The organism is Kitasatospora sp. NPDC051853 (genome assembly GCF_044452665.1).
Lineage (GTDB): Bacteria > Actinomycetota > Actinomycetes > Streptomycetales > Streptomycetaceae > Kitasatospora.
The window spans coordinates 694090-750153 of the sequence record NZ_JBITBY010000001.1 but is presented as its reverse complement, the minus strand read 5'-3'; the positions used below and the strand labels follow the sequence as shown (position 1 = coordinate 750153).

53 protein-coding genes (1 of these 53 only partly in view) are annotated in these 56064 nt (G+C 73.5%); 23 read left to right on the top strand and 30 right to left on the bottom strand.

The window, feature by feature from the left end:
- The 4 genes from ACIA8O_RS03260 to ACIA8O_RS03245 all read right to left on the bottom strand — a co-directional run.
- Window positions 1-264 carry the 5' portion of a hypothetical protein gene (locus ACIA8O_RS03260; RefSeq protein WP_396291787.1) on the bottom strand. It extends 258 nt beyond the left edge of the window, so only the first 264 of its 522 coding nucleotides appear in the window; it begins with the start codon at window positions 262-264; its stop codon lies beyond the left edge, outside the window.
- Window positions 265-411: 147 nt separating this feature from the next.
- Window positions 412-1920, bottom strand: a complete 1509-nt coding sequence (locus ACIA8O_RS03255; RefSeq protein WP_396291786.1) for an XRE family transcriptional regulator — start codon at window positions 1918-1920, stop codon at window positions 412-414.
- A gap of 104 nt (window positions 1921-2024) precedes the next feature.
- Window positions 2025-3263, bottom strand: coding sequence for an MFS transporter (locus ACIA8O_RS03250; protein ID WP_396291785.1), 1239 nt, complete (start codon window positions 3261-3263; stop codon window positions 2025-2027).
- A gap of 147 nt (window positions 3264-3410) precedes the next feature.
- Complete coding sequence (locus ACIA8O_RS03245; RefSeq protein WP_396291784.1) at window positions 3411-4238, bottom strand: isocitrate lyase/phosphoenolpyruvate mutase family protein; 828 nt, start codon at window positions 4236-4238, stop codon at window positions 3411-3413.
- 287 nt (window positions 4239-4525) lie between these two features.
- Here ACIA8O_RS03245 and ACIA8O_RS03240 point away from each other — a divergent pair, with 287 nt between their 5' ends.
- Complete coding sequence (locus tag ACIA8O_RS03240) at window positions 4526-5959, top strand: MFS transporter (RefSeq protein ID WP_396291783.1); 1434 nt, start codon at window positions 4526-4528, stop codon at window positions 5957-5959.
- A gap of 59 nt (window positions 5960-6018) precedes the next feature.
- Entirely contained in the window at window positions 6019-6345 is a 327-nt protein-coding gene (locus ACIA8O_RS03235; protein ID WP_396292110.1) for a metal-sensitive transcriptional regulator, read from the top strand.
- Between the two features lie 38 nt (window positions 6346-6383).
- Here ACIA8O_RS03235 and ACIA8O_RS03230 read toward each other — a convergent pair whose 3' ends face one another.
- The 6 genes from ACIA8O_RS03230 to ACIA8O_RS03205 all read right to left on the bottom strand — a co-directional run bounded on the left by ACIA8O_RS03230 (window position 6384) and on the right by ACIA8O_RS03205 (window position 14642).
- Complete coding sequence (locus ACIA8O_RS03230) at window positions 6384-7709, bottom strand: lanthionine synthetase C family protein (protein WP_396291782.1); 1326 nt, start codon at window positions 7707-7709, stop codon at window positions 6384-6386.
- Window positions 7706-10837 (bottom strand): lantibiotic dehydratase, encoded by a 3132-nt coding sequence (locus ACIA8O_RS03225; RefSeq protein ID WP_396291781.1) that lies wholly within the window; start codon window positions 10835-10837, stop codon window positions 7706-7708. Before ACIA8O_RS03225 ends, ACIA8O_RS03230 begins: the two co-directional genes overlap by 4 nt.
- A 67-nt stretch (window positions 10838-10904) precedes the next feature.
- Complete coding sequence (lanA, locus tag ACIA8O_RS03220; protein ID WP_396291780.1) at window positions 10905-11060, bottom strand: SCO0268 family class II lanthipeptide; 156 nt, start codon at window positions 11058-11060, stop codon at window positions 10905-10907.
- A 304-nt stretch (window positions 11061-11364) separates the two neighbouring features.
- Window positions 11365-12378 (bottom strand): TIGR03842 family LLM class F420-dependent oxidoreductase, encoded by a 1014-nt coding sequence (locus tag ACIA8O_RS03215; protein ID WP_396291779.1) that lies wholly within the window; start codon window positions 12376-12378, stop codon window positions 11365-11367.
- Window positions 12379-12390: 12 nt separating this feature from the next.
- Window positions 12391-13788 (bottom strand): dihydropyrimidinase, encoded by a 1398-nt coding sequence (gene hydA, locus ACIA8O_RS03210; RefSeq protein ID WP_396291778.1) that lies wholly within the window; start codon window positions 13786-13788, stop codon window positions 12391-12393.
- Window positions 13789-13799: 11 nt separating this feature from the next.
- A complete protein-coding gene (locus tag ACIA8O_RS03205) occupies window positions 13800-14642 on the bottom strand; it encodes a nitrilase-related carbon-nitrogen hydrolase (RefSeq protein ID WP_396291777.1) in 843 nt (280 codons plus the stop codon).
- A gap of 154 nt (window positions 14643-14796) precedes the next feature.
- Here ACIA8O_RS03205 and ACIA8O_RS03200 point away from each other — a divergent pair, with 154 nt between their 5' ends.
- On the top strand, window positions 14797-17295 hold the full coding sequence (locus ACIA8O_RS03200) for a DEAD/DEAH box helicase (protein WP_396292109.1): 2499 nt from the start codon (window positions 14797-14799) through the stop codon (window positions 17293-17295).
- Between the two features lie 121 nt (window positions 17296-17416).
- Complete coding sequence (locus ACIA8O_RS03195; protein WP_396291776.1) at window positions 17417-18685, top strand: hypothetical protein; 1269 nt, start codon at window positions 17417-17419, stop codon at window positions 18683-18685.
- A gap of 166 nt (window positions 18686-18851) precedes the next feature.
- Here the strand turns inward: ACIA8O_RS03195 and ACIA8O_RS03190 are convergent, their stop codons facing one another.
- Window positions 18852-20717: a transglycosylase domain-containing protein gene (locus ACIA8O_RS03190; protein WP_396291775.1), complete on the bottom strand. Its 1866-nt coding sequence runs from the start codon at window positions 20715-20717 to the stop codon at window positions 18852-18854.
- A 220-nt stretch (window positions 20718-20937) separates the two neighbouring features.
- On the bottom strand, window positions 20938-21657 hold the full coding sequence (locus ACIA8O_RS03185; protein ID WP_396291774.1) for a GntR family transcriptional regulator: 720 nt from the start codon (window positions 21655-21657) through the stop codon (window positions 20938-20940).
- Between the two features lie 111 nt (window positions 21658-21768).
- Between ACIA8O_RS03185 and ACIA8O_RS03180 the strand changes: the two genes are divergently transcribed.
- From ACIA8O_RS03180 to ACIA8O_RS03170, 3 genes are read left to right on the top strand one after another with little or no spacing between them, the layout of a single operon-like run.
- Window positions 21769-21993 carry a hypothetical protein gene (locus tag ACIA8O_RS03180; protein WP_396291773.1) on the top strand — a complete coding sequence of 75 codons (225 nt, stop codon included), beginning with the start codon at window positions 21769-21771 and terminating at the stop codon, window positions 21991-21993.
- A 28-nt stretch (window positions 21994-22021) separates the two neighbouring features.
- On the top strand, window positions 22022-22255 hold the full coding sequence (locus ACIA8O_RS03175) for a hypothetical protein (protein ID WP_396291772.1): 234 nt from the start codon (window positions 22022-22024) through the stop codon (window positions 22253-22255).
- The gene (locus tag ACIA8O_RS03170) at window positions 22248-22508 is read left to right on the top strand and encodes a hypothetical protein (RefSeq protein ID WP_396291771.1); all 261 of its coding nucleotides are present in this window, start codon (window positions 22248-22250) and stop codon (window positions 22506-22508) included. Before ACIA8O_RS03175 ends, ACIA8O_RS03170 begins: the two co-directional genes overlap by 8 nt.
- Here ACIA8O_RS03170 and ACIA8O_RS03165 read toward each other — a convergent pair.
- Together ACIA8O_RS03165 and ACIA8O_RS03160 are read right to left on the bottom strand one after the other, a co-directional pair.
- Window positions 22450-23028 carry a hypothetical protein gene (locus ACIA8O_RS03165; RefSeq protein WP_396291770.1) on the bottom strand — a complete coding sequence of 193 codons (579 nt, stop codon included), beginning with the start codon at window positions 23026-23028 and terminating at the stop codon, window positions 22450-22452. The two genes, ACIA8O_RS03170 and ACIA8O_RS03165, sit on opposite strands and share 59 nt — an antisense overlap.
- A 207-nt stretch (window positions 23029-23235) precedes the next feature.
- Window positions 23236-23559 (bottom strand): hypothetical protein, encoded by a 324-nt coding sequence (locus ACIA8O_RS03160; protein ID WP_396291769.1) that lies wholly within the window; start codon window positions 23557-23559, stop codon window positions 23236-23238.
- 201 nt (window positions 23560-23760) lie between these two features.
- Between ACIA8O_RS03160 and ACIA8O_RS03155 the strand changes: the two genes are divergently transcribed.
- From ACIA8O_RS03155 to ACIA8O_RS03145, 3 genes are all read left to right on the top strand, one after another.
- A complete protein-coding gene (locus tag ACIA8O_RS03155) occupies window positions 23761-24306 on the top strand; it encodes a GNAT family N-acetyltransferase (protein ID WP_396291768.1) in 546 nt (181 codons plus the stop codon).
- 104 nt (window positions 24307-24410) lie between these two features.
- Entirely contained in the window at window positions 24411-30146 is a 5736-nt protein-coding gene (locus ACIA8O_RS03150; protein WP_396291767.1) for a DUF5979 domain-containing protein, read from the top strand.
- A 151-nt stretch (window positions 30147-30297) separates the two neighbouring features.
- Window positions 30298-30804, top strand: a complete 507-nt coding sequence (locus ACIA8O_RS03145) for a hypothetical protein (protein ID WP_396291766.1) — start codon at window positions 30298-30300, stop codon at window positions 30802-30804.
- A 16-nt stretch (window positions 30805-30820) separates the two neighbouring features.
- Here the strand turns inward: ACIA8O_RS03145 and ACIA8O_RS03140 are convergent, their stop codons facing one another.
- The 3 genes from ACIA8O_RS03140 to ACIA8O_RS03130 form a co-directional block, all read right to left on the bottom strand.
- Entirely contained in the window at window positions 30821-32299 is a 1479-nt protein-coding gene (locus tag ACIA8O_RS03140; RefSeq protein ID WP_396291765.1) for a cellulose binding domain-containing protein, read from the bottom strand.
- Window positions 32300-32389: 90 nt separating this feature from the next.
- Window positions 32390-34045, bottom strand: a complete 1656-nt coding sequence (locus ACIA8O_RS03135) for a glycosyl hydrolase family 8 (RefSeq protein WP_396291764.1) — start codon at window positions 34043-34045, stop codon at window positions 32390-32392.
- Window positions 34046-34055: 10 nt separating this feature from the next.
- Complete coding sequence (locus ACIA8O_RS03130) at window positions 34056-35030, bottom strand: chitinase (RefSeq protein WP_396291763.1); 975 nt, start codon at window positions 35028-35030, stop codon at window positions 34056-34058.
- A gap of 189 nt (window positions 35031-35219) precedes the next feature.
- On the opposite strand from ACIA8O_RS03130, the gene ACIA8O_RS03125 reads away from it, so the two are divergent.
- A complete protein-coding gene (locus ACIA8O_RS03125; protein WP_396291762.1) occupies window positions 35220-35585 on the top strand; it encodes a trypco2 family protein in 366 nt (121 codons plus the stop codon).
- Window positions 35586-35629: 44 nt separating this feature from the next.
- On the top strand, window positions 35630-38788 hold the full coding sequence (locus ACIA8O_RS03120; protein WP_396291761.1) for a tetratricopeptide repeat protein: 3159 nt from the start codon (window positions 35630-35632) through the stop codon (window positions 38786-38788).
- Between the two features lie 8 nt (window positions 38789-38796).
- On the opposite strand, the gene ACIA8O_RS03115 is transcribed toward ACIA8O_RS03120, so the two are convergent.
- The 4 genes from ACIA8O_RS03115 to ACIA8O_RS03100 form a co-directional block, all read right to left on the bottom strand.
- The gene (locus ACIA8O_RS03115) at window positions 38797-39165 is read right to left on the bottom strand and encodes a hypothetical protein (protein ID WP_396291760.1); all 369 of its coding nucleotides are present in this window, start codon (window positions 39163-39165) and stop codon (window positions 38797-38799) included.
- A gap of 92 nt (window positions 39166-39257) precedes the next feature.
- Window positions 39258-39710, bottom strand: a complete 453-nt coding sequence (locus tag ACIA8O_RS03110) for a type II toxin-antitoxin system PemK/MazF family toxin (RefSeq protein ID WP_396291759.1) — start codon at window positions 39708-39710, stop codon at window positions 39258-39260.
- A 65-nt stretch (window positions 39711-39775) separates the two neighbouring features.
- Window positions 39776-40732 carry a ribokinase gene (locus tag ACIA8O_RS03105; protein ID WP_396291758.1) on the bottom strand — a complete coding sequence of 319 codons (957 nt, stop codon included), beginning with the start codon at window positions 40730-40732 and terminating at the stop codon, window positions 39776-39778.
- 61 nt (window positions 40733-40793) lie between these two features.
- Window positions 40794-41810, bottom strand: a complete 1017-nt coding sequence (locus tag ACIA8O_RS03100) for a methyltransferase (RefSeq protein WP_396291757.1) — start codon at window positions 41808-41810, stop codon at window positions 40794-40796.
- Window positions 41811-41948: 138 nt separating this feature from the next.
- Between ACIA8O_RS03100 and ACIA8O_RS03095 the strand changes: the two genes are divergently transcribed.
- The 3 genes from ACIA8O_RS03095 (at window position 41949) to ACIA8O_RS03085 (ending at window position 44162) form a co-directional block, all read left to right on the top strand.
- Window positions 41949-42671 (top strand): siderophore-interacting protein, encoded by a 723-nt coding sequence (locus ACIA8O_RS03095; RefSeq protein ID WP_396291756.1) that lies wholly within the window; start codon window positions 41949-41951, stop codon window positions 42669-42671.
- Window positions 42672-43005: 334 nt separating this feature from the next.
- On the top strand, window positions 43006-43623 hold the full coding sequence (locus ACIA8O_RS03090; protein ID WP_396291755.1) for an HAD family hydrolase: 618 nt from the start codon (window positions 43006-43008) through the stop codon (window positions 43621-43623).
- On the top strand, window positions 43620-44162 hold the full coding sequence (locus ACIA8O_RS03085; RefSeq protein WP_396291754.1) for a hypothetical protein: 543 nt from the start codon (window positions 43620-43622) through the stop codon (window positions 44160-44162). Before ACIA8O_RS03090 ends, ACIA8O_RS03085 begins: the two co-directional genes overlap by 4 nt.
- 4 nt (window positions 44163-44166) lie before the next feature.
- Here ACIA8O_RS03085 and ACIA8O_RS03080 read toward each other — a convergent pair whose 3' ends face one another.
- The 4 genes from ACIA8O_RS03080 to ACIA8O_RS03065 all read right to left on the bottom strand — a co-directional run bounded on the left by ACIA8O_RS03080 (window position 44167) and on the right by ACIA8O_RS03065 (window position 47552).
- Window positions 44167-44787, bottom strand: a complete 621-nt coding sequence (locus ACIA8O_RS03080) for a DJ-1/PfpI family protein (protein ID WP_396291753.1) — start codon at window positions 44785-44787, stop codon at window positions 44167-44169.
- A gap of 331 nt (window positions 44788-45118) precedes the next feature.
- Window positions 45119-46018 (bottom strand): NAD(+) diphosphatase, encoded by a 900-nt coding sequence (gene nudC / locus ACIA8O_RS03075; protein ID WP_396291752.1) that lies wholly within the window; start codon window positions 46016-46018, stop codon window positions 45119-45121.
- A gap of 250 nt (window positions 46019-46268) precedes the next feature.
- On the bottom strand, window positions 46269-46658 hold the full coding sequence (locus ACIA8O_RS03070; protein ID WP_396291751.1) for a hypothetical protein: 390 nt from the start codon (window positions 46656-46658) through the stop codon (window positions 46269-46271).
- Window positions 46659-46682: 24 nt separating this feature from the next.
- Window positions 46683-47552, bottom strand: a complete 870-nt coding sequence (locus tag ACIA8O_RS03065; RefSeq protein ID WP_396291750.1) for a DMT family transporter — start codon at window positions 47550-47552, stop codon at window positions 46683-46685.
- 227 nt (window positions 47553-47779) lie between these two features.
- On the opposite strand from ACIA8O_RS03065, the gene ACIA8O_RS03060 reads away from it, so the two are divergent.
- A complete protein-coding gene (locus ACIA8O_RS03060) occupies window positions 47780-48577 on the top strand; it encodes a hypothetical protein (RefSeq protein ID WP_396291749.1) in 798 nt (265 codons plus the stop codon).
- Here the strand turns inward: ACIA8O_RS03060 and ACIA8O_RS03055 are convergent.
- Window positions 48538-48963, bottom strand: a complete 426-nt coding sequence (locus ACIA8O_RS03055) for a DUF5958 family protein (RefSeq protein ID WP_396291748.1) — start codon at window positions 48961-48963, stop codon at window positions 48538-48540. The two genes, ACIA8O_RS03060 and ACIA8O_RS03055, sit on opposite strands and share 40 nt — an antisense overlap.
- An 87-nt stretch (window positions 48964-49050) precedes the next feature.
- On the opposite strand from ACIA8O_RS03055, the gene ACIA8O_RS03050 reads away from it, so the two are divergent.
- Window positions 49051-49347, top strand: coding sequence for a hypothetical protein (locus ACIA8O_RS03050; protein ID WP_396291747.1), 297 nt, complete (start codon window positions 49051-49053; stop codon window positions 49345-49347).
- 7 nt (window positions 49348-49354) lie between these two features.
- Here the strand turns inward: ACIA8O_RS03050 and ACIA8O_RS03045 are convergent, their stop codons facing one another.
- A complete protein-coding gene (locus ACIA8O_RS03045) occupies window positions 49355-49888 on the bottom strand; it encodes a hypothetical protein (protein ID WP_396291746.1) in 534 nt (177 codons plus the stop codon).
- A gap of 93 nt (window positions 49889-49981) precedes the next feature.
- Here ACIA8O_RS03045 and ACIA8O_RS03040 point away from each other — a divergent pair, with 93 nt between their 5' ends.
- Genes ACIA8O_RS03040 through ACIA8O_RS03030 form a run of 3 tightly spaced genes read left to right on the top strand, consistent with a single transcriptional unit; the run spans window position 49982 to window position 51438 of the window.
- Window positions 49982-50563, top strand: coding sequence for a DUF6434 domain-containing protein (locus ACIA8O_RS03040; RefSeq protein ID WP_396291745.1), 582 nt, complete (start codon window positions 49982-49984; stop codon window positions 50561-50563).
- 4 nt (window positions 50564-50567) lie between these two features.
- The gene (locus ACIA8O_RS03035) at window positions 50568-51014 is read left to right on the top strand and encodes a helix-turn-helix domain-containing protein (protein WP_396291744.1); all 447 of its coding nucleotides are present in this window, start codon (window positions 50568-50570) and stop codon (window positions 51012-51014) included.
- Window positions 51015-51024: 10 nt separating this feature from the next.
- Window positions 51025-51438 carry a VOC family protein gene (locus ACIA8O_RS03030; RefSeq protein WP_396291743.1) on the top strand — a complete coding sequence of 138 codons (414 nt, stop codon included), beginning with the start codon at window positions 51025-51027 and terminating at the stop codon, window positions 51436-51438.
- Between the two features lie 56 nt (window positions 51439-51494).
- On the opposite strand, the gene ACIA8O_RS03025 is transcribed toward ACIA8O_RS03030, so the two are convergent.
- From ACIA8O_RS03025 to ACIA8O_RS03015, 3 genes are all read right to left on the bottom strand, one after another.
- Window positions 51495-51908 (bottom strand): PPOX class F420-dependent oxidoreductase, encoded by a 414-nt coding sequence (locus ACIA8O_RS03025; RefSeq protein WP_396291742.1) that lies wholly within the window; start codon window positions 51906-51908, stop codon window positions 51495-51497.
- Window positions 51909-52041: 133 nt separating this feature from the next.
- Window positions 52042-52680, bottom strand: a complete 639-nt coding sequence (locus tag ACIA8O_RS03020) for an NAD(P)-dependent oxidoreductase (protein ID WP_396291741.1) — start codon at window positions 52678-52680, stop codon at window positions 52042-52044.
- A 29-nt stretch (window positions 52681-52709) separates the two neighbouring features.
- Window positions 52710-53615: an EamA family transporter gene (locus tag ACIA8O_RS03015; protein WP_396291740.1), complete on the bottom strand. Its 906-nt coding sequence runs from the start codon at window positions 53613-53615 to the stop codon at window positions 52710-52712.
- Window positions 53616-53662: 47 nt separating this feature from the next.
- Between ACIA8O_RS03015 and ACIA8O_RS03010 the strand changes: the two genes are divergently transcribed.
- The 3 genes from ACIA8O_RS03010 (at window position 53663) to ACIA8O_RS03000 (ending at window position 56001) form a co-directional block, all read left to right on the top strand.
- Window positions 53663-54148, top strand: a complete 486-nt coding sequence (locus tag ACIA8O_RS03010; RefSeq protein ID WP_396291739.1) for a MarR family winged helix-turn-helix transcriptional regulator — start codon at window positions 53663-53665, stop codon at window positions 54146-54148.
- The gene (locus tag ACIA8O_RS03005; protein WP_396291738.1) at window positions 54145-54639 is read left to right on the top strand and encodes an SMI1/KNR4 family protein; all 495 of its coding nucleotides are present in this window, start codon (window positions 54145-54147) and stop codon (window positions 54637-54639) included. The genes ACIA8O_RS03010 and ACIA8O_RS03005 overlap by 4 nt, the downstream gene beginning before the upstream one ends.
- Before the next feature lie 171 nt (window positions 54640-54810).
- Window positions 54811-56001 carry a serine hydrolase domain-containing protein gene (locus ACIA8O_RS03000; RefSeq protein ID WP_396291737.1) on the top strand — a complete coding sequence of 397 codons (1191 nt, stop codon included), beginning with the start codon at window positions 54811-54813 and terminating at the stop codon, window positions 55999-56001.
- Window positions 56002-56064: the final 63 nt, after the last annotated feature.

Below are 56064 nucleotides of genomic sequence, written 5' to 3'. Positions count from 1 at the left end.
GCGGCCCTTCTCGGCGTACCGGTAGCTGCACTGCGTGAGGCTGGGCAAAGGAGTGTCGTCCCGATGCCCCTCGACCACCTGCCCGAGGAGCGCCCCGACCTCCTCCTTCGTCGCCAACGCGCAGACGTCCAGCGCCGGTTTCGTGGGTTCGGCCTGCGCGGAGCCACCGGTGCTTCCCGCACAGCCGCTCAGTGCGACCAGGAGCGCCAGACCCAGCGCCCCCGGTAGCGAGCCGTTCCGTACCGACTTCCCTGACCACACCATGCCCGGCCCCTCTCGTCCGTTCCGTCGTCGTGGCGCTCCGAGCGCAGCAGGCCTTCACCGAGCGCGATATGACGATCTGTCAGATACGGGCCAGGGTAGTACGGCGCACCTGTCCCCCGCCGCCCGTACCGCACGGGCCGTCGCCGCCTAGCCCGATGCCGGCCGGATCTGCGGGAAGGGGCGGGTGCGGCGGGGCAGCAGGTTGTGCGCGGGGTCGCGGTCCAGGACGAAGGCGCGGACCAGCGGGTCCAGGCGGTAGCCGCCGGGGCGTGCCCCGTGCCGGAGCACGCCGGCCTCGACCAGCTCCTGCACCGGCTCCTCGTGCTCCGCCAGCAGCGGCTCCTGGGCCCACAGTTCGCGCACCGGGATCCGGGCCAGCCGGTCGAGCAGCCCGGCCGCGGCGGCGCCCAGGGCGAGGTGGGCGGAGTTCAGCGACTCCCGCATCGAGAGGTCCCCGACGCTCAACCAGTCCAGCAGGGCTGCCGGTTCGGCCAGCCGGGCCACCGCCCAGCGCAGCGGCAGCTCGGGGCGGGGCAGCAGTTTGCGGGTGGCGATGTCCAGGGCCAGCGGGAGGTCGCCGCAGAGCTCCGCCAGCCGGTCGGCGGCGGCCGGGTCGGCCCCGGCGCGCTCCGGCAGCACGGCGGCGATCAGGCGCAGCGACTCGGCGCGGTCCAGCGGGTCCAGCCGCAGCCGCCGGACGTCGCGCAGGCCGAGCAGGGCGGAGCGGCTGACGACCAGGGTGGTGCTGGTCGCGCTGTCGGTGAGCAGCGGTCTCACCTGACGCTCGCAGTGCACGTTCTCCAGCAGCACCAGCACCCGGCGGCGGGCGATCAACGAGCGGTAGAGCGCCGCGCGTTGGTCGGCCGTGGCGGGAATGCGCCCCGGCTCGACGCCGAGCGCGGCCAGGAAGGAGCCGAGCAGTCCGGACAGGTCGTAGTCCTGCTCGGCCAGCGGCCCGAGGTCGGCGTAGAGCTGGCCGTCCACCATGGAGGGGGCCAGGTCGTGCGCGTGCCGCAGCGCCAGCCCGCTCTTGCCGACCCCGACCGGCCCGCTGATCACCACCGGGCTCCCGCCGGGGCCGCCGAGCCGTCCGAGCTCGGCCTCGCGCCCGACCAACCCGTGCGGACGGAGCGGGAGTTGGACGGGCACGGACGGGCCACCGGGCGGCGCCGCGAAGTCCGGGGCCGTCGGCAGCACGTACGGGCCCGCGTCCGCCCCCTCGCGGGAGTCCGTACCCACGCCCGTGCCCCCGTCCGATGACGGTCCGGTCCCACCGGCCCGCTCCTGCCCGGACTCCCGGCCGTTCATCCACGAGGTCAACTCGGAGACGCCGGAAGCCTCCTGCGCCGCGTCGGCAGGTGCCGCCGGGCGGCTGCCGATCACCGGCACGCCGCCCCGGGCCGCGGCGTCCAGCCAGCGGCGCCGCCACTCCTCCCGCTCGCCGCCGCAGGCGGCGACGTAGGCCAACGCGACCTGGAGGGTGGGCAGCCGGTGGCCGTTGGCCGCGCTGGAGAGCACCGAGGCGGAGTACATGGCGGTCCGCGCCATGTCCCGGTAGGTCGGGCTGCCCGCCTCGGCACGCAGACGGCGGAGCCGGCCGGCGAACTCCGCCACCGCTCCGCCCGAGGCGTCCACCGGTCTCTCCGGTCTCCCCATGTGCCCCATCCCCTTCCCTCGTCCTGATCAAGGAGGAAGTACGCACACGGGGGAGCGGACCGCCGGGTGTCTCCCGGCGGCCCACTCCCCCGTGTGTCGGTGCGTCAGGCGGCGGGTGTCCCCCGCATGCCCAGGTGAGCGCAGAGCGCGGCCACCAGGCCGACGACCCCGCAGACCCACCAGATCCCGTTCCCGAGCGCGCTCCAGGCGAGCACCCCCAGGGTGGGGCCGAGCGCCAGACCGACCCCGAACCCGGCCTGGTGGGCCGCGATGTAACGCGCCTTCACCGCCGCCGGGTAGGTGGCCGGGTGCGCGAACATGGTCGGCCCGCTGATCATCACGCCGAACACGAACACCACGGTGCAGAGCACGATCGTCACGCTGGAGCCGAACGGCAGGCCGTACCCGGCCACCCCGAGGGCCATCAGCGCGGTGCCGACGCCGCCCGCCAGGTGCGGCGGCCAGCGCTTCACGTAACTGGTGAGCTTGAGCTCGCAGCTGATCAGGATCACCGAGGAGGCGGTCAGCACGGTGCTGTAGAGCGCCGTCGGGTGCCCCTCGGAGCTGATCTTCAGCGGCAGCGCCACGGTGTACTGGACGTAGATCACCGAGCCCAGCAGCACCGAGGCCAGGAAGGCCAGGTACTTGCGGTCGCGCAGCAGCGCCCCGTACCCGCCCTTCGTCTTCGGCCCGTCCTCCTCGTCCTCCTCCACCGGCGCCGCCACCTTCGGCAGCAGGGTGAGCGCGAGCAGCGCGTAGACCAGCGCGGTGCCCGCGTCCAGGTAGAACAGCAGGTCCCAGTCGAGCAGGATCAGCCCGGCCGCGATCAGCGGGCTGAGCGCGGCGCCGCCGTTCAGGGCGATCCGCATCATCGAGAAGCCCATCACCCGGTGCTCGGCCGGGATCAGGTCGCTCAGCAGCACCGAGGCCGCCGGGCGGTAGCTCTGGGTGGCCAGGCCGGCCAGCGCCACGGCCACCAGCAGCAGCGGGAACCGGCCCGCGCCGCTGAGCGCCGGGATCAGCACCAGGATCACCGCCGAGGTGGCCATCGCACCGGTGATGGTGGCCCTGGGCCCGAACCGCTGGACCAGCTCGCCGCCCAGGATGGTGCCGAGCACCGCCCCGACGCTGTAGGCGGTCAGGGCCAGCCCGGCGTGCCCGACCGACAGCCCACGGGCCGTCAGGTAGAGCACCAGGAAGGTCTGGACGAAGGCGCCCATCTGGTTGATCAGGACGCCGCCCAGCAGGTACCGGACGGAGACCGGCGTCTGTCGCAGGGTGGCGAAGACCCCTGGTGGGGGTGGCGCCGGTTTCGTGGTCCCGCTCTCGGCCGTGGTGGTCACTTGGCTCGTCCTCGCTCTCTGCCGGCTGTGCTCGGATGCGGTGCGCGGGCGGGCGGCACCTGGCCGCCCACCCGCCTCAACTCCCGGTCATTCCAGCGGAGTCGGCCATTGACCGACAGCGTTGATCGGCCTCGCCGATCAACCCGGTCAGCGGCTGAAGGCGCCGTTCACCGTGCCGAAGTCCAGCGCCCCGGCCAGCTCCTGGTAGGTGCCGCGGGTCACCAGCTCCTCGGCCGCGCGCTGCGCCAGGGTGTACGCGGCCTGCGCCACGGCGGTGCCCACGCTCACCCGGCGCACCCCGGCGGCCTCGAACTCGGCCACCGTCGGGGCCCCGGGCCCGGCCATCACGTTGACCGGCAGCGGCTGGCCCTTGACCAGCTCGGCGATCACCGCGAGGTCCAGCAGCCCGGGCACGAAGAGACCGTCCGCCCCGGCCTCGGCGTAGGCGGCGGCCCGGGCCAGCACGTCGTCGAGGCGGCCCGCCTCCTCGCCGATCCCGAACAGGAACACGTCGGTGCGCAGGTTCACCACCAGCTCGGGCAGCCCGGCCCGCTCGGCCGCCGCCCGGGCGGCGCGGATCCGGTCGGCCTGCTCCTCCGCGGTGAACAGCGTGAAGTCCGGCTTGGAGTCCTCCAGGTTGATCCCGACCGCACCGGCCGCGATCACCGCCTCCACGGTGGCCGCCACGTCCTCCGGCGTCGGCCCGTACCCGCCCTCGACGTCCGCCGTCACCGGCAGCTCGACCGCGGCGGCGATCCGGCGCACCTGCTCCACCATCTCGTCCCGGCTCAGCGCCTGCTGGTCCGGCTTCCCCTGCGACCACGACACCCCGCCGCTCGTGGTGGCGATGGCCGCGACCCCGGCCCGCGCGATCAGCGCGGCGCTCCCGGCGTCCCAGGCGTTCGGCAGCACCAGCACGCCGTCCTTGTGCAACTCCCGCAGCCGGACGGCCCTGGCCTGCTGACTCTCCGTCACGATGAACTCACCTTTCCCTGGAGGGTTTGGGCCGTATCGTCCTGACCCCGTCATGTGACGGTCAACACAGCCGAACGCACTCCATCAGGTTCGATTGCGCTCGCCGGCCGACTGTGCTGCACCGGGCCCGAGAGCACCGTCCGCACCCTCCCCCGACGCCCGGCCGCGAACTGACGACCCGTCAATGTCCGCCGCCCACTCCGTCACCTCCCTTGCACCATGTACCCCCCGGGGGTATGTTTCCCTTCACCGAGAGACATACCCCCCACCGGTATAGGAGTCCTGTGATGTCCGACGTCAACACCCCACCCCCGCCGCGCCGCTGGACGGCGCTCGCGCTCATCGCCCTCGCCCAGTTCATCGTGATCATGGACACCTCGATCATCGGCGTGGCCCTGCCGAAGATGCAGACCGCACTCGGCTTCTCGCAGGAGGACCTGTCCTGGGTCTTCAACGCCTACGTGGTCGCCTTCGGCGGACTGCTGCTGCTCGGCGGCCGGCTGTCCGACCTGTTCGGCGCCAAGCGGCTGTTCGCCGCGGGCTGGGCGGTGCTCGCGGCCGGATCGCTCACCGCGGGCCTGGCCGGCCAGGCCTGGGTGGAGCTCGTCGGCCGCGCCGTCCAGGGCGCCGGGTCGGCGCTGATCGCCCCCGCCGCGCTGACCCTGCTGATCACCCTGTTCGGCAGCCGGCCGCAGGAGCTGACCAAGGCCTTCGCCCTCTACGGCGCGGCCGCGCCCGCGGGCGGCACCGCCGGCGTCTTCCTCGGCGGCCTGATCACCCAGTACGCCAGCTGGCCCTGGGTGTTCTACGTCAACATCCCGGTCGCGCTCGTCGTCCTGGCCCTGACCCCCGGCGTGATGCCCGCCGCCGCCGTGCGGCGCGGCTCCGTCGACTGGCTCGGCGCCCTGGTCGTGACCCTCGGTCTGGCCACCACCGTGTACGCCATCGTCCGTGCGCCCGAGGCGGGTTGGGGATCGGCCTCGACCTGGCTCGTGCTGGCGGCCGGTCTGCTGCTGCTCGCCGCGTTCGTCGCCCTGCAGGCCCGGCGGCGCGAGCCGCTGATGCGCCTCGGCATCTGGCGCAGCCCCGGCCTGGCCGGCGCCAACACCGCTCAGCTGCTGATGGCCGCCGCCTGGATCCCGATGTGGTTCTTCCTCAACCTCTACCTCCAGCAGGTGCTCGGCCTGGGCGCGTTCGCCTCCGGCGCCGCACTGCTGCCGATGACCGCCGCCATCATGGTGATGATGATCGTCCTGGCACCCCGCCTGATCGCCCGCTTCGGCACCAAGCCGCTGATCGTCACCGGCCTGCTGGCCCTGGCCGCCGGCATGCTCTGGCTCTCCTTCGCCCGGCCCGACGGCTCCTTCGCCGTCGACGTGCTGCCCGCCTCGCTGCTCGCGGCCGCCGGCATGGCGCTCGCCTTCATCCCCTCGCTCGGCACCGCCCTGTCCAGCGCCCGCCCGGAGGAGGGCGGCCTGGCCTCCGGCATCGTCAACACCAGCTACCAGGTCGGTTCCGCACTCGGGCTGGCGGCCATGACCGCGCTGGCCGCCGCCCACGGTGCCCGTGAGCTCGGCGACCCGGCCGCCCTCACCGACGGCTTCTCCGCCGCCTTCCTCGGCGCGGCCGCCGTCGCCGCCGTCGCGGCCCTGACCGCCGCCCTCACCCTCCGTACCGCCGCCGCCCCGGCGGGCGCGCCCGCGCCGGCCGAGGCCCTCTGACACACCGTCACCGCCCAGGGGCATGCCCCTGGGCGGTGGCCCTCTTGCATTAATACCCCCTGGGGGTATCGTGGAGTCACAGGAGCGGACGAGAGGAGCAGCCCGTGCCCGGCTACGAACACTCGAAGGACGACATCGTGCGGCGCCTGCGCAGGATCGAGGGCCAGGTGCGCGGCCTGCAACGGATGGTCGACTCCGACACCTACTGCATCGACGTCCTCACCCAGGTCTCCGCCGCCACCAAGGCCCTCCAGTCGGTGGCGCTGAACCTGCTGGACGACCACCTCGCCCACTGCGTCCAGGACGCCATCGCGGACGGCGGCGCCGAAGCCGAGGCGAAGGTCGCCGAGGCCAGCCGGGCGATCGCCCGCTTCGTCCGCGCCTGACCCGGCGGGCGGGGCGCGGTCAGGCGGGCGGGGCGCGGTCAGGCGAGCAGCAGCGGCATGTCCCAGTCCGAGGCCGTGCCCCGGGTGGCGTAGGAGTCCAGGGCCAGGGCGACGCCGGCCGCGCCGTCCAGGTAGCCGGAGACGTCGCTGCCGTAGTCGGCCTTGGTCATGGTGAAGCGGTAGCCGAAGGGGAGGGCGGGGTCGAAGGAGGAGACCAGCCGGGCGGCCAGCCGGTCGCGGACGCGTTCGATCCGTTCCTCGCCGAACTCCTCGTTGAGGCACCCGAGTTGGTGCAGCGTACCGGCCCAGCCGTGGCAGAGGGCGTGGTCGTGCAGGCCCCAGGTCTCGGGCGGGGTGGTGAGCAGGCGCTCGACCGAGCGGCGGGCCAGGCCGGTCCAGTCGGGGCGGTCCAGGGCCAGGCCGGCCAGTTGGACGGCGCGGGAGACGCCCGGGGCGCCGTAGCACCAGGACGGCCAGCCGGGCGGGGTGTCGAAGGAGTCGGGGCCGGCCAGGTACTGGCGCAGCGTCAGGTGCGGCGGCCAGTACGGGCCCCGGGCGTCGCGGACGGCCCAGCGGGAGAGCAGGGCGGCACCGGCCTCGATCGCCTCGGCCTGGCGCGGCACCCGGACGCCCTGCCGCCAGGCCAGCGAGAGCAGGGCGAGCGGGCCGGCCACGCCGTGCGAGATGCCGAGGTTGAGGTGGCCGTCGGGGAAGTCGCGCTCCGAGCCGGTCCGGGGGGCGTCCAGCGACCACCAGCGCGGCACCCGGTGGCCGCGGTGCTCCACCTCGCCGAGGGAGAGGGCGGTCAGGTAGCCGAGCACGGACTCCAGCTCCGGGCGGCAGACCTCCTCCCGGGCCAGCAGGTACCGGCCGACGCCGGTCATGCCGCGGACCACCTCGTAGTGGCCGATGGTGGTGAGCGGGGCGTCGGTCACGGCGGGCAGCGCGGTGCGGACCAACTCCCTCTGGTAGTCGTCGAGTCGGTGCAGTGCGGAGACGTAGCCACCGGTGGCCCGGTGCGCCAGCAGCACGGCGAAGGCCAGCGCGCCGGGCCCCTTGAAGATCCCGCCGGCCACCGTGCCGCTCTCGGCGACCGCCCTGGTCGCCTGCCCCAGATAGGCGTGCGCCCGGGCCGCCCGGGCCGGGTAGGGCCAGGCGCCGCCGCTGAACGCGATGGCCAGCCCGGGGCTGCCGCTGCCGAGGGTGAGCTCGGCCCAGACGTTCTCGCCCCGCCCGTCCTCCGCCGCCTCGTCCGGGATCGCGGTGACGGCCGCGGTCGCCGCCGGATCGGCCAGCCGGTCGAGCACGGCGGCGGACACCGCCCCGGCCCGTTCGCGCAGATCGGCGCGGTCGGGAGTGGTCATCGGGCGTTCCCCTCTCGGAAGTCGGCGGCCCGGCCGGTGCGGCGGCGGCCCAGGACGGTGCGGGCGGCGCCGCGCAGGACGGCGTAGCCGCGGGCCTCGGCGGCCGGGTCGGTGCCGAAGAGCCGGTTGTGGCGCATGTGGAGCAGGGAGTGCAGGGCCTCGTCGCGGTCGGCCGGCGCGGCGCCCAGGATCAACTCGCCGTAGGCGCGCGGGGCTTCGGAGGCGGACCAGAGCTCCGCCAGGCCCGGCATGCCGAGCCGCTCGCAGGCCGCCGCGAAGCCGCCCGGCAGCAACAGCCCGTCGGCCAGGGCCCGGTGGCGCTGGTAGAGCTCGTGGTCCGGGCCCTTGGTGAAGGCCTCGTCCACCCAGGAGCACCAGTCCCACTCGCCCAGCGAGGAGAGCAGCAGCCCGTGCCCGAAGGCGGCCAGCACCTCGTCCGGCACCGCCGCCGCCCCGGCCCGCCGGGCCGCGAGCTGCACCATCGCCGAGCGGCTGTCCGTCAGGAAGAGCCGCTCGGCCGCCTCCTGGAGCGCCTCGCCCCCGTAGCGGTCGGTCTCCGGCCGGTAGGTGTCGAGCTGCAGGGTGCGCACCGCCCCGGAGTCGACCAGCCGTCGGACGCCGCGTGCCAGCGCGGGCAGCACACGCCCGTGCAGCGCCTGCGGGTCGGCGCCGTGCAGGCGCAGCCGGACGTGCGGCTCGGGGTCGCGGTAGCGCAGGAAGAACCAGCGGTCCACGTCCTGCTCCACCCCGGCCCCGGCCAGCAGTGCGGGCAGGTGGGTGGCCACCAGTGCGTCGTGGGCGCCCGGTTCGGCGTACAGCTTGAGGTACAGCCACTCCTCACCGGGCAGGTGGACGGCGCGCGGCGCGGGCCGCAGCGGTGCCCGTTCGGCCTCCGGCGGGCGGGGTGCGGGGGCGCCGGCCCGGGCCAGCGGGACCACGATCTCGGTGGCGTGGCCGGAGTTCCACCCCAGCCGGGCCGGGTCGGCGGTCAGGTCCTGGTAGAGCACGAACCTCGGCTGGGCGGCGGTGAGTTCGGCCCGCAGCAGCTCGCGGTCCCAGGGCTCGCGCAGGTCGACGGGGTACATCTGGTCGTTGCGGGCGATCTGCAGGCGGTCCGGCACCCGGTACCGCCGCCGCCACTCCCCCAGCTCCCGCTCCCAGTCAGCTGTCGCGGCGGCCTCGCGCAGGCGGCGCCCGGCCAGCCAGCGGGCCGGGGAGACCAGCACCCGCCCGTACCGGACGGCGGGCAGGTAGGGCAGGGTGTCGAGCCCGGCCCAGTCCCAGCCGGTCCAGACCCGGGGGCGGGCGGCGGCCAGCTCGACCAGGAAGCGGGCCACCGGCGGGGCCTGGGCGTCCAGGGCCAGCATGTGCGGCAGGACGGGGACCACCTGACGGCCCGTCGGGCCGTGCAGCAGCCGCAGGCCGTCGGCCCCGGCGGCGACCAGCAGGGTGCGCCAGTCCAGGCAGTGCGGATCGGTGCGGTCGTCGGGCAGGCCGACGGGTATCCGGTGCGGGAGCAGCCGGGGCACCTGGACGATGTTGAGCGAGCGCGGGTCGCGCGGGGCGATCTCCAGCTGGGCCAACAGGGCGTCCTGGTCGGCCGGTTCGGCCACCAGCCGGGCGAGCTCGGCGGTCAGTCCGGTGGCCTCGGCGAACCGCCCGGCGGTGGCGCCCGCCGTCCAGGAGCCGATGTGCGGGCTGCCGAGCAGCAGGTACTCGCCCCGGTCCAGGGCGTCGGTGCCGTCGGCGAGCAGTTGGAAGCAGAGCTCCAGGGTGCGCGGCGGCCGGGCGGACGGGTCGTGCTCGGCCAGTCGCCCGATCCGCTGCACGTCGGCGTCGGTGAGCACCAGTTCGCCGCCCTCCAGCACCGCCTGCTGGACCAGTTCGGCGATCGCGGCCCGGCGCGGCCGGTCGGCCTCGGCGCCCGGTCCGGTGCGGGGGTACGGATCCTCGGCGGTGTACTCGGGCGGCAGGCCCAGGCCCCGGTGCGGGTCCACCAGGTCGGCCAGCGGGACGGCCGAGGCGGTGCCGTAGCGCTCGACGAAGCGGTCCCGGTAGTCCCGCAGGTGGGCCAGGCTGCCCCACTCCGGGGTCATCGCCCAGACGGCGGCGGCGTAGCGGCGCACCTCCTCGCCCACCGAGGCGGGCAGCACCGTCTCGCCGGGGAAGGTCAGGTCGACCTGGACGGGCGGGCGTTGGTGCCCGTCGGCCGAGGGGTCGAGGGCACGGACGGCGGCCAGCAGCGCCCGCCAGGACTCCCGGCCCCCGCCCGGCAGGTCGCGCTCGTGCGCGGCGGCCGCGGCGCGGACGGCCCGCAGGCCCTCGGCGGCGCCGGGCACCACGCCCTCGACGGCGGCCTCGATCCGGTCCAGGTGGGCCGCGTCGATCCGGTGCGGGGTGAGCGAGGTCTGCAGGAAGCCGTGCCGGACCAGCCCGGCCAGCAGCCCGTCCAGCCGCTCGGCCCCGACGGCGGGGAAACACTCCGTCAGGTGCGCCAGCAGGGCGGCGTACCCGACGGGGCGGGCCGCCTCCGCCCGGACGGCGGCGACCACGGCGTTGTCCCGGACGGAGACCTCACGACCGCCGGAGTCCCGGGTGAGGCGGCCGTCGCGGAGCACGGCCAGGTCGTCCAGCACCACGTCCACCCGGCGGCGCACCCCGGGCACGGCCAGCCAGTCCAGCACCCGGCGGTGCAGCCAGCCGCCGTCCAGCCGGACCGAGACCCGGCCCGGGCCGGCCGGGCCGGTCTTGGCCACCTCGCCGAAGCGGGCCCGGCCGACGCCGGCGAAGAGCCCGAAGGGGGTGGGGCGGCCGCCGGAGCGGCGGGCGTAGCGGGTGAGGGTGCGGGCCGCGGAGAGGGTGCGCTTGCGGCCGAGGGCCGCGGCGCCCCGGTCGTCGGAGAGCTTGCGCAGGCTCTCCCCCAGGCTGCCGCTGGCCACCTCGACGGCCTGCCGCAGCAGCGGCCGGGCGCCCAACTCCCGTATCCCTGCCAGTGGTTGCTCCGGGTCGATCCGGGCCTCGGCCGTCGCGCGCGGCGTACTCGCCGTCCGCACCAGCACCGGCTCCCGCACCTCGAAGATGTCCAGCTCAGCTCGCACGTGCCCGCCCTCGGCCTCGGTTCCGTCCACCCCGTACACTCCGTACACGGCGGACGCGGGGCGGGCCTGGGCCCGCCCCGCGTCCGCTAGTTCACCTTCAGCAACAGACCGGGCAGCGGGTGCCGATCGCGTAGCTGCTGGGCGAGGTGTAGGTGCCCTGGCCGAACTGCTGGGTCTGCTCCGAGACCTCGGAGATCCGCAGGTCCAGGTCCAGGTCGGCCGCGTCGTCCTGGAACATGATCTCGTCGCGCATGATCCCTCCCAAGGGGTGTGTGGGGGTTGCGGGCGGTCGACGAAACGTTCGGTAGTTCGTCCCCGCAGTCACACCATTCACCGCGCGCTTTCTCCACAGGGAGTCCCGTACCGGCCAAGCTGACACACCTTCACCACCGGCCCCGCACCAGCACCGGAGACCCGTCAGCCCCACCCGTCCCGCCCGCCGCTCCCCCGGTACGGCGGACGGGGTGACGATCCGCCATCAGGCCGTAAACGCACCACCGTCCACTTCCTGCGCCGCACGCCACCGTTGGCCGGATCCGGTCGTCCCCGGACGGGCCCTAGAGTGCGGGGATCACCTCGCGGCCGTAGGCGTCGATGGTGCCCTCGATCGCGTCGTGCATCGCGTAGACCGCGAACTGGTCGACGCCCAGCTCGCGCAGCTGCCGGAGCTTGGCCAGGTGCGCCTGCGGCGGGCCGATCAGGCAGAAGCGGTCCACGATGGCGTCGGGCACGAAGGCGGTGTCGGGGTTGTCCGCGCGGCCGTGGTGGGAGTAGTCGTAGCCCTTGCGGTCGCGGATGTAGTCGGTGAGCTCGTCGGGGACCAGCCCCGAGTGCTCGCCGTAGCGCTCGACCAGGTCGGCCACGTGGTTGCCGACCATGCCGCCGAACCAGCGGCACTGCTCGCGGGCGTGCGCCAGCGCCTGCGGCGAGTCGTCCTCGGTGACGTACGCGGGCGCCGCCACGCAGACCGTCACGCCCGCCGGGTCCCGGCCGGCCTTCTCGGCGGCCGAGCGCACCGCCTTGATCATCCACTCGGTCAGGAACGGGTCGGCCAGCTGGAGGATGAAACCGTCCGCCTGACGCCCCGCCAGCTCCAGCGCCCTGGGGCCGTACGCGCCCATCCAGACCGGCAGCGAGGCGCCCTCCTCGACCCAGGGGATCCGCAGCGGGCTGCCGTCCACCTCGGCCTCCCGGCCCTCGGCCAGCTCCTTGATGGCGTGCATCGCGGACGACAGCCGGTCCAGGGTGGCGGGCCTGCGGCCGGCCACCCGCATCGCGGAGTCGCCGCGCCCGATGCCACAGACGGTGCGGTTGCCGTACATCGAGTTGAGGGTGGCGAACAGCGAGGCCGTCACCTCCCAGGTCCGGGTGCCCGGGTTGGTCACCATCGGGCCGACCGTCAGGCGGGAGGTCTCGGCCAGGATCCGGCTGTAGATGACGAACGGCTCCTGCCAGAGCACCGCCGAGTCGAAGGTCCAGCCGTGGGTGAACCCCGCCGCCTCGGCACGCTTCATCCGCTCCACCAGCAGCTGGGCGGGCGGGTCGGTCTGCAGGACGAGTCCGATGTCCAAGGTCACGCTCCTCTAGAGGTACTGACAGGTCGAGCGCGGCTGGTAGCGGCCGTGGCCGGGCCGCCCCAGGTAGGCACCCTCGTCCACCACCACCGTGCCCCGGGAGAGCACGGTGCGGGCCCGGCCGGTGAGCCGGCGGCCCTCGTAGGCCGAGTAGTCCACGTTCATGTGGTGGGTGGCGGCGGAGAGCGTCTGCTCCGCGGCCGGGTCGTAGACCACCAGGTCGGCGTCGGCCCCGGGGGCGACGGTGCCCTTGCGCGGGTAGAGGCCGAACATCCGGGCGGGGGTGGCGCAGGCGATCTCGATCCACCGACGCCGGGTCAGGTGGCCGTCCAGCACCGCCTGGTGCAGCAGGTCCATCCGGTTCTCCACGCCCGGCAGCCCGTTCGGGATCTTGGAGAAGTCCCCGCGCCCGAGCTCCTTCTGCCCGACGAAGCAGAACGGGCAGTGGTCGGTGGAGACCACCTGGAGGTCGTTGGTGCGCAGCCCGCGCCAGAGCGCGGCCTGGTGCTCCCTGGGCCGCAGCGGCGTGGAGCAGACGTACTTGGCGCCCTCGAAGCCGGGCTCGGCCAGGTTGTCCGTCGACAGGTAGAGGTACTGCGGGCAGGTCTCGCCGAAGACCGGCAGCCCCTCGTCCCGCGCCCTGGCCAGCTCGGCCACCGCCGAGGCGGCCGAGACGTGGACGACGTAGAGCGGGGCGCCGGCCACCTGGGCCAGCTTGATCGCCCGGTGGGTGGCCTCGGCCTCCAGCAGCTCGCGCCGCACCTCGCCGTGGTAGCGCGGGTCGGTCTTGCCGGCCGCCAGCGCCTGGGCGACCAGCACGTCGATGGCGATGCCGTTCTCGGCGTGCATCATGACCAGCCCGCCGTTGGCCGCGCCGCGCTGCATGGCCCGCAGGATCTGCCCGTCGTCGCTGTAGAAGACGCCGGGGTAGGCCATGAACAGCTTGAACGAGGTGACGCCCTCATCCACCAGCAGGTCCATCTCCTTGAGGCTGGACTCGTTCACGTCGCCGAGGATCATGTGGAAGGAGTAGTCGATCGCGCAGACCCCGGCCGCCTTGTCGTGCCAGGCGTCCAGCCCGGCCCGCAGCGAGGAGCCGACCGACTGCACCGCGAAGTCCACGATGGTGGTGGTGCCGCCGAAGGCGGCGGCCCGGGTGCCGGTCTCGAAGGTGTCGCTGGCCTCGGTGCCGCCGAACGGCAGCTGCATGTGGGTGTGGGCGTCCACCCCGCCCGGGATGACGTACATCCCGGTGGCGTCGATCACCCGGTCGGCCGTCCAGGCCCCGGCGGCGTCGCTGCCGGTGGCGGCCAGCGCCACCACCTCCTCGCCCTCCACCAGGACGTCCGCGTGCATCTCCTCGGCGGCGGTGATCACCAGACCGCCGCGGATGACCGTCCTGCTCATCCGACGCCCCCTCAGGCTTCCGTCAGGGGGCCGTAGGCGTCCGGGCGGCGGTCGCGGTAGAACGCCCACTGCTGGCGCACCTGCTCGACCAGGCCCATGTCCAGGTCGCGCACCACCAGCTCCTCGTCCTTGTCGGACGCCACGTCACCCACGAACTGCCCGCGCGGGTCCACGAAGTAGGAGGTGCCGTAGAAGTCGTTGTCGCCGTACTCCTCGGTGCCGACCCGGTTGATCGCCGCCACGAAGTACTCGTTGGCCACCGCGGCGGCCGGCTGCTCCAGCTGCCACAGGTACGCGGACAGGCCCCGGCTGGTGGCCGAGGGGTTGTAGACGATCTCGGCCCCGGCCAGGCCCAGCGCCCGCCAGCCCTCCGGGAAGTGCCGGTCGTAGCAGATGTACACGCCGACCTTGCCGACCGCGGTGTCGAAGACCGGCCAGCCGAGGTTCCCGGGCTTGAAGTAGTACTTCTCCCAGAACCCCTTCACCTGCGGGATGTGGTGCTTGCGGTACTTGCCGAGGTACGACCCGTCGGCGTCGATCACCGCGGCGGTGTTGTAGTAGAAGCCCGCCTGCTCCACCTCGTACACCGGCACCACGATCACCAGGCCGAGCTCCTTGGCCAGCGCCTGCATCCGACGCACCGTCGGACCGTCCGGCACCGGCTCCGCCCAGCGGTAGTGCTCCGGCTCCTGCACCTGGCAGAAGTAGGGGGAGTTGAAGACCTCCTGGAACCCGATGACCTGCGCTCCCTGCGCGGCGGCGTCGCGCGCCGCCTGCTCGTGGACCGCCAGCATCGCCTCCTGGTCACCCGCCCAGGAGGTCTGGAACAGGGCAGCGCGTACCACTCGACTCATCGTCCGCTCCTCGCTGTAGAGAGCTGAGGCTAGGAGTTCTTCCACCCGTACCCGGGGATTACGCGCCCGACCGCGCCGTGATTCCCCCACCTGATCCCCTTTGCCCAAGACGATCTCGACCAGGCAAGATGTCCCGGTGACCCTCCTGGACCTGATGCCGAAGCCCGCCACCCCCGACGCGCTGTACGAGACCTTCGCCGAATGGGCGCAGGACCGCGGCATCACGCTCTACCCCGCCCAGGAGGAGGCGCTGATCGAGCTGGTCTCGGGGAACAACGTCATCCTCGCCACCCCCACCGGCTCGGGGAAGAGCCTGGTGGCGGCCGGTGCGCACTTCGCCGCGCTGGCCGAGGGCAAGCGGACCTTCTACACCGCGCCGATCAAGGCGCTGGTCTCGGAGAAGTTCTTCGACCTGGTGAAGATCTTCGGCACCGAGCAGGTCGGCATGATGACGGGCGACGCCAGCGTCAACCCGACCGCGCCGATCATCTGCTGCACCGCCGAGGTGCTGGCCAACATCGCGCTGCGCGACGGCGAGCGGGCCGACATCGGCCAGGTCGTGATGGACGAGTTCCACTTCTACGCCGAGCCGGACCGCGGCTGGGCCTGGCAGATCCCGATCCTGGAGCTGCCGCAGGCGCAGTTCCTGCTGATCTCCGCCACCCTCGGCGACATGCGCCGCTTCGAGGAGGACCTGACCCGGCGCACCGGCCGCCCGACCACCGTGGTGCGCTCCTCCACCCGCCCGGTGCCGCTGTTCTACGAGTACCAGCGGACCAACATGCACGACACCCTCGAGGACCTGCTGAAGACCGGTCAGGCGCCGGTCTACGTGGTGCACTTCACCCAGAAGGAAGCCGTCGAGCGCGCCCAGTCGCTGATGAGCATCAACATGTGCACCAAGGCGGAGAAGGACGCCATCGCCGACCTGATCGGCGGTTTCCGCTTCACCACCAAGTTCGGCCGCAACCTCTCCCGCTACGTCCGGCACGGCATCGGCGTGCACCACGCGGGCATGCTGCCCAAGTACCGCCGCCTGGTCGAGCGGCTGGCCCAGGCCGGTCTGCTGAAGGTGATCTGCGGCACCGACACCCTGGGCGTCGGCGTCAACGTGCCGATCCGCACGGTGCTGTTCACCGCCCTGTCCAAGTACGACGGCCAGCGCGTGCGGATGCTGCGGGCCCGGGAGTTCCACCAGATCGCCGGCCGGGCCGGCCGGGCCGGGTACGACACCGTCGGCCAGGTGGTGGCGCAGGCCCCCGAGCACGTGATCGAGAACGAGAAGGCCGTCGCCAAGGCCGGCGACGACCCGAAGAAGAAGCGCAAGGTGGTCCGGAAGAAGGCCCCGGAGGGCTTCGTCTCCTGGTCCGAGGAGACCTTCGAGAAGCTGATCGCGGCCGACCCGGAGCCGCTGGTCTCCCGCTTCAAGGTCAGCCACGCGATGCTGCTCTCCGTCATCGGCCGCCCCGGCAACGCCTTCGACGCCATGCGCAAGCTGCTGACGGACAACCACGAGGACAAGTCGGCCCAGCGCCGCCACATCCGCAGCGCCATCGCCATCTACCGCTCGCTGCTGGCGGGCGGCGTGGTCGAGCGGCTGCCCGAGCCGGACGCCGAGGGCCGGATCGTCCGCCTCACCGTGGACCTCCAGGAGAACTTCGCGCTCAACCAGCCGCTCTCCACCTTCGCGCTGGCCGCCTTCGAGCTGCTCGACCAGGAGTCCCCCTCCTACGCCATGGACGTGGTCTCGGTGGTCGAGGCCACCCTGGACGACCCGCGCCAGATCCTCGCCGCCCAGCAGAACAAGGCGCGCGGCGAGGCGATCGGCGAGATGAAGCGGGACGGCATCGAGTACGAGGAGCGGATGGAGCGGCTCCAGGAGATCACCTACCCGAAGCCGCAGGAGGAGCTGCTCACCCACGCCTACGAGGTCTACCGCCGGGCCCACCCGTGGATCGGCGACCACCCGCTGGCCCCCAAGTCGGTGGTCCGCGACCTCTACGAGCGGGCGATGACCTTCTCGGACTACGTCGGCTTCTACGAGCTGGCCCGGACCGAGGGCATCGTGCTGCGCTACCTGGCCGGGGCCTACAAGGCACTGGAGCAGACCGTCCCCGACGACCTCAAGACCGACGACCTCAAGGACGTCATCGCCTGGCTGGGCGAGCTGGTCCGCCAGGTCGACTCCAGCCTGCTGGACGAGTGGGAGCAGCTGGCCAACCCGACCGACCCGGCCGCCCCCGAGGTCCGCCTCGACGACAAGCCCGCGCCGGTCACCGCCAACGCCCGCGCCTTCCGGGTGCTGGTGCGCAACGAGATGTTCCGCCGGGTGGAGCTCTGCGCGCTCGAACGCTGGGACGAGCTGGGCGAGTTGGACAACGAGTACGGCTGGGACGCGGACCGCTGGGCGGACGCCATGGACCCGTACTGGGACGAGCACGACGACCTGGGCACCGGTCCGGACGCCCGCGGCCCCAAGATGCTGCTCATCGAGGAGGACCCGGAGGAGGGCTCCTGGCGGGTGCGGCAGATCTTCGACGACCCGGCCGGGGACCACGACTGGGGCATCAGCGCCGAGGTCGACCTCTACGGCTCCGACGAGGAGGGCCGCGCCGTCCTGCGGGTCACCGCCGTCGACCGCCTGGACGGCTGACGGGGCACCGGCGGCTGCCCGTTCGGGCAGTTCGCTGCCCGAACGTAACCATCGCACACGCCCGAAGCGTCCATCTGGATGATCGTCAGTTCACGAGCGAGATCATCCAGGGGCGGTGTCGATGGCAGGGATCAGGCGGGCCGGGCGAGTTCAGCTCTCGGCGGGGGCGGTTGCGGCCGCGGTGACGGTGGTGCTGGCGGTGGGGACGGCCGGCGGCGGCGGACCGGCCGTCACGACGGTGGGCGCCACCGCCTCCGCCACCACCACCCCGCCGCCGTCCCCACCACCCTCCCCCTCGCCCAGCCCCTCCCCCTCCTGGGACGGGCAGGTCCGGGTGATCGGGGACGGCTCGACCTCCTCCACCGGGCCGCAGCCCGGCCAGCCGCCGGTGGAGAAGCTGGCGCCCGGTCAGAAACCGCCGCAGTTCGTGGTGTTCTCCTGGGACGGGGCGCTGGAGAACGACGACCACCTGTTCTCCCGCTTCCGCCGGGTGGCCCGGGAGAACAACGCGGACATGACCTTCTTCCTCACCAGCATCTACCTGGTGCCCAAGAGCAAACGCACCCTCTACCACCCGCCGCAGCACGACCCCGGCGACTCGGCGATCTCCTTCCCCACCGACGGCCACATCAAGGAGACCCTGCACGAGCTGGGCGAGGCCTGGCGGGAGGGCAACGAGATCGGCACCCACTTCAACGGCCACTTCTGCGAGGCCAAGGGCGGCGGCCAGTGGAGCGTCGAGGAGTGGCGCTCGGAGATCGACCAGGCCTACTCCTTCGTGGAGAAGTGGAAGACCAACACCGGCCTGACCTCCCTCCCGCCGCTGCCCTTCGACTTCCGCAAGGACCTGGCCGGCGGCCGGGCCCCCTGCCTGGAGGGGCAGAAGAACCTGCTCACCGCCGCCAAGAACTACGGCTGGCGCTACGACGCGAGCTCCACCGGGGAGTTCCAGGTCTGGCCGTTGAAGAAGGAGGGCATCTGGAACTTCCCGCTGCAGATGCTGCCCTACCCGGGGCGCAACACCCAGGTGCTCTCGATGGACTTCAACTTCCTGGCCAACCAGTCCGGTGACTCCACCGAGGGCGACCCGCGCAAGTACCCCACCTGGCTGAAGGAGACCCGCGACGGCTACCTCAACGGCTTCGAACGGGTCTACAACGGCAGCCGGGCACCACTGTTCATCGGCAACCACTTCGAGACCTGGAACGGCGGCATCTACATGCAGGCCGTCGAGGACGTGGTGAAGTCGGTCTGCCGCCGCGAGGGCGTGCGGTGCGTCTCCTTCCGCCAGCTGGCCGACTGGCTGGACGCCCAGGACCCGAAGGTGCTGGAGCGGCTGCGCCAGCTGGACCCGGCACAGTCCCCGGACTGGGCCACCTTCGTCAAGTAGGCAGGTGGTCTCACCCCGGGGGCGCGGGGAACTGCGCGAGGCGGAAGGAGCCGGCCCGTCTGCCGGGTACGGGGATCCACGTGCAAGTGAGCGTCCGTACCCGGCACATGGATCTCGTCCTTCCGCCTCGCGCAGTTCCCCGCGCCCCTGGGGTGACCACCCTCCCTCACGAGTTCGTATAGCTCGCCCAGACCGCCGCCGGGTGGCTCCAGTCCGGGGTGTCCGGCCCCGCTCCGGCCAGCCCCTCCAGGCTGGACAGCTGCATGCTCTTCGCGTCCATCCGGAACACCGTGACGGCGGTGGACACCCCGCCGGCGTACCCGACGAACCAGCCCGCCGTCCGGTCCTGGGTGGTGCCGGTCTTCGCCGCCACCTGCGGACCGGCGGTCCGCGCCGCGCCCGCCGTGCCCTCCCGGACCGCGCCCTTCAGCGCCTCGTCCACCTGGCGCGCCACCTCGGGCTTCAACACCCGTGCGGCGGCGGGCAGTCGGAGCTTCACCGGCTCCCCGCCCCGGGTGACGGCGGTGACCGAGTACGGGTCCGTCCGCACGCCCCCCTCGGCGAAGGCGGTGTAGGCGCCGGCGGTCCGGATCGCGCTGGGGCGGGAGTTGCCGAGCGCGAAGGCGGGCACCGACTCGCCGAGGGTGGCGGGCAGGATCCCGAGGTCCAGCGCCGTGCGGCGGACCAGGTCCAGGCCCACGTCCAGGCCGAGTTGGGCCATCGGGCCGTTGACGGACTGTTCGACGGCGGCGCGCAGGCCGATGGTGCCGTAGGAGCGCCGCCCGTCGTTGACGGCCGTCACGATCTTGCCGTTGCGGCCCCAGTACGGCCCCTCGGGCGTCATCACGTTGATGCCGTCGTTGCCGTCGTACGGCGTGCCGGGGGTGACGGGCGTCCGGGCCTCGCCGCGCTTGCGCTGCACGCCGTGGTCGAGGCCGGAGGCGTAGACGATCGGGCCGAACGCCGAACCGGCGGGCACGTTCGAGGTGTTGGCGTTGTTGAACCCCTGCTTGAGGTAGTCCGGCCCGCCGTACAGCGCCAGGATCCGGCCGTCGTTGGCCACACTGGCGGCACCCACCCGGACGTTGACGTCGGCGGGGCGGTGCGCGGGGTCCAGCCTCCTGCCCTGCTCCTCCACCGCCCGGGCCAGGGCCGCCGTCCGCTCCCGCTCGAAGGTGGTGTGGATCTGGTAGCCCCCGAGGTCGAGCTGGGCCGCCGACGGCCCGCCGTTGGCCTCCAGGTAGGAGCGCGCCAACTCGACCAGGTAGCCGGTCTGCCCGCTGAGCCCGGTCTGCGGCTGACGCTCCACCGGCTCGGGGAACTCGGTGTACCTCGCCCGCTCCTCCTTCGACAGGTGCCCCGTCTCCACCATCCGGTCCAGCGTCCAGGACCAGCGGTCGACCGCCCGCTTGCGGTTCTCCGGGCCCAGCACCGGGTCGTAGAGCCCCGCCCCCTTCAACACCGCGGCCAGGAAGGCGCCTTCGCTGGGCCCGAGCTCGGAGGCGTGCTTGCCGTAGTAGGCCAGCGCGGCCCGCTCGATCCCGTAGCTGCCCCGCCCGAACCAGCTGGTGTTCAGGTAGCCGGCCAGGATCTCGTCCTTGCTCAGCCTGCGGTCGAGCTTCACCGCGATGAAGGCCTCGTCGACCTTCCGGTCCAGGCTCTTCTCCTGGTTGAGGTAGATGTTCTTCACGTACTGCTGGGTGACGGTCGACCCGCCCTGGGTGTCCCCGCCCGTCACCAGGGTCAGCACCGCCCGGCCGATCCCCTTCACCGAGATCCCCGGATCCGAGTAGAACGACGCGTTCTCCGCCGAGAGCACCGCCCACCGCACCGACTCCGGAACGCTCTCCAACGGCACCTCCTGACGGTTCACCAGCCCCGTCCGGGCCATCTCGGTGCCGTCCGCCCAGAAGTAGACGTTGTTCTGCTGGGTGGCGAAGGAGTTGAGGTCCTTCGGTATCTCGGTCACCGCGTACCGCCAGCACACCGCCCCGCCCACCAGGGCCGTCCCCAGCACCGTCGTTCCGATCACCTGCCGCCAGGACGGTAACCAGCGGCGCACCCCGCGCCGCCCCCGCCGTGGGTAGTCCGGTCGGATCCGCACAGTCTTCCCCCGCATCGTCAGTGGTCGCACAGTTCTCATCAGCAACACACGCGACGGGAGGCCGAACGGTTTTGCGATCCGGAGCGTGATCGCGGTCACACTCCGGTAGGGGCGGGATCGAACCCGGCGCGCGACCGCGCGGGCGGCCTCAGCCGCGGCGGGGCGGCCGCTCGCCGTACTCGGCGGCCCAGCGGTCGGCCGGGAGGACGAGGTCGGCGGTCTCGACCGGGCGGCCGGTGGCGTCGTCGTGGTGGGTGCGTTCGATGGCCAGCACCGGGCCGCCCGGGGTGGTGGCGAGGGTCTGGGCCTCGGCGCGGGTGAGGGTGCGGGCGGTGACGCGCTCGACCGGCGGGCCGACCTCGATGCCGATGGCGGCCATCCGTTCGACGACGCCGATGCCGCCGTAGGGGCCGGCCTCGGGGAGCACGATCAGCGTGCCGCCGGTGACGGCCATCGGCTCCCAGCTCTCCATCAGGGCGGAGGGGGCGCCGTCGAGCAGGTGGACGTACTTGGTGTGCATGACCGGGTCACCGGCCTCGATCTCCAGGCGGGCCGCGACGGGCTCGGTGGCCCGGGCGGTGGCCGACTCCGAGCGCCAGGACCCGGTGACGCCCTCGCCCTGACGGCGGGTCAGCAGCGCGGGTGCGTCCTGCGAGCCGACGAAGTACCCGCGCCCGTGCCGCGCGACCACGAGCCCCTCCTGCTCCAGCAGGCCGTACGCCTTCTGGCCGACGCTGATGCTGTAGCCGTAGTCGGCCGCCAGCTGCGTGAGGGACGGGAGCCTGTCACCCGAGCCGAACTCGCCCGTGACGATGCGTTCGCGGATGCGCTCCGCCACGTGGAGGTACGGCGATGGCTCGTCACTCATCGGGCGCGTCCTCCCAGTTGCCGCAGGTTGGTGACAGAGTATCCGCCCACCCTTACTCTATGCATATAGTGAAGCCCTACGCATAGAGGGGGGCGAGTGCACGGCGCACGCGTGTCCGAGGTCCAGGCGGCGATCAAGGAGGCCACCGGCCTGCCGGCCGAGGTCACCCGCCACGGCACCCGCGTCCGCCTCTCCCTCCCGCTCCCCGACGTCCCGCCCGAACGGTGGCCCGGCCTGCTGGCCGTCCTCGGCGGCGACCACGTCACCGGGTACGGCACCACCGACCCCGGCGACGGCGGCCTGCCGTCCGTCTGGGCCGAGGTCACGGACGACTGAGCACCCCACCCGAGAGGACCGAACTCCCTTGCCCAGCTGGACCTTCGCTCCCGACCCGGAGCCCGACGCGCTGCCGTCGCTGCACCTCTTCCAGTGCGCCAGCGAGAACGAGGAGGGCGCCCCGTGCGGGTGGAACACCCTGCCGTCCACCCACTTCGAGGACGCCCGCGGCGCGGCTTTCGCCCACCTCACCACCCACCCCGAGCACCGCACCTTCCAGCACGTCACCTCCCTCCCCTGGCGGATGACCCCCGATGCCTGAACGCTACGAACCCCGCCCCCTCCCCCGCGAGGGCGACGCCCCCCAACTCTGGGGCGCCTGGGACACCCTGCGCTCCGACTGGCTCCGCCGCCCCGGCACCGGCTGCCTGACCGGCACCCCGGAGCCCTTCACCTCTCCGCAACGCGTCCAGCTCTGGGCAGCCCGGATTCCCGCCCCCACCGAGCAGGTGGCCGTCAGCGGCGGCGCGGGCCGCCGCACCGGCGGGCGACCGCCGCGAGGGCGCTGCGCCTGATCAGGCCGACCCCCGGGCGGATCAGGCACCAGTACGCGGCTAACAGCCGCGCGGAGCGGGAGTCCGTGCCGCACACCCGGGTCTCGGTCACCAGCAGGGAGCCGTCGCCGTGCGGCAGCACGTCGTGCGGGATCACCGCCTTGGCGTACCCCGGCGCCTCGAACGCCAGGAACCCCGCCGCGTCCCGGAGCGGCGGCGAGCCCTCCGGCACCGGGCGCCAGAACCGCGCGGCCCGGCCGAGCACCAGCGCCCGGCCCGGTTCCTCCAGCAGGGTCACCCAGCGGCCGGCGCGGCGGAACAGCTCGGCCGGCGGCACGCCGTCCTCCACCGGCCCCGGCCCCGCCCCGCACAGCCGCCCGGGTAGCATCCGCAGCCTCAACAGGGCGCGCGGGAGGGGAAGTTCGGCCAGGGTGACGGCGCACAGGGCGGCCCAGACCTGCTCCGGCGGCGCCGCCACGGTGATGCGGTGCACCGCCCGGCGGTGGCACCGTGGCAGGAAGCGGTCCAGCGTCCCGTCCATCAGCGGCAGCCCTTCCGCCTCCAGCCCCCGTACGACCGCCCCAGCCTCCCGGTCCGCCCACCGCGCGGACCAGCCCCCGGGGGAGGACGCCGCCCTCCCCCCACAGGGGCATCCGCACCGGGGGACCGGTTTCCCCGGAACGCGAAATCCCCGTGGAGTCCCGACGGACGGCCCGGCGGGTCGAGTACCCGCGTTCCTGACGCCGCCTCACGTCAGGGTCAGGACGGCCGCCGCCGCACCGGCCACCGACCAGCTCACCGCGATGGTGAGCAGCAGGATCAGCAGGTCCTTGTCGACCGGGAGGGCCTTGCCCCGCTCGCGACGGCGCCGGTGCACCCACCGCCCCACCGGCGTTTCCAGGCGGATCGACAGCCGGGCCACCATCAGGACTCCCGCCACCAGGGCCACCGGAGCCAGGAGGAACGCCGGGCCGGGAACGAAGACGGTGACCACCACGGCGAGCGGCACCGCCCCGATCAGCCACGCCCCGTACAAGGTGAGGACCACCCGCGCCGCCGTGCGCTTGTCCATGAACACTGCCGTTCCCCCGTCCGCCCCGATGCCCCCGTCACGAAAAGGGTCGGCCACCCGGCCGGGTCCGGCCAGAGGGCGCGCGCACTCCGGTGCGAGCCGGTCCCACGACACCGGCCGCCGAAATCCCGGTGACACACCGGCCGTCGGTCTGGGACAAAGGCGGGGAACCGACCCGGCTCCGACACCGTGAGGCTCCGCATGACCATCACCTGGCGCAGGCTGACCACCGCCGACTTCCCGCTGCTCGCCGAGTGGCTGGCCCGGCCGCACGTCGCCCGCTGGTGGAACCACGAGACCTCGCCCGAGGCGGTCGAGCGGGACTTCGGGCCGGCCGCCCGGGGCGAGGAGCCGTCGGAGGACCTCCTGGTGGCCCTCGACGGCCGGCCCGTCGCCCTGGTGCAGCGCTGCTGGATCGCCGACTATCCGCAGTACATGGGCGAGTTGGCGGCCCAGGCCGAGGTCCCGGCCTGCAGCATGACCCTCGACTACCTCATCGGCGACCCCGACCTGACCGGCCGGGGCCTCGGTACCCGCGTGCTGCGCGCCGTCGCCGCCGCGACCTGGACCGACCACCCGGCCGCGACCGCCCTCGTCGTCCCGGTCCACGCCGCCAACCGCGCCTCCTGGCGGGCCCTGGAGAAGGCCGGCTTCCACCGCTACGTCGAGGCGGACCTGGAGCCCGACAATCCCGCCGACGACCGCCTGCACTACGTCTACCGCCTCGACCGCCCGCAGCACCCGTAGCACCCGCGGCACCCGGGCCGACCTGCGCCATCCGGGGTACCCCGGGCGCGTCGCCCTGAACGGCGCAGGGGCCCGCTCCTTAATCTGACGATCATTCAGGCCGGATGACGTCGGACGACGGGATGCGCATGGTCGGGTTGGACTTCGGGCGCCGGGCCGGACGGAAGCTGCGCGGGCCGGTGGCCTCGGCGGTGGCGCTCGGCCTGGCGGCCGCGCTCGTCGGGGCGCCGCCGGCCCACGCCGCCGGGCCGGTGATGACGCTGGCCAAGGCGGTCGAGGGGGCACCTGACCCGCTGGTCCCCGGGTCGGCGTTCTCCTACAAGCTGACGCTCTCCTGCTCCTCCCTCTCCGTCTCCTGCGTCAACGCGCACCTGGAGGACGTGCTCCCGCCCGAGTTCGACCTGACCTCGCTGCCGCCCTCCACCCCGACCCAGCAGGTGACGTACGACCCCGCGACGCGCAGGCTGCGGATCGACTTCAGGAGCCCGCTCGCCTCCCCGCCCAACCCGGCCGGTTCGGTCGGCCTGCCGGCCGGGACCACCGCGGACGTGTCGATCGGGATGAAGGTCCCCGCCACCGGGCCGCTGGAGGACGGCGACACGGTGACCAACACCGCCGTCGCCAGGGCAGACAACGCCACCGAGGTGGTCGGCAGCGTCACCCAGACCGTCACCGTCCCGAAGATGCTGGACGCCAAGGCCACCAAGAAGTGGCAGCCCACCTCGGACGTGGCGCAGGGCGACGGCGTCTCGACCGTCACCCTGGGCGCGGCCAACACCTCGGCCACCCCCGACGGGATCAGCCGCCTCGACGTCCAGGACGACACCGCCGAACTGTACGAGAACTTCGACCTGGTCTCGGTCGGCCCGGTGAGCCGGATGCCGGCCGGGGCGGACCGGGTCACCGTGCTGGTGTGCACCAAGCCGCCCGGCAGCCGCTGCGCGGAGAACGAGTGGGTGCGCGGCACCGCCGTCCCCGGCCCGGACCTCACCCTGCCCGCCGGAGTGACGGCCGGTCAGGTGACGGGCGTGCGCTACGAGTTCACCAACTCGACCGGCGCCACCCTCCCCTACGACGCCACCGGCGCCACCGTGCCGATGCAGGTGAAGCTGCGCCGCACCGAACGCACCGGCGGCGCCCAGATCAGCCCGGCCGCCCGCAAGACCGTGCGCAACTGCGCCGACTCCGCGGTGAAGGACGCGGGCAGCAGGTTCACCGTGATCGGCCTGCCCGCCTGCGCGGACCACGACATCCTGCCCAACATCGCCACCGTCGACCTGGACAAGCGCTTCTTCCCGGACAACCGCGGTGACTTCACCCAGAACGGCACCGCCGTCCGCGGCGAGGACTCCGGCGTCACCGCCCAGTTGAACGCCAAGAACACCTCGCCCTTCGCGGTCTCCGAGCTCACCGTCACCGAGCCCTCGGACTCCGCCACCGCCGGCAGCGAGTTCGACAAGTTCGACGCCGCCAAGCTGAAGGTCGACTTCCCGGCCGGCGCCACCACCGCGACCCTGACCGTCACCTGCCGGGACGGCTCCACCCCGGCACCGGTCACCCTCACCAATCCACCCGTCTCCCAGGTGCGCGCCTCCACCGGCTGCCCGGCCGGGGCCCCGCCCCGGCGGATCTCCGTCACCTACAAGGGCGAGCAGGGCGGCCGGGGCACCATCCAGCCCGGCGCGACCGGCAAGCTGTCGGTCAACGGCACCCTCAACTCCAAGGTGACCGCCGAGGACACCAGGGACGGCGTGCAGGACTGCGCCGACGCCTCGGCCGCCAACCCGGCCAACGGCTCCGGCTCGGCCGCCGTCACCGACTGCGCCGCCCTCAAGGTGCAGGAGCGCAACCCCGACGGCAACGGCTTCAAGTCCTCCTCCTGGACGGAGGTCCCGCCCGGCCAGGACCTCACCTTCAGCCTCGGCTACACCAACTCGGGCAACGTCACCCAGCCCGAGGTCCAGGTCACCGACCCGGCCGACCCGCTGGCGCCGAACAACCCCTTCGACCAGCTGGAGATCGTCGGCGTCTCCACCGACGGCAGCCCGCGCACCCTGCACATCGGCGTCGAGCTCTGGGACCCGACCGTCAACTCCTGGGTGGCCTACGTCCCGCCGGACAGCGCGCTGCTGGCCCGCGCCAAGGGCGTGCGGATCACCGAGCCGGACGGCATCCCGCCCAAGGGGTTCATGCGGGCCACCGTCACCGTCCGGCTGCGGCCGGGCGTCACCTCGGGGCGGATCGACAACTGTGCCGCCGTGACGATCGACGGCAGGGCCGACGGCAACCCGAGCTGCTCCCCCGCCGTCGACGTGAAGCCCGCCAAGGCCGCCGCCTCGCTGCAGAAGACACTCGCCCCCAGCACCGTGCTGCGCCCCGTCACCGGTGTCGCCCCGCAGGACGTGACCCTGCGGCTCACCACCGTCAACACCGGGAACCTGGGCCTGAGGCGACTGGTCGTCACCGACACCGACCCGGACTTCTTCGACGCCGTGACGGTGACCGCCCTGGCCGGGATCACCTTCCCCAACGGCGCCGACCGGGTGCAGGTGGACGTCTGCACCACCGGCTGCCGCAGCAACCCGCCGGTCTTCGTCACCGGCACGCCGACCTCCTCCACCAAGCCCGGCTTCCCGGCCGGGGTGGACCCGGCGGACATCCAGGGCGTCCGGGTCACCTTCAGCAGCTCCACCGGCGGGTACGGCATCCTGCCCGCCACCTCCGCGCCCAACTACCAGGACTGCCCGGGCAGCAGCGTCTGCCTGACGGTCCGTCCGCGCACGGGCCTGCGCTCCGCCCCGGGCACCCCGGTCCCGGACCTGCTGGAGGACACCGCGTCCGCGGCGGGCGAGAGCCGGCTGCAGCCCGACGGCGGCACCTTCCCGGTGCCGGACTCCACCGCCTCGCTCAGCGTGCGCGAGGGCAGCAACCTGCTCCGGGTGGAGAAGGAGCCGGCCACCACCGTGCTCAGCCCCGGCTCGGTCGCCCCGTTCAACCTGCACGTCGGGAACACCGGCACCGCGCCGGTGCCCGACCTGGTGGTGGTGGACGAGGTCCCGAGCGGGCTGCGGTTCGACGACTCCTTCCAGGGCGACCAGGGCCGCCCGTACACCGTGAAGGTGACGGTGCCCGACGGCGCGACCCGGCCGGCCGAGGTCCTGTTCGAGCCCGGGCGGGACGCGGACGGCCGGATCACCGAGCTGCGCTGGCGCTTCCCCGGCTGGACCTTCTACCCCGGCAGCGAGGTGGTGCTCGGCTACCAGGTGAAGCTCAACGGCGGCGTCGCGGCCGGCACCACCATCACCAACGTGTTCGGCGCCGGCTCGGAGACCGTCTCCAAGGTCAACTGCGACCCCTCCTCGCCCCGGCTCGGCACCGTCACCGACGACCCCCGGTACGGCACCGGCACCTTCTGCACCTCCTCGGCCCGGGTCACCTCCCGCTCCGGCGTCTCCTTCGACGCCGCCAAGTGGGTCACCGGTGACCGCTCGCTGGGCTACCAGGACGCCAACACCGGCAAGCCCGTCCCGGCCGGCGACCCGCGCTGTCCGGAGACGACCGTCAACGGCACCGTCTACACCCGCTACCCGTGCACCGCGCTGACCCGGCCCGGCCAGGACTTCTCCTTCCTGGTCCGGATCGAGAACACCGGCACCGAACCGGCCCGTTCGCTCCAGCTCCTGGACGTCTTCCCGGCGCCCAAGGACACCGGGGTGCTGCTCGGCGGCGAACAGCGCGGCACCCAGTGGGACACCGTCCCCGCCCTCACCGGTCCGGTCCGGTACGACGGCGCGGGCACCGCCGCCATCTCCTACACCGGCACCGGGAACCCCTGCGGCCGCAAGGTCGAGACCCCCGGGCGCGCCTGCGCGGCCGCCACCTGGGGAGGTGACACCACGCACGCCACCGCCTTCGAGACCGAGGTGGAGTTCCCGTCCGGCATGGCACCCGGCAGCGCCGTCACCTTCACCCTGCCGTTCCGCGCCCCGGCCGACCTGACCGTGCCCGGCTACGCCTCGGTGGCCTGGAACTCCTTCGCGCACACCGAGACCGTCCGGGTCGGCGGCACCACCACCCGGCTGCCGGTGACCGAGCCCCCGAAGGCGGGCATCGGCCTGGTCTTCGGCAACGTGCGGATCCTCAAGGACGTGGTCGACCCGCCGGCCGGCGTGCCGGTCGGGCCGTTCCGGCTGGCCTACTCCTGCCTGCTCACCACAGCGGGCGGGGAGAACGTCGAAGTGCGGTCGGGCGAGACCGAGTTCGGCCCGGACCAGCCCTTCGAACTGGGCGGCGTGCCGGTGGGTGCGGTCTGCCGGTTCTGGGAGACCGAGTCGGCCGGGGCGAGGACGGACCACCAGGGCGAGGCCAACGCGGTCGTGGTGGCCGTCGAGCGGGCGGCCGACGCCACCGTCTGGCAGCAGCAGGAGATCGCCAACCGGTACCCGCGCAAGGACCTGGTGATCGCCAAGCGGGTCACCGGGCCGGCCGCCGAGGCCGTCGGCCAGGGTCCGTTCAAGGTCACCGTGGACTGCTCCTTCAACGGCACCCGGCTGCCGGGCTTCCCGCAGCAGCTGGTGCTCACCGGCGGCAGCTCACAGGCCGTCACCGACCTGCCGGACGGCAGCCGGTGCGTGGTCGACGAGACCGACGACGGCGGCGCCACCCGGGTCGGGTACCAGATGGTGAACTCGCCGCAGGTCGTCGTCTCCTCCCCCGCCCCCGTCCCCGCCACCCTGGTCACGGCCGGCGGGACCGCGACCGTGATCATCACCAACGAGTTCGCGGTCGGCTCGCTCCGGATCACCAAGAAGCTGGCCGGTACGGGCGCCCCGCTGGCGGCCGGACCGTTCCGCTTCGAGGTGGACTGTGACTTCAACGGGCGGGCCGCCGTGCTCACCCGGGAGCTGGAGCTGACCGGGCCCGACCACCTGACGGGGCGTCTGGACGGCCTGCCGGTCGGCGCGGTCTGCACCGTCACCGAGACCGCGAACGGCGGCGCCGACGTCCCGGCCGAGCCGGTCCGCCGGGTGGAGGTCAAGGAGGGCCTCACCGACCTGGCCACCGCCGAGCTCACCAACACCTTCCACGCCGGGCGCCTGACCCTCGGCAAGGAGCTGACCGGGCCGCTGGCCGGGGCCGGCTACCTGCGGGACGCGGAGTTCCGGCTGCACGTGATCTGCCGCCGGGACGGCCGGGACGTGCTCGACCGCACCGTCACCGTCCGGGCGGGGCAGCCCGTCACCCTGCCCGAGCTGCTGCTCACCGGCACCCGCTGCTGGGCCGGTGAAGCGGAGTCCGGCGCGAGCACGGTGACGCTCTCCCACCCCGACGAGCCGCACGCCGCCGTGGTCACCGCCGAGGCTCCCGACCTCACCCTGACCGCCGCCAACGAGTACCGCCCCGCGGCGCTCGCCCTGCTCAAGCTGGTCACCGGCAGCGGCGCCGCGGCCGTGGGCGACCGCGCCTTCACCGTCGAGCTCAGCTGCACCCTCACCACCGCGCCCGGCTCCACCCCGGTGGTCCTGCTGGACCGCCGCCGCTACCAGCTGCGCCCGGGGACGGCGCGGCCCGTGGACGACCTGGCCGATCCGCTGCCCGCCGGTGCCCGCTGCTGGCTCGGCGAGCCGGGGCTCTCGGGCGCGGAGCAGGTCACCGTCGAGCACGACTCCCCCGAACGGGCCCTGCTGCTGGGCACCGATCCGGCCGAACTCCGGGTCACCAACCGCTTCGACACGGTCGAGCCGCCCGTCACCGGCAGCTCCCCCGGCCCGCTGGCCGCCGGATCGCTCGCCCTGCTGCTGCTCGGCCTGGCCGCCCGGTACGCCGCCCGTCGGTGGTGAGGGGCCGATGACGGACAGGTGACGGACCGTCACCATCGGTTCGCCACAAGCGAACCCGCCGTGGGCGTGTGCGAACCCTGTTAGCCTGCACGGAACTTGCACGAACCCCGCCCCGCACCCCGCCCCCGCACCCCACCCGAAGCAGGCCCCCGTGTCCGTCCCACCAGGCACCGGTCACCACGCTGCCCCCAGCGTCGTCCGGATCGACTCCGCCCTAGAGGCCGACCAGTTCACCGACGAGGGCCGGAGCGGCTGGTCCCGTCTGCGGCACCGGCTGGTGGTGGCCCGCGCCGTCTTCGACAACGGCCGCCCCGGCCTGGTCGCCACCTGGCACGTGGTGGCCCAGTACTGGTCCCCGTGGGAGTACCACGGGGACCCGGAGGCCACCGTCACCGGCTCGCTGCGGCTGCGGGCGGCCGGGGTGCCGGGCTGGATCGGGGTCAGCGACTTCGCGTTCGAGACCGGCCTGCTCGGCCACGGCCTGGTCCGGGCCGAGTTCCCCGACCTCGCCCTGGGCGCCTACCGGGTGGAGCTCGGCCCGGAGACCGAGAAGGACCTCGGCACGATGCACGGTCACATCCGTGACGAGCGCGACCTCAGCCCCTCGGTCTGGTCACTGGTCCGCCCCCGGCCCACCTACCTGGACGTGGACCTCTGACCCCGCCCGCGTCCCGTCAGGGCGTCACGGGGACGTTGGTGAGCCCGGAGAGCGCGTTGGTGACGGTGTTGGAGGCGTACACCCGGTTCGGCCGGGCGGTGCAGGCCGAGACCGAGGTCACCTTGATCGCGTAGGCCCCGGCCCCGCCGAGGTCGGAGCGGTTGCCCTTCCAGGTGTTGCCGCAGCCGTTCGGGAAGGCCGGAGTGGTGGCCGGGTTGTGGGTCTCGTACCCGTTGGCGAAGGTGCCGGGGGCGGCGAAGGTGCCGGTGTTCCCCTCGATCAGGTAGTCGAAGCCCTTGACGTCCAGCCAGGAGTCGGCGGAGTTCTGCCCGCTGACGCCCCGTCCGTCGAAGGTGTTGCCCCGGATCACCCCGCCCGAGGTGCCCTCCTTGACGTCGATCGCCTCGGCCGCCACGTAGGGGCCGATCCGGTTGTTCTCCACCAGCACCCGGTCGGAGCGGTCCACCCCGTCGGTGTTGCCGTGGCAGCCCCAGTTGGACCCGGCCGATCCGAGGTAGACCCCCTCCCCGTAGCCCGGCTGCACCAGACCGGTGTACTCCACCACCGAGTTGCGCAGCACGCCGTCGGCGGAGGAGCGGCGGAAGTGCACGCCCTCGTCCTCGGTGTGGTGCACGTACAGGCCGTCGACCGTCACGTGCGGCGAGGCGTCCAGCACCACGCCCTTCTTGGCGTCCTTCACGGTGAACCCGTTGAGGTTCCAGTACGGCGCCCCGTACAGCCAGAGCCCGTACCCCGGGTCCCAGCTGGCCGTCGGCACCGGGCAGGACGGCGCCTCCCCGGACGGGCCGTCGTTGACCAGCACGGCGCTGCGCGGGCCGGTGAGGGTGATCGGCGCAGCGGCGGTGCCGGGCCGCTGGGCGAGGAAGGCCCCGTGGTACTCCCCGGGGGCGAGCCGGATGGTCTGGCCGGGGGCGGCCGCGGCCAGCGCCGCCGTCAGCTGGGCGGCGGTGGCCACCTCGACCACGGGGCCGGTCGACGTGGGGCTGGGCGTCGGGCTGGGTGTCGGGCTCGGCGTGGGGGTGGGGGTCGGACTCGGGCTCGGGCTCGGGCTCGGGCTCGGGCTCGGCGTGGAAGTCGCCTGGCACGGCTGTCCGTTGACGGTGCAGTTCAGCGGCTCGCCGAGGCCGCCGCCGACGTTGAACCCGAAGCTCTGGGTGGCGCCGACGGCCACCGTTCCGTTGAAGCCCGCGTTCACGAAGGTGTAGTGCTGCCCGCTCTGGGTCCGGCTGGAGTTCCAGCTGTTGGAGACGGTGGTGCCGGCCGGGAGGTCGAACTCCACCGTCCAGCCGGTGGCGGCGGCGTCGCCGGAGTTGGCGATGGTGAACTGCGCGCCGTAACCGCTGTTCCAGACCGAGGTCTTGGCGAAGGCGGCGGTCAGACGCGGGGCCGCCGCGTGCGCGGCGGGCAGGGTGGTGAGGCCGGCACCGACGACGAGCGCCGCGGTGGCCAGGGCGGGGAGGAGCGATCTGCGCATGGGGGGAGGTCTCCGGTGTGGGGGAGGTCGGAAAGGGCCGGAAGGCCGGGGCGGTGGGTGCCGCCCCGGCCTTCCGGTGGTGCGCTCCGCTCACGGCGTCCAGTAGTTGCCGGAAGCGACGATCATCGTCTGGAGCTGCACGCTGCCGCCGTAGTAGACGGACGGCGTGATCGGGGTGGCGACCATCTTGGCCCAGAGCGCGTCCAGCCAGGCCTGCGAGCCCGGGTCGGTCATCGCCGCGACCGCGAACGGGGCGGTGAAGGCCATGTCGTTGCCGGAGTCGAAGGCGGTGCCGCTCAGCTTGTAGCCGCTGACGATCGCGTTGGCGTTGCCGCCGGTCTTGGACTTGATCCAGCTGTTCATCTTCCGCACCGAGGCGAGCGAGGCCGCGTCGCCGCTGGTGACGGCGTCCGCCCCGATCCGCCACGGGTCGCGGCAGGCGTTCCAGCCGTAGTCACCGTCGTTGGGGCTCTCCAGCACCTCGCCGGGGGCCGGCTTGGGGGTGGTGTTGGTGTTCACCACGAAGTCGGCCAGCAGGCCGGTGGAGGCCGCGTACTTGGTCTGCTGGGAGGTGATCAGGTTCTGGTGCGCGGTCCGGATGGCGTCCCAACCGGCGTCCCCGGTGGCCTTCTTGAAGGCCCGGAAGTGGTCGATCATCCAGTCCGAGGAGCGCGAGACGTAGTAGTACTGGTCGCCCGAGCTCGACCAGTCGCCGAGCAGCAGCAGCTTGGTGGTGGGGTTCACCTCGCTCGCCTTGATGGCGTTGATGTGCTTGACCGCCAGGTCCTTGTAGTTGTACGTCCCGGCGCTGCCCCACTGCCGGTCGGCGAGCAGCAGCCCGTAGGCGACGTCCATGTCCCCGTCGGTGGCGGAGTCCGAGCCGTTCACGGACTTGCAGTTGACGTCCTGCTCGGCCGCCAGCAGGTTCTTGTTGTTCACCGAGGGGTGCGCCAGCACGAACTTCAGCAGGCCGTCGAAGGCGGCCTTGGCGTTCGGGTCGGCGCCGGCCATCAGCGCCGTGATCACCATGCCGTAGCCCTGGCCCTCGGCCACGTACGGGTGGTCGGCGTCCGGCGAGATCACCTGGTACCAGCCGTTGCCGCAGTTCTGCTTGAGGAAGGCGGACTTCCAGGAGTTGTACTTGTCCAGCACCTGCTGGTCCAGGGTGCCCTGGGCCCCGCTGGGCTTCAACGTGCCTGCCGCGTAGGCGAACTGGTGGCTGCCGAACGGAACGGCCGGGCCGCCGGTGGGCGGGGTGGACTGCTGGTCGGCGTCCAGGTAGTCCAGGTTGGCCAGGCCGTTGGCGGTGGTCGAGGTGAGCCGCACCTTGTTGGCCCCGGCCTTGAGCTGCACGGAGACCTTGGAGTCGGCCCAGGTGTCCCAGTTCCCCGTCGACGGGAAGGAGCGGGCGGCCTGGACCACGGTGCCGTTCACCGCGAGGTCGGCGGTGCGGTCGGCGGCCGAGCCGTTGGCGTAGCGCACCGTCAGGTTCGCCGTCCCGGCGGTGGCCGCGTTCACCGTGAACTCGACCCAACTGCCCACCACGTTGTCGCCGTTGACGAACCCGGTGCCGGAGTAGTTCAGGTGGTTGGCCTCCACCACGCCCTGGGAGAGCGCCGCGCTCTCCGCCTCGTAGCGGGTGGCGGCGGCCGTCGCGGTGCCGGGCACCGCGACGATCCCGGCCACCAGGCCGGCCGCGGCCAGGGCGAGGGCCGTCGTTCTCACCGTTCTGCGGACGTCACTCATCGGTCTCTCCTCAACCCTTGTACTGGACGACGATCTTGGTGAACGCGTACGGCGACTGCGCGATCCCGCTGCAGGCGTCGGCGTCCGTCCCCGAGCCGCAGGCGCGGTCGCGGTTGACGGACCAGAAGGCGAAGCGCGCCAGGTGGTGCTGCTGGGCGTAGGCCAGGATGGTCCTGAAGTCGGCCAGGGTGACGGTCTCCCCCGGCTCGTCGGTGATCCCGTTCATCGAGGAGACCCCGATGTGCCGGTACGCGGCGTCGTCGCCGTACCCGTAGGCGCTCTTCACCGCCGCCTTCAACCCCTCCAGCGCGCTGACGCTGGCCTGGCCCATGGTCCCGCTGTGCCCGCCGAAGTCGAACGGCATGACGATCCAGCCGTCATTCGCCAGCCCGGCCGCCGCACCCCGCCTGATCAGGTCCTTCCCGGTGGCGTCCGGGCCACTCGGCGTGGTGCCCATGGTGATGTAGGTGACCAGTCCCGGATTCCTGGTCTTGACGATCTTCAGCGCGTCGACCACCCGCTGACGGACCGTCGCGTTGGAGAACTCGGTGTCCTCGATGTCGATGTCGAAGGCCTTCAACCGGTAGGCGTCGATGACCTTCTGGTACGCCCCGGCCAGCGCCGACGCACTGGAGCACTTCTCACCCAGCTTGTTGCCGCTCCACCCGCCGACCGAGACCACCACGTCCCCGCCGGCCGCCCGGATCGACTTGATCGCGGCCTCGTCCGAACCGCCCTTCAGCGCCCGGGTCCCGTCCCACTTCGGGTTGCACCCGCCGTCGGAGAGGACGAACGCCAGGGTGAACCACTTCACCCCGGTGGCCGCCATGACATCGGTCGGCTTCTGCGGGCTGCCCCAGCCCAGGTACTCGTACGGAGCCGCCGCCATCCCGGCCGGCACGGCGGCGGTCGCGGCGGTCGGAGCCAGCAACGGGGCTGTCAGTGCGAGGGAGGCGGCCACCAGGGCACGCTTGATTCGTTGCACGTCTACTCGATTCTCTGATCGAAGGGGGAGGCAGAACGTGCGGACACAGGTGGCCACCGGCGACGCGGAGTTCAGCATCCCGACCTGGCCACGTGCAGTCAATAACTTGGTTAGGAAAGTTTCCCATCAGTCTGACCGGCGGAAGAGCTGCGCGGGCGGGCTCCCTGCCCCTACCGTGTCCGTGTCGGCATGAGTACCGGTCAGAACTTCGAAGGGGTGGGCCGGATGGACGTTCCACTGGCGGACGCGGTCGCTGCGGTACGTGACGAGCTGCTGGAGGCCGCCGCCAGGGCGGGGGACGACCCGCAGGTGGTGTTCGAAGTCGGCCCGCTGGAGCTGGAGTTCGAGGTCGAGCTGCGCGCGGACGCCAAGGCCAAGGCCGGCTTCAAACTCTGGGCGGTCGGCGCGGAGACCGAGGCCGGTCTCTCCCGCGGCCGGACGCACCGGGTCTCGTTCACGCTGACCCCGAAGCGTCCCGACGGCCGGACCGTGCACGTGAGTTCCTCCCAGGACCGCCCGCTCGGCCCCGGCGACACCTCGGGCCGCATCGAGTAGCACCCCTCCCCTGCCCACCCATCCTGCCGAACGGGGGTACGGCCGTGGAACAGGAACGGCTCGCGGTGGTGACCGGCCCCGGCGGACACGGGTCGGGGTACGCGGTCGGCGGCCGCCTGGTGCTGACCTCCGCGCACGTCACCGGCCCGGTGGGCACCGAGGTCACCGTGTTCCATCCCGTCGGCACCGGCACCGCGCGCGCCAGGGTGCTGTGGGCCGGCACTCCCAAGGGACGGGACGACGCGGCGCTGGTCCTCGTCGACGCCTCCCCGCACTGGCAACCACCCACCGCGCCGGTCCTGTGGGGACGCCTGGGCACCACGATCCCCGGCACCCCCTGCGAGACCTGGGGCACCCCGGACGAGGCCCAGTCGGCCGGCCCTGCCGTCGAGGCCTCCCACCTCGCCGGGGAGATGAACCCCGGCAGCGGCTTCGCCGGCAACCAGTACGTCATGGACCTGCGGACACCCGTGAGCGCGTGGGCGGGGCCCGGCCCGTCACCCTGGGCAGGTCTGTCCGGGGCCGCGGTGTACTGCGACCGCCACCTGGTCGGCGTCGTGGCAGCGGACCGGGCCCATTCGGGCCACGGACGGCTCGACGTCGTCCCCTCCTACGTCCTGCACCACGCCGCCGCGTTCCGCGCCGTCCTCGCCGCGCACGGCGCCGGGCCGCGGGCGGAATTGGCCGAGGTCGAGTTCCAGGACATCGCGGACCGAACCCACCACCCCAGCAGGCAACCTGACCCGGCGACACCGACCGCCCTGCTGGAGGCCGGCCGGCAGACCGTCCCCTTCCGGGGCCGCCGGAGGCTGCTCGCGGAGCTGGAAGCCTGGTGCGTGCCGCGCGGTTTCGGGGCGTGGCTGCTGCACGGCCCCGCCGGACAGGGGAAGACCCGCCTCGCCCACCAACTCGCCCACCTGCTCGGCAGCAGGGGCTGGAGCACGCTGTGGCCTCGGACCGGCGCCCGGCCCGACCAACTGCTCCGACTCGGCCGCGCGACCAGGCCCCTCCTCGTCGTCCTCGACTACGCCGAGACCCGCCCCGAGGAGCTCGCTGCCTTGGTCGAGGCCGCCACCGAGCACCCCGGCCGCAGCCCCTTCAAACTCCTGCTGCTGGCACGGACCGACGGCGACTGGTGGGACCAGGCGCGCACGGCCACCCGGCAGGCCGGGGCCCGTCTCGGCACCGCCCGCACCCACCGGCTCGGTCCGCTGGAGGACGACGCCGGCCGTCGGGCCGCCCACTACCGCCGGGCCGCCCGGGCACTCGCCACCGCCCTGCCCCTCGTCCCCGGCCTCGCCGACCACGACTGGACCGCGGCCGCCGCCACCCTGACCCCGCCCCGGGACCTGGGCCAGGACGCCTACGGCAACGCGCTCACCCTCCACATGACCGCCCTCGCCGACCTCCTCGACACGAAGTCCCGGATCACCCCAACAGGACTCTCCAGGAAGGGACTTGACGCCCGAGACGTCGAGGACAGGCTGCTCGACCACGAAGACCGGTACTGGCGCGAGGCGGCCGCCGCCCGCGGCCTCAGGCCCGCCCTGAGCACGAACGCCCTCAGGACTGCCCTCGCGGCCGCCCACCTCACCGGCGCCACCGACCGGACACAGGCGGACCTCCTCTGGCGACGGCTCCCGGTACTCGCCGACCAACCCCGTGACCGTCGCGACCAGGTCACTTCCTGGCTCGCCGCGCTCTACCCGCCCACCACTCCCCCGGGCGGGCCGCCTTGGGGAACCCTGCAACCCGACCGCCTCGCCGAACGCCACGTCGGCCGCACCCTGGAAGCCGATCCGCACCTCGCCGATCACCTCCTCGAAGGCGCCGACCCCGGCCAGGCCGCCCAGCTCCTCACCGTGTACGGCCGCGCCGCCGCCCAGCCCACCCTCCGCCACCTCGAGCCCCGCCTCACCGACCTGTGCATCCGTCAGCACCGCGTGCTCGCCCCGCACATCGTCACCGCCGCGACCCGAACCGACCGCCCCGCACCCCTGATCACCGCACTGGACACCGTCCTTGCCGACCCCACAACCTCCCTCGAAGACCTCGATGCACTCCACGGCCGCTTCCCCACCGACAGCAACCGCCTTGCCGACACCGCCCTACGTCTGGCCCAAGCCATCGTCGACCGCCGCATGGCGCTGCTGAAGGCCCATCCCGATACCGCCCACCTGGCCGACCTCACCGGTCCCGCCAGCAACCTCGCCCTACGGCTCCACCACGCGGGTCACCGAAAGACCGCCCTGAAGCTGATCAAGACCGTCGTCGCCATCCACCGCAGTTTCGCGAGCGACGACCCGGACACCAGCCTCTACTCCTACGCCGTGGCGCTCACCACCCTCGCCAACCAGCTGGGCGAGGCGGGCCACCGGAAGAAGAGCCTGGCCGCCGCCCGGGAAGCGGCCGACCACTTCCGCACCCTCGCATCGGCCGACCCGGACGCCTACCGCACCGATCTCGCCATGGCCCTCAACAACCTCGCCGTCCGGCTCCAGGACACGGGCCGCCTGAGGAAGAGCCTGCCGGTGATCAGGGAGGCCGTCGACCACTACCGCACGCTCGCCGGGACCGACCCGGACGCGCACCTGGACGGCCTCGCCACGGCTCTCAACAACCTCGCCAACCAGCTCAGCGAGACCGGCAGCGAGAAGGAGGGCTTGGCCGTGCTCGAGGAGTCCGTCGCTCACTACCACACCCTCGCCGAGAGCAACCCCGATGCCCACCTGGCCGGTTACGCCCGGGGGCTCTTCAACCTCGCCCTGCGGCTCGGCCAGACGGGTCGTCGGAAGCAGGCCCTGGCCGTCGGCCGGGAGGCCGTCGCCCTCCACCGGAGCCTCGCAGACATCAACCCGGACGCCCACCTCCGCTACCTCGCGGACGCCCTCTTCAACCTCGCCGTCGACCTCGGCACGGCGGGCCGACACCAGGAGAGCCTCCCACTGTTCGAGGAGGCCGTCACCATCCGTCTGGTCCTCGCACGGAACGACCCGGACACCCACCTTCATGCCCTGGCCGACGCCCTCAACAACCTCGCCATCGACCTCGGGGAGACGGGTCGGCGAAAAAGGGCCCTGCGCACCATCGCACAGGCCGTCGCCATCTACCGCACCCTCGCACGGGCACAGCCCGAACGCTACGCGGCAGACCTCCGGCACAGCCTGCGCGTGGCCGACCGGCTCAGGGGGCCCGACCGGTAGGTCGCCCCCTAGACCGGGGTGAGGATCTCCTCGGGAGCCGCGTCCAGGACCAGGCCGTTGTCGAAGCGGATGCGGGCGGTGACCAGGGGGCCGTGGGCCTGGTGGGCCGTCCACTCGGGTTCGAGGGCGGCGAGTTGGGCTTCGAGGCGCTTGCGGCTCTCCTCGGGCATGGTGTGGCCGTAGTCGTCGAAGAGGTCCTTCAGGCGGCGGTACTCGCGGACCCCCTCGGGCTCGGGGAGTTCGCCGTCCACCCGCTCGACGGTGCCCTCGGCCCCGGCACCCAGGGAGAGGAAGCCGACCGGGGTCTCCCCGGCCACCGCTTCGCCGATCCCGAGGTCCGCCACCAGCCGCACCCGCTGACCCGCCGTCAGACCCATCCGCCCGCTCCTGCCCGCTCGCTCACCCGTCCGGCACCGCCCACGGGCCCCGCGACCAGGCCATTATCCGCCGCCGCCCGGCAGAGGGTCCGTCAGGACCAGCGGTAGCGCCGCCGCAGCGCCTCGACCACCCGGTCGAACCGGGCCCGGTCCAGGGCGCAGGCCTCCCGCCGCATCCCGGCGTCGTGGACCCGCATCACCCGGTCCAGCGCCACCCACGAGTCCCGCCCCGAGCGGTCCCACGGGCCCGCGCCGATCGGCACCCAGTCGGCGTCGTGGTCGTGGCCCTTGCTGGAGAGCATGACCGCGAGCAGCGTGCCGCCGGCCTCCCGGGCCACCACCAGCACCGGGCGGTCCTTGCCCCGCCCGTCCCGCTCCTCGTAGGGCACCCAGGTCCAGACGATCTCGCCGGGGTCGGGGTCGCCGTCGTGGGCCGGCGCGTACTCGGTCCGCACCGCACCGACCCGGTACGCCTCGACCTCCACGGTGGCGGACGGGCCGGAGCGGCCCGGGGTCTGCTGGTCCTGCTCGGTCGTCTCGGCCATGCCCCGCAGGCTAGCCAGCCCGGGTGACGCCGATCAAGCCGCCACGGTCCGGCGCCGACGCCGGGTCAGGACGGCACGCCCGTACGGCCCGCGAGGAAGGCGTCGACCTCGGCCCGTGTCGGCAGCGCCCCCTGGGCGCCCCGTCCGGTGGTGGCCAGCGCTCCGACGGCGGAGGCCCGGCGGACCGCCGTACCGAGGTCGGTGGTGCCCTCGGCCCGGGCCACCGCGAGGGCCGCGCAGAACGCGTCCCCCGCCCCGACCGCGTCCACCGCCTCCACGGCGAAGGCCGGTACGCGGACCCCGGCCCCGTCCGGGCCGGTGTGCACCGCACCCCGCGAACCGAGCGTCACCACCACCTCGCCCGGCCCGAACCGGCCCAGCGCGGCGGGAACTCCGACCACCTCACCGACGCCGTCGCCGCCCCCGTCGCCACCGAGCAGGCCGGCCGCCTCCACCTCGTTCACCACCAGCACGTCGGCCGCGGCGATCAGTTCCCTCAGGTCCGCGCCGATCTCCGTCGGCAGCGGCGCCGCGTTCAGCACCACCGGCACCCCGGCCGCCTTCGCCGACCGGGCCGCCGCCAGGCAGGTGGCCACCGGGACCTCCAGTTGGAGCAGCAGCGCCCCCGCCCCGGCGAGCCGCCCGGCCTGCGCCTCGACGCCCGCCGGGTCCAACTCCGCGTTGGCGCCCGGGGAGACCGTGATGGTGTTCTCCCCGTCCGGGCCGATCACGATCAGCGCCGTCCCGGTCGCGGCGGCCGCAGTGGTCACCGCCGAGACCTCGACCCCGGCCTCCGCCAACGCCTCCCGGGCGCGGCGGCCGAACTCGTCCGCCCCGACCCGGGCGACCAACGCGGTCCGCGCCCCGAGCCGCGCGGCGGCCACCGCCTGGTTGGCACCCTTGCCGCCCGTGCCCTGCTCCAACCCGCCACCGGAGACCGTCTCGCCCGGCCGGGGCAGGTGCGGCACCCTGACCGCCAGGTCCACGTTGACGCTGCCGACCACGACGACCTTCGCCGACATGTCCGTCCTCCCGGGGTCCGTCCGCTGATTCCCTCTCCCATCGTCCACGGGGCGGCCCTCCTCACGGCACCCGGGTGGCCTCGATCACGCACATCGGCCCGCCGGTCTCCCGGATCCGGTCGAGCCGGAAGCCCGCCCCGGCGAGCAGCGCGCGCCACTCCTCGGACGAGCGCTCACGGCCCGTCAGCATCCCGAGCATGGTGAGGTCGAGCAGCGCGGCCACCTCGGGCGCCTCACCCCGGTCCAGCACCGTCTCCACCAGCACCAGCCGGGCGTGCGGCACGGCTGCCGCCTCGTGCATCCGGGAGAGGATCCGCGCCGCCTCCCCATCGGACCAGTCGTGCAGGATGAACCCCGCCAGGTAGCAGTCCGCGGGCGGCACTTCGACGAAGAAGTCGCCGCCCACCGCCGTGATCCGGCCGTCCACCCCGGCGGCCCGCAGCACCGCCGGCGCGGCCGCCACCACGTGCGGCAGGTCGAAGACGGCCCCCCGCAGCCCCGGGTACCGCCGTGCCAGTGCCGCGAGCACCGCGCCGTCCGCCCCGCCGACGTCCACCACCGTCCGGGCGCCGTCCAACTCGACGGCGGAGAAGGCGTCCTGACGGATCGCCCGGGCGAAGTCGGTCATCGCCGCGGTGAAGGTGGCGACCTTCTCCGGGTCCCGCGCCAGCCAGGCGAAGAACGGCATCCCGTACCGGTGGTCCGCGGCCGGCCCGCCGTCCTCGGCGGTGCGCCGGAGTTCGGCGAACGCGGGGTAGTGGGTCTCCATCCAGGTCAGCGCGATGTTGCGGACGGAGTCCGGCGCCCCCGAGACGAGCGTACGGCCGAGCGGCCCGAGGCCGACCAGGCCGGTGGCGGCGTCCAGGGTGAACACGCCCTGCCCGGCCAGCACCCGGACGATCCGGGCCAGCGGATCCGCCCGGAGCCCGGTGGCCCCGGCCAGCTGCGCCACCGTCCGCTCCCCGTCGAGGAGCCGGTCCGCCAGCCCGGCCCGGGCCACGACGTAGAGCGCCTGGGAGATCTGGAAGCCGCCGAGCAGCCGGAGCATGGCCAGGGCGGGGGTGGCCGCGGTGTGCATGCCGCCAAGCTAGCCAGCCGACCCTCCGTCAGGACGTGGACGCACCAAGGGATCCGCCCCTGTGGCCCGGACAGACCAACCCTGCTTGAGTTAGGTTAGGCTAACCGAACTTCGAGGGTCAGACAGAGGGAGCACTCCATGGGCCACGGTTGGGAAGGCGTCGTCCTCAAGCTGCTGCGCGGCCGGGACTTCACGTTCACGGTGACCGGCGCGGAGCAGGTCACTGACCACTGCCGCCGCCTCCACCTCACCGACGGCGGCCTGCTCGCCGCCACCGGCGTCCACCCCACCCTGTGGGTGCGCCTCTGGTTCGACAACGCCGGGCGCCCCCACCAGCGCGCCTACACCCTGGTCGACCCCGACCCGGCGAACGGCACCTTCGCCATCGAGTTCGCCCTCCACGACGGCCCCGCCAGCGACTGGGCCCGCACCGCCACCCCCGGCGACACCGTCCACGCCACCCTCCAGGGCTCCGCCTTCACCCTCCCCGACCCGACGCCCCGTCACCTCTTCCTGATCGGCGACAGCGCCTCCGCCCCCGCCCTCACCTCCCTCCTCACCGCCCTCCCCGACACCCCGGCCACCATCTGGCTGGAGACCCAGCACCCCTCCGACCGCGCCCTCCCCCTCCGCACCCACCCGGACCGCCACGAGGTCCGCCACGTCCCCCGCGAGTCCGCCGGCGCGGCCCTCACCACCGACGTCCGCACCACCCTCCCCGCCCTCCTCGGCGACCCCACCGACGCCTACCTCTGGATCGCCTGCGACACCGCCACCACCCGCACCCTCGCCCAGTTCGCCCGCAAGGACCTCGCCCTCCCCAAACCCCGCCTCCACGCCCAGGGCTACTGGCGCCCCTGAGGCCCGCCCTCCGGGCCGCGCGGCAAACGGTCACCCCGGGGCGCGGGGCTCTGCTGATGTGCGGCTCCGCCGCGCGGACGCGCAGGGGAACGGCAGCACCTGCAACTGGCTGACAGAGCCTCAGTTGCCGACGAGCCGCCTCCCGACCCGCGCAGTTCCCCGCGCCCCCGGGGTGACCACTCACCTCCAGCCGAAGCGGTGTGCCAACTCCCGTGCCACGATGCTCTTCCCGGACCCGGCGCCGCCCACGATCCACCACACGTGGCGCAGTGCCGCCGCCGTCCCGCCACTGCTCCCCATACCGCCCTCCTCCCCCCTGTGATATCCAGACCGGGTGACTTCCTCCCCCTTCGACGCCGTCCTGTGCGACTTCGACGGCGTCATCCGCCACTTCGACCAGTCCGAACTCGCCGTCCTGGAACGCGGGGCCGGGCTCCCGGAGGGCAGCACCTACGCCGCCGCCTTCGCCCCGGAGGTCGCCCAGCCGCTGATCCTCGGCCGGCTCACCAAGCACCGGTGGGCGGACCTGATCGCCGACTCGCTGACGGCCCGCACCGACGCCGCGACCGCCCGCGGCCTCGCCTCCGCCTTCACCACCACGCCCGTCCACGCCGACGCGGTGGTGGTGGCCCTGCTCCGCGAGGTGCGTCTGCGCTGCCCCCTCGTCCTGGTCACCAACGGCACCCCCTGGACCGACCAGGGCCTCGCCGACCTCGGCCTCACCGACCTCGCCCACCACGTCGTCAACAGCGCCGTGTTCGGCAGTGCCAAGCCCGAGCCCGCCATCTACCACCACGCCTCCGCCCTGGCCGGCGCCGCCCCCGACCGCTGCCTCTTCATCGACGACAGCCCCAAGAACGTCACCGCCGCCACCGCCCTCGGCATGACGGGCCACCACTACACCACCCCCGACGGCCTCCGCACCGCCCTCGCCCCGCTCCTCACCGCATGACCACCACCCACCGGCCCCACCCCTACGTGGGCCCGCCCGAGTTGAGGCGCCTCCTCGCCCCGGCCCTGGAGGGAACCCCGATACGTTCGCCCGGCGACCTCACCGCCTGGCTCGCCTCCCGGCCCGGCCCCGAACCCGCCGAGCCGTTCACCTACGTCGTGGACCTGGCCGGCCGGCTCCGCCTGGCCCCGCGCCGCAGCGAGCACGTGGTCTGCGCGGGCGGCGCACCGGTGCTCTGCGCCGGTGAGATCGCCTTCGAGGCGGCGGACGGCACCGACGGCTGGGCCGCCCACGAGGTGACCAACCAGTCGACCGGCTACTGCCCCGACCCCGGCCCCGCCTGGCCCGCACTCGCCGCCGCCCTCGACCTCGCCGGGATCGCGCACCCGCCGGGCTTCACCCACGCATTCGTCTTCCGCCGCTGCCCGGCCTGCCGGGAACTCAACGTCGTCCGCGAGGCCGAGTACCTCTGCGCCCTCTGCGAGGCGCCCCTCCCCATGGAGTGGAACGTGTCGGGCCGCACCGGAGCCGGCGTCTGAACCGCTACCCGAAGGTGCGGGCGCGCGCCACCACCTCGGGCTTCGCCTTCGCCAGGGAGCCGGAGTCGTACGGGGGTTGGGGGTCGTACTCGGTGTAGAGCTGGATCGCCTGTGCGGTCACCTCGTCGGTGAGCAGTGCGGCGAGCTGCACCGCCATGTCGATCCCGGAGGACACCCCGGCCGAGGTGATCACCCGGTCCTGGCGGACCACCCGCTCGGCAGTGTAGGTGGCGCCGTGGGCCTCCAGATCGGCGACGGCCGCCCAGTGGGTGGTGGCGGTCAGGCCGTCGAGCAGGCCCGCCGCGCCGAGGACCAGGGAGCCGGTGCAGACCGAGGTGGTGAAGCGGGTGCCCTCGTGCATCCGCCGTACCCAGGCCAGGAACTCCTGGTCGGCCGACATCCGCAGGAAGCTGCCGCCGCCCGGGACCAGCAGGACGTCGCACCGCTCGACCTCCTGGTAGGCGGTCGGGACGTGCACCGGCATCGACCCCAACACGTCCTTCACCAGGCCCGGTTCGGCCGTGACGAAGCGCACGGTGGCCCCGGGCACGTACGCCAGGATCTCGTACGGTCCGATGGCGTCGAGCGGTTCGAAGTCCTCGAAGAGCGGGATCACGATGTCCATGCGGTGCAGCATAGACACCGCGCCGCCGGCCCCGGGGCAGCCAGGTCGGGCTCGGGCGGCCCCGCCTGACGGCGCCTCAGAGGGCGTTGAGCGAGGCCAGGTCCGTTTCGTCGTTGTGACGGGGTGCGGGCAGGTCACGCGGTCAGTCGGCTGTTCCGGGTGTGGGGATTGCGTACAGTCCGGGCTCGGTCTCGACGACGAGGCCGGCGCCGGTCGGACGCTCGAGCTCGTTGCGCATGCCGGAGATGTGCGTGGGCTCGGTCGATTGCCAGGTCGGCGCGTTCCGCGTCGAGTTCGGCTCACATTCCCCCCGACAGGGTGGCAAGCCGGCTCACTCCACGTCGGCCAGCCACTGGTCGATGAGCACCTTGTCGATCGAGTCGACCCGGTAGGGCCCGCCGCCAGCGGAGTCCGTCATGCGCGACCGAAGTTCGGCCGCCGTGAACCACCGTGCCTCCACCACCTCCACGTTGTCCACGTCGATCCGGTCGGAAACGGCCTCGGCGCGGAACCCGATCATCATTCCGGACGGGAACGGCCACGACTGGGATCCCTGATAGGTGATCGTCCCCACCTCGACACCGGCCTCTTCGGCGACCTCGCGGCGCACCGCGTCCTCGAGGTTCTCCCCGATCTCGACGAACCCGGCCAGCGTGCTGAAGCGGTCCGGACCGGATCCCGCGTGCCGGCCGAGCAGGCAGCGCCGAGGCGTGCCGGGTAGTTCGACCAGCACGATCACGGCCGGTTCGATCCGCGGGAAGAGCAGCTTTCCGCAGTCCTGACAGGTCCGCAGGTGGCCACCGTTGCCGGGGACGGCCGGACCGCCGCACGCGCCGCAGAACCGCTGGTTCCGGTTCCAGTGCAGGATTCCACGGGCATACGCGAGCAGGCCCGCCTCGTCCGGCGTGATGGTGGGAACCATGGCTCGCACCTCCAGCACCGTGTCCGCGGTGGCCAGTTCGACGGCGGTGGACCGGTCGACGCGGGACACGTCGGCCGCGAACACCGCGGCCTCTCCGTCCAGGCCGAGGAACACCGGGTCGTCGGCGGCGTCGAGGATGCCCCGCGCCTCGGCCGGCGGCAGCCGGACGGGCCTGTCGTCGCGGACCAGACAGTGGTCCCGCCACAAGGGGATCACCTGGGTACTGGGGCTCGTCAACAGCCCGGCGACCCACTCCGAGTCGGTACGCCGGCCGCCAACCCGGTCAAGCCCCAAGCCGCTGTAGTACAAGGTTCCCCCTAGCCCGTCCTGTCCTGCGCAGATTCCACGATAGTGGGCGTCCACCACCTGGGGTGTCGGGCTCGGTCCCGACGACGAGGCCGGCGCCGGTCGGACGCTTGAGCTCGTTGCGCATGCCGGGGACGTGCGTGGGCTCGGTGCCGGTGGCCAGGGTGCGGCACAGGATGACTCTGCGGGCGATTGCCAGGTCGGCGTCGACTCCTCGGTCGGCCTGCGGGACGTGTTCGCCGTCATCGCCCGGTCAGACCTCGAACGGCCACACCTCGGCGTGCTCGCGAGCGATCCGGACCTCGGCCCAGGTCCCCCCGGCGTCCGCCGGTGGCGCCGGCTCGGGCAGGCCCAGCAGGACGTGGGTGCCGGCGAGGCCCAGGGTGGCCCCGCCGTCCTCGTCGAGGCCCAGTACTCCGCGGAGGACGACGTGGCCGTCCTCGTCCCGGAGGGCGGGGGTGGTGGAGGCGGCCGGGTGGGCGTTCCGGCCCCAGGCGATCTCCTCGTCCAGGGTCCACTCGACGTGGTGCTCGCGCCCCACGTCCGCGTCGGCCCCGCGCCACACCACCACCGCCGTGCCGACGGCCGACCTGACCCGTACCAGCGGCAGCCCGGCCGGGACCGCCTCCACCATGACCAGCATCCCGCCATCATCCCTGACGGACGGTCACTCCCGGCGGCGCGCCAGGACGGTGACCGCGGTGAGCAGCAGGGCCGCGCCCGCCGCCACCGTCCAGGTCAACGGCTCGCCGAAGCAGGCGATGCCGAGGACCGCAGCGGCGGCCGGTTCGAGCAGGACCAGGACGGCGGCGGTCGCGCCGGGGACGGTGGTCAGGCCGGTGAAGTACCAGCGGTAGGCGAGCAGGGTCGGGACGGTCCCGAGGAAGAGCAGCGCGGCGGCCGTCGGGGCGGGCTGCCCGGTGGCCGGGAGGAGGCCGCCCTCCAGCACCAGGGCCAGCGGCACCAGGCAGGCCAGCCCCGTCCCGAAGGCCCCGGCCGAGGCGCGGGCCGTGCCGCCGCCCCGGGCCCAGAGCGTGAGCCCGCTCTGGGCGGCACCGGCCAGCAGTGCCAGCCCGGTGCCGAGCAGCGGGCGCGGCCCGGCCGCCGGGGCGGCCACCAGCAGGACCAACCCGCCGAGGGCGAGCCCGTTCGCGGCCAGCGCCCGGCGGGTGAGGCGTTCGCCGAGCAGCAGGTGGGCGCCCAGGCTGGTGAACACGGGACCGGCGCCGATGGTGACCAGGGTGCCCAGCCCCAGGCCCGCGTACCGGACCGAGGCGAAGTAGGCGCACTGACCCACCGTCAGTCCGATCCCGGTGAGCACGGCGGCGGCCCACCGGCCGCCCGGCTCCCGTCGCGCGGGCAGCAGCACCAGGCACCCGGCCGCGACGGCGAACCGCCAGGCGCAGACGGCGACGGGGCCGAGCCCGGCGGTGTTCATCAGCAGGGCCGCGACGGCCCCGCCCACGCCCCAGGCGACGGCCGCGGCGGAAATGGACAGCACACCGTGCCGGTACGGCACGGCGACATGCGTGGTCATGGCGTTCGTTCTCCACGGAAGAGGCGCCGGGCTCGGCCCGGCCGGATCAGGTCCACCCCGTGCGGGCGCCACTCACCGGCCCGACGGCCACGGGAGGCCGTCCGGCACCTGTCAGGGAGTCAGCCGCCCGCTAGCGGACGGGCGGCGGCAGGATCCGGGAACGCATGGCGCTCACCGTACACGGCCGGCCCGCTCCGCTGTCACCGGCCGCTGGCAGACTCCGGACCATGCCCATCGACGACCTCACCTTCGAGGAGTGGCGGTCCTTCGACCTGCCCACCGCCCTGCGCACCGCCCGCGAGGCCGCCGCCCTGACGGGCGGTCACCTGGTCTCCGTCGAGACCGTCCACCACCTCGGCCGCCCCTTCCACCGCGCGCTGATCGAACGCGCCGGCCAGGCCTTCGCCCTGGTCCCCGGGGGTGAGGTCACGCTCGGCCTGGACCTCGACGCGTGGCAGCCGGCGCCGGGGCAGGAGGAGGACTACCGGGCCAGCGTGGACCAGGGCTTCGGCCACGCGGACGACCTGCGGGGACACCTCGCCCACATGCTCAGCCCGTACCGGCGGGTGACCGTCCCCACCGTACTGATGGCCGTCGAGGACGAGGAGTTCGGTGAGGAGCCGGAGGGCGCCGCCGAGGTCCTGGCCGCCCGCGGCCTGCGGCTGCCGACCCCCGACGAGTGGGAGCACGCCTGCGGCGCCGGCGCCCGCACCCTCTTCCGCTGGGGTGACACCTGCCCCCTCGACCGCATCCCGTACCACTCCCCCGACGGCCCCCAGCACCGCCCCAACGCCCTCGGCCTGCACATCACCTACGACACCTACCGCACCGAGCTGACCTCGGACCCCGCCTCCGTCTACGGCGGCGACGGCGGCGAGTCCGCCTGCGGCGGCTACGGCCGCCTCCTGGGCTGGCTCCCGCTCGCCACCTCCCACCGCAACCCCGACTACGCCGCCTGGCTCCACGACCCGGCCGGCGACGCCTTCTACGAGGACACCTCGACCCGGCCGGTGCTCCCGCTCTGAGGCTCGAGGTGGTGCCAGTCGTGCGAGCAGCCGCCGGCGCAGTACAGCGCCCGGCGCCGCTCGTCGGCGACGGCCAGCAGTGCGACCAACAGCCGGAAGGACTTGACCCGTTCGTCCGGCGGCAGCCCGACGATCTTCGCCAACTGCTCCGGCAGGCGCCCGCGTACGACCAGTACCGCCGGGGTGTGGGTGGGTCGGATGCCGGCCCTGCGGATGCTCTCCGGGCCGTCCTCGGTGACGGCCCGCGCCTGGAGGCAGTACATCGTCAGCAGGTTCAGCACCTCCACCTGCCCGTCCCCCGCCATCGCCTCGAACCACCCCACCCCCTGGGCGGGCGTCCGCAGCCCCTGCGCCAACTCGTTCAGGACGACCGGGCGTTCGTCCACCTCGGCCCACCTCCTCGTTCCCGTCCTGGATGAACAGCAGTTGAACTGGCCGCCCCGTGCGACTACCCGTCGGTAGCGTCCCCGGCCATGAAGAAGTTCACGGGGATCCTGGCCGCCATCGCCCTGCTGGTGTGCGCCTTCTCGCTGTACCTGCTGGTCCACCACTCCGACGCGGTGCCGCAGTGCGGCGACCGGAGGATGGAGCCGGGGGAGGTCTGCCGCCGCGTCAGCAGCGGCGGCGCGACGTCGAGCACCTACGAGGAGATCGAACGCTCCATCGCCGACTCCCTCCCGATCGAGCGCACCGCGGCCGTGGTCGGCGGAGCCGTCTTCGTCCTCGCCCTCACCGCCAACCGCCGCCTCGCCCGCCGCAACACCCCCTGACGGACCCTCACCACTTCGGCGTCCGACGCTTCGTCCTGGCCACGACCCGCGCACGGAGCAGGTCCTGGTAGTACACCGACCTCTCGTCGTCGAGCCCGAACCACTCGATGATGTCGGCCACGGTCTCCGCGTCGTCGGCGGTGCCGCCGAGACCGCGCTGCAGGAGCGGCCAGAGGCCCTCCCGCACCGCGGCCCGGCAGTCGTCACCCACCCGTCCGGGAACCGCCGGGCCGGCCGTGTCCCAACCGGCCGCAACCCGCGAGAGGGTCGCCAGGAAATGGTGCCCGACGAACGGCGGGACCTCGCCGGCCAAGGCCGCGAGGATGACTCCCACGGCGGCCGGGGTGCACTCGTCGATGTTGGTGTCGCACTCCACGTGCCCGTCCAGGGAGTACCCGAACGCGTCCCGCGCCGTCTCGGCGGTCAACAGGATCTCGAAGAGCTCCGGGACGTGCTCGGCCGTCCCCCGGCAGCGGCAGCGCAGCGCCGCCCAGTCGTGCCGCGCCAGTTCGGCGCGCACCAGCCCGCTCAGCTCGGCCATCACCCGCTCCCCTCGAACCGAAACCGGAACCGGACCGACGGTACGCACACCGCACCGACGGCCGCAATCGACTTGGCGGATAGGGTCGCGGCCATGGAAGCACCGTCCCGCCCCGCCCTGACCTCGGAACTCTCCGGCGCCGAGCTGCGCCGCTGGTACTGGACGCTGGACGAACTCACCGTCCTGGCAAGGGCGATGGGCGTCCCCCGCGGTGGTGGCAAGGCCGCGCTGACCGAGCGGCTGGCGGCGGTGCTCGACGGCGCGGCGGTGGCCGCGCCCGTGCGGCGGGCGAAGGCCGGCCGGCAGTTGGCGGAGCCGTTGGGCGCGGACACCGTGATCCCGGAGGGGCAGCGGTGCGGTCAGGTGCTGCGGGCGTACTTCGAGCGGGAGGTGGGCCCCGGCTTCCACTTCGACGCGGCGATGCGGGCGTTCGTCGCGGAGGGGGCGGGGCGGACCCTCGGGGAGGCGGTGCGGCACTGGCACGGGAGCCGGGAGGAGATGGCGCGGCCGCAGGAGGTGGGGGCGCAGTTCGAGTTCAACCGGTTCCTGCGGGAGTGGCACGCCGGGCATCCGGACGGGTCCCGCGGCGCGGCGGTGGCGGCCTGGCAGGCGTACCGGGCGCTGCCGGAGGAGCTGCGGCGGCGAGCGGCCGGGGGCGGCGCTGTGGGAGGGTGATCAGATGAGCAACCTGGAGGACCTGGTCCGGCTGCGGCGGGCCCGTGACCAGATGGACCGCGACTACGCGCAGCCGCTCGACGTGGCCGCGCTGGCCCGCACCGCGCTGATGTCGGAGGGCCACTTCTCGCGGAGCTTCCGGGCCGCTTTCGGCGAGACGCCGTACAGCTATCTGATGACCCGTCGGATCGAGCGGGCGAAGGCGCTGCTGCGGCGCGGGGACCTGAGCGTGACGGAGGTCTGCTTCGAGGTGGGCTGTACCTCGCTGGGCTCGTTCAGTTCGCGCTTCACGGAGTTGGTCGGGGAGAGCCCGAGCGCCTACCGGGCGCGCGAGCACGTGGACGAGTCGGCCATTCCGTCCTACATCGCCAAGATGTACCTGCGGCCCGTGCGGACACCGCCCTCCAAGTCGGTCAGGAATGGAGAAGCAGATCCGAAGGGCCGGCCGTAGCGTAAGGCCCATGGACATCACGCTCTCCCAGACCTTCATCGCCGTCGACGACCACGACGCGGCCATCGCCTTCTACCGGGACGCCCTCGGCTTCGAGGTGCGCAACGACGTCTCCTTCGAGGGGATGCGCTGGGTCACGGTCGGCTCGCCCTCCCAGCCCGACGTCTCGATCGTGCTGGAGCCCCCGCTGGCCGACCCGAACGCCTCGGCGGCGGACCGCGAGACCATGGCCGAGGTGCTGGCCAAGGGTCTGCTGCGCGGGGCGATCTTCGCCACCGACGACGTGGACGCCACCTTCGAGCGGATCCGGGCCACCGGTGCCGAGGTGCTCCAGGAGCCGGTGGACCAGCCGTACGGCGTGCGGGACTGCGCGTTCCGCGACCCGTCGGGCAACGCGCTCCGTTTCAACCAGCCGAAGAAGTAGCCCGCACCGGACGGAGTCGGCCGCCTTCCGGGACGGGAGGGCGGCCGGCTCCGTCGTCAGGCCTTGGTGAGCGTACCGAGCACCCGGGTCGGGACGATCCGGATCGCCACCCGCAGGACCTCGGGCGGGAGTTCGAGGTACTCCCGGCCCGCGCCGGGCCCCTCGTACTGCTCGGCGAGGGCGACGGCCAGTGCCCGGCCGGTGTCCTCGGTGACGGTGGCCCGGCCGCGGAACTCGACGTAGCGCAGCGGGTCGGCGGGGTCGTGCAGGATCAGGCTGGCGCGCGGCTCGCGCTCCAGGTTGCGGACCTTGCGCAGGCCGGCGGTGGAGGAGATCAGCAGCTCGTCGCCGTCCCGGCCGACCCAGACCATCGAGGTCTGCGGGCCGCCGTCGGGGTTGACCGTGGCGAGGACGGCCGGCACGGGGGCGTCCAGGAGGGCCCGGACGGCTTCGTTCATGATCACTGTCATGACCCCGACCCTATGCCGACCGGCCGTCAGGGGTCGACCCCCGTCCGTCCCCTGACGGCCGCTCACTCCCCGTCCCCGGGCCGGCCAGGAGACCGGGCCACGGGTGCAGGAGACCTTCATGCCCCGGCCGCCGTCAGTACCCGACGGTGAAGCGGGTGCGGTGGTGGCGGGGCCGCTCGGCCTCGTCGAGCAGGGCGACGGCCACGTCCTCCATCGAGATGGCGGAGTTGCCCTCGGCGTCGACCAGTAGCTCGTCCGTGCCGAGCCGGTAGCGGCCGGTGCGCTCGCCCGGCTCCAGCACGGCGGCCGGGCTGAGGTAGGCCCAGTCGACGGTCCGGTCCTCGCGGCAGGCGGCCAGCTGCTCGTTGCAGGCCAGGGCTATCGGCCGCCAGGACGGCGGGAAGCCGGGGCCGTCGAGCACGGTCAGGCCGTCGCCGCCGGGGAGCAGCAGGCTTCCGGCGCCGCCGAGCAGCAGCAGGCGGGCGCCGCTCCCGGCCAGCCCGGCGAGCAGCGCGCGGGTGACGGCGGCGTGCTCCTCCTCGCGGCCGGGGACGGGGCGGGTGGCGCCGATGACCACGTCCTGACCCTCGGTCAGTTCGGCGATCCGGCCAGGGTCGAGGGCGTCGCCGCTGCGGTGGCGGGCCCCGGGGTGCAGGTCGGGGTAGCGCTCGGGCGAGCGGACCACGGCGGTGACCCGGTGGCCCCGGTCGAGGGCCTCGGTGACGATCCGGCTGCCGGCCGCTCCGGCGGCCCCGAAGACGGTGATGCGCATGGTGGTGGTCTCCTTCGGGCGGGTGGGGGTCAGCGGTCGGCGTGGGCCGGGGCCGTCGTGGGAGCCACGGGGGCGGCGGGCCGTGGCGCGGAGCGGGCGGCGAGGACCACGGCCCCCAGCGCGAGGGCGGCGCCCAGGAGTTGGGCGGGCGTCAGGCCCTGGCCCAGCACGATCCAGCCGAGCAGGGCGGCGACCAGCGGGCTGAGCAGGCCGAGGAAGGTCACCTCGTTGGGCGAGAGCACCTTGATGCCGCGGAACCAGAGCACGTACGCGACGGCGGCGCCGATCAGGCCGAGGTAGGCGTAGCCGAGCAGGTTCCCGGTGGTCAGGGAGGAGGGCGGCGGGCCCTCGACGAGGAGCGTGACGGGTACCAACAGCAGGCCGCCGGCGACCAGTTGCCAGCCGGTGGTGGCGAGCAGCGGGGCCGGGGAGGTCCAGCGCTTGCTGAGCACGACGCCGGTGGCCATCACGGCGGCGCCACCGAGGGCCGCCGCCACGCCGACGGCGTCCAGCCGGGCGTCGGCCCGCAGGACCAGCAGGGCGACGCCGGCGATGCCGACCACGGCGGAGAACAGGGTGCGCAGGGTGAGGCGCTGGCCGAGCAGGGCGGCGGAGAGGCCGGCCACCAGCAGGGGCTGCACGGAGCCGACGGTGGCGGCGACACCGCCGGGCAGGCGGTAGGCCGAGACGAACAGCAGGGCCAGGAAGAGGCCGATGTTCAGCGTGCCGAGCACCATCGCCTTCCACCACCAACTGCCCTTCGGCAGCTGCCTGGTGACGGCGACCAGGAGGAGGCCGGCGGGTAACGCCCGGAGCACCGCGGCCAGCAACGGGCGTCCGGGTGGGAGCAGTTCGGTGGTGACCAGGTAGGTGGAGCCCCAGACGGCGGGGGCCAGGGCGGTGAGCAGGAGCGCTGCGGTTCGATCTCTTAGCACTAAGCAAACATATCTCACCGCTAAGAGATATCGCTAGACTGTTCCCCATGACGGATCACGTGGACCAGGTACTCGCGCAGTGGGCCGCGCAGCGGCCGGATCTGGACGTCTCGCCGATGGCGGTCATCGGCCGCCTCAAGCAGCTCACCGTCCGGGTGGAGGCCGAGCTCAAGCGCACCTTCGCCGCCCACGGCCTGGACACCCCCTCCTTCGACGTGCTCGCCACCCTGCGCCGCAACGGGCCCGGGAACCCGCTCACCCCGGCCGAGTTGATGCGCTCCATGATGGTCACCTCGGGCGCCGTCACCCAGCGCCTGGACCGCCTCCAGGAGCGCGGCCTGATCCGCCGCACCCCCAGCTCCACCGACGGCCGGGTCGTCCTGGTCGCCCTCACCGAGGCCGGTCTCGCCCTGGTCGACGAGACCCTCCCCGACCACCTCGCCACCGAACAGCGCCTGCTGGCCCCGCTCCCGGCCGCCGACCGCGAGCAGCTCGCCGCCCTGCTCCGCACCCTCCTGGAGGGCCTGACATGACCGATTTCGCCCGGGTGAAGGAGACGTTCTGGGACGAGAGTGCCCCCGAGGCCCGTCCGCCGCTGACCGACGCGGCGGTCGCGGAGGCCGAACGGGCGCTCGGGGTACGGCTTCCGGCCGCGCTGCTGGAGCTGCTGCGGCTGCGCAACGGCGGCCCGGTGAGCGCCGACCGGGACGCCTTCCCGACCACGGGGCCGACCTCCTGGGCCGAGGACCAGGTACCGCTGGACGAGCTGCTGGGCATCGGCCACGACCCGGACCGGCTCTCCCTGCTGGACACGCCCTACCTGGTGACCGAGTGGGGCCTGCCCGCCCCCCTGGTGCTGCTCTGCGGTGACGGGCACTGCTGGATCGCCCTCGACTACCGGCGCTGCGGCCCGCGGGGCGAGCCCTCGGTGACCTGGTTCGACCGCGAGCGCGAGGAGGAACTGCCCCTCGCACCGGACTTCCGGTCCTTCGTCGAGGGGCTCACCTCCAGCTCGCCGGCCTGACGGGCCGCCACGCCCTCCGTTGGCCCAACGCGCGCCGGGCGGCGCTCCTCCGGGGCTGAATGGACCCCGCACGAGGACGACCACCCCTGCGGCGAACGGGTAGCACGCATGCACATCGAAGCCAGCACGAGACCGAAGCCAGAAGGCCGACGCGGACGGCGGTGGCGCGCCGTGCTGCTGGCGGCCGCGCTGGCCGGCTCGCTCGCCGCCCCGGCGGTGGCGGCGGCGCCGCTGCCCGCACCCGCGCCCGTGGTGCGGACGGCGGGCCAGGAGGGGCCCTCGAACGAGCAGCTGACGCAGGATCTGATCGCGCTGATGCAGCGGCTGCGGATCCCGGGGGCGCTGGTGGCGGTGACCACGCCGGAGCGCGGGACCTGGACCACCGCGCTGGGCACCTCGGACCTGGGCACCGGCAGGCCGATCGAGACGGCCGACCACCTGCGGGTGGGGAGCATCACCAAGACCTTCACCGGCACGGTGGTCCTCCAGCTGGTCCAGGAGGGCCTGCTGGGGCTGGACGACCCGGTGAGCGCCCACCACCCGGGCGTGCCGAACGGTGACCGCATCACCGTCCGCCAGCTGCTCAACATGACCAGCGGGCTCTACAACTACTCCGAGGACCCGGGCTTCAACCAGCGCCTGGACGAGGAGCCCGAGGCGGAGTGGACGCCGCAGGAGCTGCTCGACCTGGCCTACTCGCACGAGGTGTACTTCGAGCCCGGCGAGGGCTTCCACTACTCCAACACCAACACCGTGATCCTCGGCCTGATCGCCGAGCACCTCACCCACCAGCCGCTCGCCGAGCTGTTCCGGCAGCGGATCTTCCAGCCGGTCGGCATGCCGGGCAGCAGCCTGGAGAACGGCGCCGGAATCCCCGCCCCCTACGCCCGCGGCTACCAGTTCATCACCAACGTGGAGAGCCTCACCGCCCCGACCCTGGTCGACAAGGAGGCCGCCTGGGCCGACTGGTCGGCGGGCAACCCGTACGAGGTCACCCAGGTGAACGCCTCCTGGGCCTGGGCCGCCGGAGCCGCCGCCTCCACCCTGGGCGACCTCCAGCGCTGGGCCCCGGCGCTGGCCACCGGCACCCTGCTCTCGCCGGAACTCCAGCACGAGCGGCTGCAGTTCGTGCCCACCTCCGACCAGCCGGGCGCACCGGGCTACGGCCTCGGCATCGCCGAGTTCTTCGGCTTCCTCGGCCACGACGGCCAGATCCCCGGCTACACCAGCTTCATGGGCTACCACCCGGGGCACTGCGCCACGGTCGTGGTGCTGGCCAACCTCAACCAGTCCCCCGACGCCACCGCGCCCGCCAACGAGCTGGCCAAGCTGCTGATCGCGGAGCTCTTCCCGCAGAAGTAGGCCGACCGTCGGGAGGGGCCCCGCCGCCGCGGGGCCCCTCCCGACGTGTCGTCAGCAGTCCCG

Bases quoted from the DNA above. Each gene is read 5' to 3' on its own strand.
- ACIA8O_RS03255 (WP_396291786.1), bottom strand. From the start codon at position 1,920: ATGGGGAGACCGGAGAGACCGGTGGACGCCTCGGGCGGAGCGGTGGCG.
- ACIA8O_RS03240 (WP_396291783.1), top strand. From the start codon at position 4,526: ATGTCCGACGTCAACACCCCACCCCCGCCGCGCCGCTGGACGGCGCTC.
- ACIA8O_RS03230 (WP_396291782.1), bottom strand. From the start codon at position 7,709: ATGACCACTCCCGACCGCGCCGATCTGCGCGAACGGGCCGGGGCGGTG.
- lanA (WP_396291780.1), bottom strand. From the start codon at position 11,060: ATGCGCGACGAGATCATGTTCCAGGACGACGCGGCCGACCTGGACCTG.
- hydA (WP_396291778.1), bottom strand. From the start codon at position 13,788: ATGAGCAGGACGGTCATCCGCGGCGGTCTGGTGATCACCGCCGCCGAG.
- ACIA8O_RS03205 (WP_396291777.1), bottom strand. From the start codon at position 14,642: ATGAGTCGAGTGGTACGCGCTGCCCTGTTCCAGACCTCCTGGGCGGGT.
- ACIA8O_RS03200 (WP_396292109.1), top strand. From the start codon at position 14,797: ATGCCGAAGCCCGCCACCCCCGACGCGCTGTACGAGACCTTCGCCGAA.
- ACIA8O_RS03195 (WP_396291776.1), top strand. From the start codon at position 17,417: ATGGCAGGGATCAGGCGGGCCGGGCGAGTTCAGCTCTCGGCGGGGGCG.
- ACIA8O_RS03185 (WP_396291774.1), bottom strand. From the start codon at position 21,657: ATGAGTGACGAGCCATCGCCGTACCTCCACGTGGCGGAGCGCATCCGC.
- ACIA8O_RS03170 (WP_396291771.1), top strand. From the start codon at position 22,248: ATGCCTGAACGCTACGAACCCCGCCCCCTCCCCCGCGAGGGCGACGCC.
- ACIA8O_RS03165 (WP_396291770.1), bottom strand. From the start codon at position 23,028: ATGGACGGGACGCTGGACCGCTTCCTGCCACGGTGCCACCGCCGGGCG.
- ACIA8O_RS03160 (WP_396291769.1), bottom strand. From the start codon at position 23,559: ATGGACAAGCGCACGGCGGCGCGGGTGGTCCTCACCTTGTACGGGGCG.
- ACIA8O_RS03155 (WP_396291768.1), top strand. From the start codon at position 23,761: ATGACCATCACCTGGCGCAGGCTGACCACCGCCGACTTCCCGCTGCTC.
- ACIA8O_RS03150 (WP_396291767.1), top strand. From the start codon at position 24,411: ATGACGTCGGACGACGGGATGCGCATGGTCGGGTTGGACTTCGGGCGC.
- ACIA8O_RS03140 (WP_396291765.1), bottom strand. From the start codon at position 32,299: ATGCGCAGATCGCTCCTCCCCGCCCTGGCCACCGCGGCGCTCGTCGTC.
- ACIA8O_RS03135 (WP_396291764.1), bottom strand. From the start codon at position 34,045: ATGAGTGACGTCCGCAGAACGGTGAGAACGACGGCCCTCGCCCTGGCC.
- ACIA8O_RS03125 (WP_396291762.1), top strand. From the start codon at position 35,220: ATGAGTACCGGTCAGAACTTCGAAGGGGTGGGCCGGATGGACGTTCCA.
- ACIA8O_RS03115 (WP_396291760.1), bottom strand. From the start codon at position 39,165: ATGGGTCTGACGGCGGGTCAGCGGGTGCGGCTGGTGGCGGACCTCGGG.
- ACIA8O_RS03110 (WP_396291759.1), bottom strand. From the start codon at position 39,710: ATGGCCGAGACGACCGAGCAGGACCAGCAGACCCCGGGCCGCTCCGGC.
- ACIA8O_RS03105 (WP_396291758.1), bottom strand. From the start codon at position 40,732: ATGTCGGCGAAGGTCGTCGTGGTCGGCAGCGTCAACGTGGACCTGGCG.
- ACIA8O_RS03100 (WP_396291757.1), bottom strand. From the start codon at position 41,810: ATGCACACCGCGGCCACCCCCGCCCTGGCCATGCTCCGGCTGCTCGGC.
- ACIA8O_RS03095 (WP_396291756.1), top strand. From the start codon at position 41,949: ATGGGCCACGGTTGGGAAGGCGTCGTCCTCAAGCTGCTGCGCGGCCGG.
- ACIA8O_RS03085 (WP_396291754.1), top strand. From the start codon at position 43,620: ATGACCACCACCCACCGGCCCCACCCCTACGTGGGCCCGCCCGAGTTG.
- ACIA8O_RS03080 (WP_396291753.1), bottom strand. From the start codon at position 44,787: ATGGACATCGTGATCCCGCTCTTCGAGGACTTCGAACCGCTCGACGCC.
- ACIA8O_RS03070 (WP_396291751.1), bottom strand. From the start codon at position 46,658: ATGCTGGTCATGGTGGAGGCGGTCCCGGCCGGGCTGCCGCTGGTACGG.
- ACIA8O_RS03065 (WP_396291750.1), bottom strand. From the start codon at position 47,552: ATGACCACGCATGTCGCCGTGCCGTACCGGCACGGTGTGCTGTCCATT.
- ACIA8O_RS03060 (WP_396291749.1), top strand. From the start codon at position 47,780: ATGCCCATCGACGACCTCACCTTCGAGGAGTGGCGGTCCTTCGACCTG.
- ACIA8O_RS03050 (WP_396291747.1), top strand. From the start codon at position 49,051: ATGAAGAAGTTCACGGGGATCCTGGCCGCCATCGCCCTGCTGGTGTGC.
- ACIA8O_RS03045 (WP_396291746.1), bottom strand. From the start codon at position 49,888: ATGGCCGAGCTGAGCGGGCTGGTGCGCGCCGAACTGGCGCGGCACGAC.
- ACIA8O_RS03040 (WP_396291745.1), top strand. From the start codon at position 49,982: ATGGAAGCACCGTCCCGCCCCGCCCTGACCTCGGAACTCTCCGGCGCC.
- ACIA8O_RS03035 (WP_396291744.1), top strand. From the start codon at position 50,568: ATGAGCAACCTGGAGGACCTGGTCCGGCTGCGGCGGGCCCGTGACCAG.
- ACIA8O_RS03030 (WP_396291743.1), top strand. From the start codon at position 51,025: ATGGACATCACGCTCTCCCAGACCTTCATCGCCGTCGACGACCACGAC.
- ACIA8O_RS03025 (WP_396291742.1), bottom strand. From the start codon at position 51,908: ATGACAGTGATCATGAACGAAGCCGTCCGGGCCCTCCTGGACGCCCCC.
- ACIA8O_RS03020 (WP_396291741.1), bottom strand. From the start codon at position 52,680: ATGCGCATCACCGTCTTCGGGGCCGCCGGAGCGGCCGGCAGCCGGATC.
- ACIA8O_RS03010 (WP_396291739.1), top strand. From the start codon at position 53,663: ATGACGGATCACGTGGACCAGGTACTCGCGCAGTGGGCCGCGCAGCGG.
- ACIA8O_RS03005 (WP_396291738.1), top strand. From the start codon at position 54,145: ATGACCGATTTCGCCCGGGTGAAGGAGACGTTCTGGGACGAGAGTGCC.